This is a genomic window from Micromonospora sp. CA-269861, from assembly GCF_050948505.1.
Lineage (GTDB): Bacteria > Actinomycetota > Actinomycetes > Mycobacteriales > Micromonosporaceae > Micromonospora.
This window is the reverse complement of the sequence record NZ_CP192014.1, coordinates 111,649-167,812: the sequence shown is the minus strand read 5'-3', so window position 1 is coordinate 167,812 and position 56,164 is coordinate 111,649. Positions and strand designations below refer to the sequence as shown.

Here is a 56,164-nt window from a genome sequence, read left to right as displayed (position 1 = left end):
GACCTGCCTGCACCGATCGGCCCTGGTGGGCGAATGGGCCTATCCTCGCAGGAGGACTGGGGAGGGCCGTAATGGACGAGAACGCCGACCGGGCGCAGGTGCCCGGCCAGCAGCCGGTGCCGGAGCGGGACGTCGAACCACTCTGGCCGCCGGATCCGGGCGACCGGGGGGCGGTGCCGCCCTGGGCTGCGGTCGCCGAGCAGCGGGGTGGGCCGTCGTCGGTAGCGCCGCCGGTCACGCCCCCGGTGGCCGCGCCGCCGATCGGGCGACCGCCGGTTCCCGGCCAGCCCGGCGCTGCGGCCCAGTCGCCGCCCTCGCCGTCGGACTATCCGTCGCTCACCGGCGCCGTTCCACCCCCGGGGGTGGGCCCCCAGCGGCCCGTCCGGCACCGGGTCGGGTTGGGCGCCGGCGCGGCCGAGTTGGCCACCACCGACCGACCCGGCCGCCGCGTCACCGCCGCCCGCTCCGCCAGCGACAGGTGCCCAGCCGACGCCTCCGGCAGCGGGCCCAGGCAGCAACGGCGGGCCGACTGGCGTCACCTTCCCCGCTGCCGCTGCGACACCAGACGTCGCCTCCGCGCCGAGGGACGTCCGACCCGCCGCGGGCGACGCGGCCGGTGCGGCACCCGGCGCGGCCAGCAGGGCCGGCGGAGCGACGCAGCCCGGCGACCAGGGTCCGACAGCGCCGATCACCCCGGGCGGCGTTGACCTGGACCTGCCGTTCACCCTGGATCGCCCCACCGCTGCCACCGACCGGCCCACCGGGGCCGCAGCCACCGACCGGCCCACCCCCGCCGTCACCGCGTCCGCCGCCAGCCCGAGCGCCTCCGACAGCCCGACGGCCGCCGGCCCGGCTCCGGCAGACTCCTCAGCCGCCGGCCCTGCAGCGGCCGGACCGGCACCGCAGGCTGGCGGACCGGCACCGCAAGCTCCTGGACCGGCACCGCAGGCTGGTGGGCCCGATGAGGACGGGTCCGCCGACGGGCCGGCGCGGCCGATTGCCGAGTCGCCGTGGGCATATCCACCGCAACGCCCCGCTGGAGCGGTCGCGCCGAATCCGGCCGAGGCCAGCGCGACGCCCCCGATTCCGCCGCCTCCCGTCGTCCCGCACGTCGGCCCCGCACAGGCACACCCCGGGCAGCCCTTCACTCCTGCCATTCCCGGGCAGGCCGGCCCGGCGCCGATTCCGCCGCCGCCCGACCTGACGCAGTTCGGCAATCCGCCGCCCGGCCCTCCCGCACCGCAGCAGGCTCCTCCGCAGGCCGGGCCGGCGACTCCGCCGCCTGGGCCGTTCCCGCCCTCGCCGGGCTGGTACCCACCGCCCTGGCAGCAGGGCTCGCCCGGCGGCACGCCTGGGCAGCCGTACCAGGAGGCCGACGGGGTGACCCGGGTGCCGGCACCCGCGTACCCGGATGCGACCGCGTACCCGGACGCGAGCTGGACACCTGAGGAAACCGCCGCGCCGACCGCCGAGGACTTCGCCCGACGCCGCCAGGTCCGGCCCGCCGACCCGGTGGCGACAATGGGTGTACGCGCGGTGGTCAACAAGATGGGCCTGCTCCGGCTCTCTCCTGGGCGGCACGAGCAGGAGCTCAAGCGGGACATCGAGATGGTGCGCCGCAACTTCGGTGGTCTGCGGCAGGTGACAGTTGTCAACCCGAAGGGCGGCGCCGGCAAGACGGTGGCCATCCTGCTGCTCGCGATGACGTTCGGTCAGAAGCGCGGCGGCTACGTGCTGGCCTGGGACAACAACGAGACCCAGGGCACCCTCGGGATGCGCGCCCAACAGGACTTCCACTCCCGCACGGTGCGGGACATGCTGCGTGACCTCGGGCAGTTCCAGGGCGCGCACGGGCGGGTCGGCGACCTGTCGCAGTACGTCCGCTCGCAGGGCGAGGGGATGTTCGACGTCCTGGCCTCGGACGAGTCGGCCACCGGCGGCGAGATGTTGACAGCCGCCGCGTTCGCCGAGATCCGTGAGGTGGTCAGCCGGTTCTACAAGTTGATCTTCGTGGACACCGGGAACAACGTCCGGGCGCAGAACTGGCAGGCGTCGATGGACGCCACCGACCAGTTGGTGGTCACCATGTCGGCCCGTAACGACTCCGCCGAGACGGCCGCCCGGATGCTCGACCACCTGGAGCAGAGCGGCCGGCAACGGCTGGTCCGTCAGGCCGTGACGGTGGTCTCGATGCCGCCGTCCCGCAAGGAGATCGACCTGCCGGCCATCCAGGAGCACTTCGCGGCCCGCACCCGGGCTGTGCTGCTGGCCCCGTACGAGCGGCTCATCGACAGTGGCGAGCCGATCCGGTACGGCGGGCTCTCCTCGGCCACCAGGGACGCCTGGCTGAAGATCGCCGCCGCGGTCGCCGAAGGGTTGTAACCCGCCGACGGCCGGCCCGGTGTCGGGCCGGCCGCCGGGGCGGGGTCAGTTGCTCGCGAGCGCGTCCGCCGCTTCCGGGTCGCAGTCGCGCAGGAACTGGGCACAGCGGGCCGCCTCGTCGGCCTCGCCGATCTCGTCAGCAGCGCGGGACAGCACGTACAGGCAGCGGAGGAAGCCCCGGTTGGGCTCGTGTGACCACGGCACCGGGCCGTGGCCCTTCCAACCACTGCGGCGCAGCTGGTCGAGGCCCCGGTGGTAGCCGGTGCGGGCGTACGCGTACGCCGTCACCACCTGGCCCTGCGCGAACGCCCGCGCCGCGAGCTCCGCCCAGGCCGCGCTGTAGGTCGGGAAGCCGGCCGCCACGTTGGCGTACGCCTCATCGGTGCCGGCCTCGTCGGCGGCGGCCAGGGCGGCGTCGGCCTCGTCGTTCACGGGCAGGCGGGTGGCCGGTGGCTCTGGCAAAAGGTTCTGCATCGCCCCATTCAACCCGCTGGACAGGGCGACACGCGAGCGGGTCGGCCGACGTGTTCCGCTGAACGGCTGAGGAGTTGGTCACGCCTGCGGCCTATGCCGCTGCCTGGTGTTTTCCACTACAACTAATGGTCCGGAGCCTCCCCAGGAACCGGTAATGCAGGAGCCCGGTGGCCACGACCACCGGGCTCCTGTCGGTTCCACCCCGGCCCGAGGTTTGACCGGCCCCGGCGCAGGGGCAGGATGGCCCGGTGCCGACCCCACCTCCCGCGGACGTCATCGAGCCGCACCTGCACGCCGGTGAGATCCAGACCCGGGCCGAGTTCGATCAGCAGTTGGCCGCCGGTCGGCTGACCGGGCTGACCGTGCAGGGCCTGCGGCTCGACCTCGCGCCGGTGCCCGACCTGACCGGCGTCGACGTCGCCGGCACCCTCTTCGTCGGTTGCCGGTTCGCGTCCCGGGACGTCGGCGCCGACCTGGTCCGGCGGGGCGCGAACGTGGTGCCGCCGTTCTCGGGGTTGCCGTACCCGACCCAGCCGACGCACCTCTACACCCCTGACGACCTGGCCGCCGGGTTCGTCGAGGGCGGGTTCACCGGGATGTACGACACCCGGGTGTACGACCACTACCGAGCGCACGGCGGCGCGCTGCCGGACGTCAAGGAGGCGCTGGGTCAGCGGCTGCACGACCACGGCGTGGACAACGCGCTGGCCGACGCCACCCGGGTCTGGCTGGCCGCGTACGGGCCGCAGTCGGTGGTGGGCATCATGGGCGGTCACGCGGTGCGGCGGGGCAGTCCCGCGTACCGGATGGCGGCAGTGCTGGGTTGGGAGCTGGCGCGGGCCGACCGGCTGGTGGTGACCGGCGGCGGCCCCGGGGTGATGGAGGCCGCGAACCTCGGCGCCTACCTGGCGGACCGGCCGGCGCCCGATGTGACGGCGGCGATCGACCTGCTGGCCACCGCCCCCGACTTCACCGACCACCACCGGTACACGGCCGCGGCGCTGACGGTCCGGCAGCGGTACGCGGGGGTGCCCCGGCAGCGTGGCGACGACCTGGGCTGGGCGCGTGGGGGTGGTCTGGCCATCCCGACCTGGCTGTACGGGCACGAGCCGGCGAACCTGTTCGCCGGGCGGATCGCGAAGTACTTCTCGAACGCGATCCGGGAGGACACCATCCTGCGGCTCGCCCGGGGTGGCATCGTCTTCGCGCCGGGGCGGGCGGGCACGGTGCAGGAGGTGTTCCAGGCGGCCACCAAGACCTACTACGGCACCGACGGCGCGAGCGGGGCGTACATCTTCCTGGACCGCGCCTACTGGACGCGGGAGCTGCCGGTGGAGGCGCTGTTGCGCCCGCTGCTGGCGGCGTCCCCGTTCGGTGACCTGTCGTCGACGATCCACCTGACCGACGACGTTCGGGAGGCCGTACGCCTGCTGACGACCTGACGACGACGGCCGGCCCCCCGTGCGGGGAGCCGGCCGTCGGTGGGACGTCGTTACTTGGTCATCGTGGTGCCGGTCGAGCGCAGGTGCTCGCAGGCCTCGACGACGCGGGCGGCCAGGCCGGCCTCGGCGGCCTTGCCCCAGGCACGCGGGTCGTACTGCTTCTTGTTGCCGACCTCGCCGTCGATCTTCAGCACGCCGTCGTAGTTGCGCAGCATGTGGTCGGCGACGGGGCGGGTGAAGGCGTACTGGGTGTCGGTGTCGATGTTCATCTTCACCACGCCGTAGTCCAGAGCCTCGCGGATCTCGCTCAGCAGGGAGCCCGAGCCGCCGTGGAAGACCAGGCTGAGCGGCTTGTCCTTGCCGTACTTGGCGCCGACCGCCTCCTGGATCTGGTTGAGGATCTCCGGACGCAGCTTGACGTTGCCCGGCTTGTAGACGCCGTGCACGTTGCCGAAGGTCAGCGCCGCCATGTAGCGGCCCTTCTCGCCGAGGCCGAGCGCGTCGACCATGGCCAGGCCGTCATCGGTGGTGGTGTAGAGCTTGTCGTTGATGGCGTTCTCGACGCCGTCCTCCTCGCCACCGACGACACCGACCTCGATCTCAAGGACGATCTTGGCCTTGGCGGCCTCGTCGAGCAGCTGCGCGGCGATCTGCAGGTTCTCCGCGACCGGCACGGCCGAGCCGTCCCACATGTGCGACTGGTACAGCGGCTCCTCGCCGCGCTTCACCCGCTCCTGCGAGATGCCCATCAGCGGACGGACGAACTTGTCCAGCTTGTCCTTCGGGCAGTGGTCGGTGTGCAGGGCGATGTTGACCGAGTACTTCTTGGCCACCTCGTGCGCGTACGCGGCGAACGCCACCGCGCCGGTGACCATGTCCTTGATCGACGGGCCGGAGAGGTATTCGGCGCCACCGGTGGAGACCTGGATGATGCCGTCGCTCTCCGCGTCGGCGAAGCCCTTGAGCGCCGCGTTCAGCGTCTGGGAGGAAGTCACGTTGATCGCGGGGTACGCGTACCGGCCAGCCTTGGCGCGGTCCAGCATCTCCGCATAAGCCTCGGGGGAAGCGATGGGCATGTGATGCGCTCCTTACTTACCACTCTCGGCCGTGCTGGCCGCTGTTCTTCATTTGTGCGCCGGACCGCGCTGTCCTCCGCCCGGAAGTATCCCGCAGGTGAGGTGCGCCGGAACAACCGACCCGGGTGCTAGCCGTTCACCGGCGGTCCAGGTTGTCCGGCACGATGACGCTGATCAACCAGGTCACCACTGTCATCACGATGGCTCCCCAGAACGCCGGCCAGAACCCGTCCACCTGGAACGGCAGGTCGAGCCCGCGGGCGATCCGGTCGGTAAGCAGGAACAACAACGCGTTGACCACCAGCGCGAACAGCCCCAGGGTCAGTAGGTAGAACACGCAGCCGACGACCCGGATCACCGGCTTGAGCACCGCGTTGATCACGCCGAAGATCAGCGCCACCACGATCAGGGTGAGGACCGTGTTGCCACCCGAGCGGCCGTGCACATTCACCCCGGGCACGATCAGCGTGGTTATCCACAACGCGACAGCGGTGATCGCCAGTCTGATGAGGAAGCCCACGGCACCATCCTGGCACCGGCTCGCGTCGCCGAGGGCTGATTCCGCCCACTCCGCTTCCGGGCGGTGCGCCCGCCCAGCCCGTACGGTGGGTGGGAACCGTGCCCCGAGACCCCCGGGAGGGACGATGGGTCAGCCCGCTGAGGACTTCACCCCCGGCGACCACCTCGCGCCCAACGAACGCGACCCCGAGGCCGACCCGGCGGACGCGGTCGAGCAGGCCACCGTCGCCGGCCCCGTCGACGTCGACAGTGAGCCGCACCGTGGCCTGGAGGTCGACGACTGGGACGCGATGGAGCAGGCCCGGGTGGTCACCGGGGACGAGGACGACTACCGCTGACCCCGCCGCAGGGTCGGCTGCCCGTTGCGACAGAGGTGTCCAGCCGTTCGGGTCGTTGGACAAATATCGATCCCACGGGGTTACCGGATGAGCCGGCGTCTCCCTAGGTTGGACGAGCGCCACCTGTACCCCCACGGGAGGACCCCATGCTCAAGCACTCGCTCCGCTGGCTGACCGGGCTCGGCGCCGCTGGCGCGCTGGTCGCCGCCTCCGCCACCCCCGCCGTCGCCGCGGTCGCCATCGAGCCCTACTTCCAGGACGCCACGCTGGCGGTCGGCGCGACGCCGACAACCCGCGCCCTGTCGCTGTACGCCGACGAGCCGACGGTCCTCACCGACGTCTCCGTGCGGTACGACTACCGCTCGCTGGCCAACAAGATCACCATTGCCCCCGTCAACGGCCAGAAGTGCACCGCCCCGGAGCCGGGCGTTCTCGTCTGCGAGGAGCCCGACGACATCGTCCTGTACGAGGTGGCGCCGGTCGGCAGCGGGATCTACCGCAACGGGGCAAAGCAGGTGGACATCGCCGCCACCGACGATGCGCAGCTCGGCGACTCCGGCGATGTCGCGGTCAGCTACCAGGCGGCCGGCGGCCGGCGCGGCAGCTACACCTCGCGCGTCCGGGTCGGCGAGGGGGTCGACCTGGCCGGTGGGCCGTTCACCACCTTCTCCGCCAAGCCGGGCGGGAAGTTCACGGTGCCGCTGGTCGTGGCGAACGTCGGCGACAAGGCCGTCACCGGATTCGTCGCGGTCTTCGACCTCCCCTACTCGATCCGGACGAAGGACAGGTTCAGCAACTGCCGCTACTCCGACGACCACCTGCTCTCCTGTCAGTTCGACGAGGAGATCCCGGTGGGCACCGGGCTCGCCACCACGCTGAACCTCGAACTCGCCACTGACACCTACGCGCCGGCCAACCACTCCGGCTACGCCCAGTTCATGACCACTGCCGACTTCGAGGACCTGACCCGGGTGCGGGAAGCCGTCGGTGCACGGGCGGCCACCGCCGGCAGCGGTCCGAAACTGACTCTGGCCAAGGCACCCAACGGGTTGCGGCAGGCCGACCAGACCGACGTCGGCCCGGGCTACGACTACACCGGGTGGATCGTCAAGGCCACCGGCAGGAACGGCACCGACCTCGCGGGGATCGGCACCACGCTCAAGGGGACGGCCGGCGCCGTCGTCACGGCGACCGTCGGCTTCCGGAACAACGGCCCGGCGACGCTCGACGGAACGAACGGGGACTTCGAGGCCGCCACCCACACCGACGTCGAGCTACCGCCGGGCACCACCGCCGTCGAGGTCCCCGACAACTGCTGGTTGCGGCAGGACGCCACCCGCACGTACCTGTGCGCCTCGGAGATGCTCCTGGTGGCCGGGCAGACCTACGCCATGAAGTTCCGGCTGCGTATCGACAAGGTCATCCCCAACGCCCGGGGCGCGGTGCGGGTCAACGCGCCGTGCGAGTGCCCCGCCGGCGGCGGCTTCCAGGACGACATCAAGCCGGCCAACGACAGGGCCACCATCGTGGTCAACGCGGCCCAGAGCGGCGGTGGCCACGGCGATGGAGACGGCAATGGCGGTGGCGGTGGCGGTGGCGGTGGTTCGCTGCCCATCACCGGCGCACCCGCCAACCTGATCGCCGGCATCGGCGGCCTGCTGCTCGTCGCCGGCGTGGGCTGCTACCTGCTCGGCAGACGCCGAACCACCGACTCCGTCGCCTGACCCACCCCGCCTGACCGACGCCCCGCCGTCCCTACCCGGCCGGCGGGGCGTCGTCGCCAACCCCGGTCCGTCATCGGATGGGATTGACCTTCTCCGGGTGCTGCGCCACCCACTGCGCCAACCGATCCTCACCCAACGCGGCGAGGAACTCCGGGCCCCGCTTCGGGTCGAGCGGCAACCGTGAGGAGTTGGCCACCGGGGGGCCGACCGGGAGGCTGAGCCCCACCGGGTCGACGCTCTTCAACTCGGGTAGCACCGCCACCAGCCTGGTCAGCGGCAGGCCGTCGTCGTCGACAGCCATGCCCTTACCGGCCGCCGACAGCAGCGCGGCGAGCCGGACCGGATTGGTCAGCACGTCCTGCGCGACCGACGCCCGGACCAGCCCGGCGACGTAGCGCTGGGCGTTACGGTCCCGATCCGACCCGCCGTCGCGCAGGTACCGCCGTTGCCGCAGCAGGTCGACGGAGGAAGCTCCGTCGAGCCGCTGACAGCCGGCCGGGAAGGTCCGGCGGGTGTGCCAGGACCGAACCTCCTTCGGTAGGCAGACCTCCACCCCGTCGACCGCGTCGGTGATCCGGCGCAGCCCTGCGAAGGTCAGCACCGCTCCGGCGTCGATGCGTACCCCGGTCAGGTCGGCGACCACCCGGCGGGTCAGGTCGTAGCCGGCGTCCAGGTCGGGCCGGGGCTCGGCGGCACCTGTGTAGAACGCGCTGTTGAGCTTGTCGATCCCCCGGCCGGGGATCGACACCTCCAGGTCGCGCGGCAACGAGATGAGGTACGGCCGGCTCCGGTCGGCCGGGATGTGCACCAGCAGGACGGAGTCCGCCAGCCGGTGCGACGGTTCCTCGCCGAAGCCGTCTACGCCGAGCAGCAGGACATTCAGCGCCCCGGACTGCACGCCAGCCGGTTGACCGGACAACGACGGGCCCTCCGCCGGCCGATCGGGGCGCAGTTGTGGCACCCCGACTCCGAGCGCGGCGAGCACGGCGAGCGTGACACCGGCGGCCTGGAACCGCTGCCGACGGCGACGGCGGGTGGCGGCGAGCCGGTCGATCGCGGCCCGCAGCGGGCCGGTCGACGGGGTCAACGGTTCGTGCCGGACGAACGCGGCCCGCAGGTCATCCTCGATCATGATCACGCCTCCACGTACTCGGCCCGGAGCGTGGCCAGGGCCCGGGAGATGGACGAACGGACGGTCCCGACGGCACAGCCGAGGATGTCGGCGATCTCGACGTCGGGCAGGTCTTCGTAGTAGCGCAGCACCAGAGCGGCCCGCTGCCGACGCGGCAGGTGGGACAGCCAGGACCAGATCTGATCCCGGTCCACGGCGGACTGGGCGTGATCCGTGGGCACCGGCACCGACGCGTCGGGCTCCCCGCGCAACAGCACCCGGCGGACCCACGAGCCGCGCCGCCAGTCGACGTACTGGTTGGTGAGCATCCGCCGTACGTACCGCTCGGGCGAATCCGCTCGGGCGACCCGACGCCAGTTGAGCTGGACCCGGACCATCGTCTCCTGGACCAGATCCTGAGCCTGGTGCGGATCGCCGGTCAGCATCACCGCGTACCGCAGTAGCGGGGCCAGCCGCGTGTCCGCGAACTCCTCGTACGTCACTGCACCTCCCGGGGGCTCCTGCCTCAGATGACGGGAGCGGACCCATCGAACATTGCGGTGACTCTGATCAACCTTTTGGTTCGTCTTGGTCGGCGGGTGGCTCTGCGGGCTGCACCCAGCCTTAGGAGTTCCTTAAGATCCGCAGGCTCCACCTGATCCCCCAACTGGAGGAATCCCCCTCATGCTCACCCACTCCACCCGGCGTTGGCTCGCCGGCCTGGGCGTAGCAGGCGCGTTCGTCGCCGCCTCCGCCGGCCCGGCCGCCGCCGCCCCCGAGGCGCCCATCGAACTGGGCGTCTACTTCAGCGACACCACAATTGCCGCGGGGTCCGAAGGCAAGATCGACTCCCCGCTCCTGTTCGCCTCCGAGCCGGTGGTGGTCGAAGGCCTCACCGTCACCTACGACTACCGGGATCTGAACGGTGTCGTCCAGGTCAAGCCCGAGTCGTCGAGCTTCGACTGCCAGTCGCCGGAGGCCGGCGTTCTGGTCTGCACCGATCCCTTCGAGATCGGTCTCGAGGAGTGGGCCTTCGGCGGCCTCTTCGAGGTGGCCATGACGCCGGCCGCGAAGGCTGCTGACGGCGACACCGGCAACCTCAAGGTCACGGTCAGCGCCGAGGGTCTCGCTCCGGCCAGCCACACCGCCAAGCTGCGGATCGGCGAGGGCGTCGACCTGGCCGCCCCGGGCGAGGAAACCAACATCTCGTCCACCCCCGGCGGCACGTTCAGCGCTCCGCTGACGCTCAGCAACGCTGGCACGACCGACGCCAAGGGAGCGGTCGCGGTCTTCGACCTGGACTACGCGATCCGCCCCGACAAGCAGTACAGCAACTGCACCTACGAGGACGGTCACCTGCGGACCTGCACCTTCTCCGAGGTGACCACCGCCGGAAAGGCCCGCTCGGCATCGCTGTCCTACGTGCTCGGCAAGGACACCTACGCGCCGGGCAACGAGTACGGCTACTACAACTGGATGACGATCGCCGAGTTCGAGGACTTCAACGCCTACCTCCAGGCCGGGGGCATCTCGGTCGGGAAGCCCGGTGACGGTCCGGTCCTGAGCCTTCCGGAGGTCCCGTCCAAGGCAGCAGCGCGGGGCTTCCAGGCTGACACCGACCCGATGAACAACTGGTCCGGCATGTCCGTCAAGGTCACCGGCAAGAACGGCACGGACCTGGTGGCGGTCGGCGACCAGCTGACCGGCAAGGCCGGCGACGTGGTCACGGCCTCCCTCGGCGTCCGCAACGACGGCCCGGCCGCGCTCGACTTCGGTCGCTCAGGCTCGCCGGTCACCAAGATCGACATTGCCGTTCCGGAGGGCACCACCGCAGTCGAGGTTCCCGAGTTCTGCGCGCCGCTCAACGGCGACCAGCAGGACTGGGAGAACGCCGGCGAGCCGGGCGCGAAGCTCTACCGCTGCTACCCGGACATCTTCATCGGTGTCGGTGAGGAGCAGCTGGTCGAGGTCGGCCTGCGGATCGACAAGGTGATCGCGAACGCGGCGGGCACCGTCACCATCAACGCCAAGTGCGAGTGCGAGGGCTTCACCGACGACCTGAATCCGGCCAACGACGTTGCCAAGATCCTGGTCAACGCGACCGGTGGCACGGGCGGTGGCGACGGTGACGGTGACGGCGGCTCGCTGCCCATCACCGGTCAGTCCACCGGCCTGATCGCCGGCCTCGGCGCGCTGCTGCTCGCCGCGGGCGTCGGCGGCTACCTGGTGGCCAAGCGCCGCCGGACCCGCTTCGTCGCCTGATCAACCCCGCACCACCGGTGCCCCGTCGACCACCACGGTCGGCGGGGCACCGTCGTTGAGGCCCCCCGGCGCGAGCGGGTGGTGACGGGCCGGTCCGGCGCGGCCGGGGCCCCGGGCTTCGGTACCCTTTGTGGCCGTGGACACAGCTGAGAAGACCCGCGCCCTCGTGGAGAGCGTCGCCCTGAACCCGCTCGATCCCAAGGATCTGTTGCAGACCTTCGGGCTGATCGGCGTGTGGGTGATCCTCTTCGCCGAGACCGGCCTGCTGGTGGGCTTCTTCTTCCCCGGTGACTCGCTGCTGTTCCTCGCCGGGGTCGCCTCGTCGCCGGTGGCGGACGCGATCTTCGGCGACGGCACCCGCCTCTCCCTTGCCGGCCTGCTGATCGGTGGGCCGATCTGCGCGATCGTCGGCGCCCAGCTGGGGCACTGGCTCGGGGCGCGGTACGGCCGGCCGATGTTCGAGCGGCCGAACTCGCGGCTCTTCAAGAAGGAGTACGTGGAGAAGGCCGAGTACTACTTCCAGAAGTTCGGCCCGGCGAAGGCAGTCGTGCTGGCGCGCTTCATTCCGATCGTGCGGACGTTCCTCAACCCGGTCGCGGGCGCGCTCGGCATGCCGGCCAAGAAGTTCCTGCTCTGGAACATCGTCGGCGCGGTGCTCTGGGTGGACGGCATCCTGCTGATCGGCTACCTGCTGGCCGAGCAGATCTACCAGGCCATCGGCGACAAGATCGACCACTACATCCTGCCGGTGGTGGCCCTGATCATTGTGATCTCGGTACTGCCGATCTTCTTCGAGTTCCTTCGCGACCGGCGGGCTCGTAAGCGCGGCGAGGCGGTCGCGGTGGTCGCGGCGGCCAGTGCCGCCGGCGCGGTGGATGCGGCCCGTGAGGCGTTCGACCACGACCGGCACGAGCACGGCCGTCACCGCCCGGAGCACGGTCAGGACCGTTGAGAGGTACGACGACGGCCGGCCCCCTGGAGTGGGGGTCGGCCGTCGGCATGTCGAACCCGGCCTCCGGTGGTGCGACCGGGGACGAGCAGGTGTCAACCACCGGTGGCGCCACCCCTGGCTCGCCACCGGACGCCGCCCCGGCTCGGGACGGCGTGTTGGTGCCTACGTCAGCGGGCCTTCTTGGTGGCTCGCTTACGCGGCGGGGTCAGCAGGTCGGCGATCGTCGCGATCGCACTCGGGACCAGGCTGTAGTACGCCCAGACACCGCGCTTCTCCCGCTGCAACAAGCCGGCCTCGGTGAGGATACGCAGGTGATGACTGACCGTCGGCTGAGAGAGGCCGAGCGGCGCCGTCAGGTCACAGACGCACGCCTCGCCCTCGGGGGCCGACTGGATCAGGCTGAGCAGCCGCAACCGAGCAGGATCAGCAAGGGCCTTGAGGACCCCGGCGAGACGCTCGGCATCGGCACGTTCGATCGGCTCGCCGTTTAGCGGCGAGATCTGAGGCATAGTCATTTCGGCCAACGCAGTTCCCACGTATTCCATCCTTCCACCAGCAGCATCGATCCGCCTGCATATCAGCAGATCCGAATCGGCAGACTTTTACGCCACAAGGCCGAGGTCAGCCAACGTATAGGCCGCCCGGTACGGCAATCCGGCGGCTCGCACCGCGTCGCCGGCGCCTCGATCAACAATAACCACCACGCCCACGACTTCCGCCCCGGCCTCGCGAAGCGCTTCGACAGCGGTCAAAACGCTTCCGCCCGTCGTGGATGTGTCCTCCACCGCCAACACGCGGCGTCCCGCCACCTCCGGTCCCTCGATCCGCCGCTGAAGACCGTGGGCCTTGCCCGCCTTGCGCACCACAAAGGCGTCCAGGGCCCGGCCGGTCGGAGCGGCGGCGTGCAGCATCGAGAGCGCGACAGGGTCCGCACCAAGGGTGAGGCCCCCGACCGCGTCGAACTCCCAGTCGGCGGTGAGGTCGAGCAACACCCGGCCGACCAGAGGAGCGGCCCGGTGATGGAGCGTGACGCGTCGCAGATCCACGTACCAGTCTGCCTCGCGCCCCGACGAGAGCACGACCCGTCCGTGGACCACAGCCAGGTCGGTAATGAATTTACGCAGGTCGTCGTGGTCCCCCATGGCGATAGAGGTTACTGCGCAACTCTGAACGCCGTGTGTGGGGTCCACCCTGATCAGCCCCGCGGGGAACCGATGACTGGCGATGTTCGACTACGCTCAGCAACTGGCCCGACAGCGGCGCGCCAACGCCGTCCCACCCCGCACCCGGGGTCGACGGGCCTGTCGAGGCTCAGCGCTCGTCGCGACCGATCCGGCCGCGGGTGTCCCGGGCGACCGCCTGGAGCAGCCGCCGCGGCGCGTGTCGCATGCCGGCGACGACCACCTTGTACTTCCACGCCGGGATGCTGACCATCTTGCCTTTGTGCAGGTCACGCAGGGCTTCGTCCACTACATCCTCGGCCCGCAGCCACAGCCACTCGGGCGTCTTGGACATGTTGATGCCGGCCCGCTGGTGGAATTCCGTGCGGGTGTAGCCGGGGCAGAGGGCCATCACCTGGACGCCGAACGGCCGCGCCGACTGGCCGACAGACTCACTGAAGTTGGTGACCCACGCCTTGCTGGCCGAGTACGTCGATCCGGGCATCGCCGTACCGAACCCGGCGACCGAAGAGACATTTATCACTGCCCCATTTCGCCGTTCAGTCATCGGTCGTAGCGCCGCCAGGGTCAGCCGCATGACCGCGTGCACGTTGAGCCGCAACAGTCGTGCCTCGTCCTCCGCCGTGGAGCGCAGGAACGGTTTGTTCAGGCTGATCCCCGCATTGTTGACCAGCAGGTGCACCGGGCTGCCCTCGGCGAGCCGCTGCTCCACGGTGGCGCAGCCGTCGTCGGTGGACAGATCCGCTGGAATCGTCTCCACCTCGCGGCCGTACGTGGAACCCAGCTCGGTGGCCAGCTCGGTCAGTCGCGCCGCGTCGCGGGCAACCAGCACCAGATGCCAGCCGTCGGCGGCCAGCCGTCGGGTGAACGCCGCGCCGATGCCGGCGGTGGCCCCGGTGATCAGGGCTCGGCGCTCGGCAGTCGTGGGGTCGAGCGTCACGGCGTGGTCCTCACCTGGGCGGGTACGGGGGCGCGGGCGGCGCCGACGGGGGCTGGTGCGGGGCGGGCGCGGACATGGGCGGTGCGGTGGGCGTCGTCGAGCGGCGGCGGCCGAACCACCTGTTCGCCGCCGGCAGCGCCAGCAGCGTAGCTACTACAAGGTAACCGAGCCCCTGTGCGACGGAAAGCCCGGCGTTGAGCGGGATCCACCAGGACGGGTACGCGTCGCCGATCAGGCCCAGCAACTCGGCGAGGGACTGGTCGCCGGAGCCCAGTTGCAGTGGCGCGGCCCGTTCGCCGACGACCACCGCCACGCTGCAACATCCGGCGAGCAGGCCGAGCCCGCTGACCACCCAGGTCGCCAGCCGGACACCGTTGCGACCGGCCAGCAGCCCGAGGGCCAGGCCGGCGAGCAGCGGCGCGGAGAGCACCGCCACCACCGCCGACAGCACCATGGACACGCGGAGCAGGGTCACCACGTCGTTGATCTGCTCCGGGCTCGCCGAGGTGTCGCGGGCGGCGGAGCGGAACGCGTCGACGGTCCCGCCCAGCACCACCAGATCGACCACGGCGTACGCGAGCGCGGCGACCGCCATCACCAACAGCACTGTCGTGGCGGACAGGACGGCGGCGGGCCGGCGGGCCGGTGCCGATTCGGGGTACGACACGACGAATCCCTCCGGTAGGCGTCGGATTGCAACCTACTCGGAGGGATCGTCTGCGTCGTGCCTATCGAGCCGTCAGCTCGCCGACGGCGGGGTTGACCCCCCGGGCCGGTCCGTGGGCGGCGTGTCGTCCGGCCGGTCCGCTGCCGGTGGCGGCGGGTAGCTCGGCTCCCCACTCGACGGATAGCCCGGCTCACCCGAAGCCTGCGGGTAGCCAGGCTGACCCGGCGCCTGCGGGACGCCCGGGTAGCTGGCACCCGGGGTCGGCGGCTCCCAGGCCGCGGTGGGCTTGCGGAAGAACGGGTTCGCCTTCGGCAGCGCCAGCAGGACCAGCGCCGTGATCAGCGCAATCAGGCTGAGCACACCGAGCAGGAGGCTGACCGGGGTGACCCAGGAGGGCAGTGCCTCCTCCAGGCGGCGCTGGATCTCCTCCGGGCTCGGCCCGTCGCCAGTCCCGCCACCGGTGTTGAAACCGCCGGCCGCGTTGCTGAGCAGGCCACCTCCGACGCAGCAGACCATGATGCCGCCGACGATCCAGGTGGTGATCCGGGCGCCGTTGCGGCCCTGGTTGTTGAAGAGGGCCAGCACGCCCAACACGACCGCGAGCAGCAGCAGGACGACGCTGCCACCGATGCCGATGACGGCGAAGACGTCCGCCACCTGGTCGCCGTCGGTGGTGCTGCCCTCGTACGCCGCACGGAGCGCGTCCCGCGTCTTGCCGAAGGTGCTGAGCGTGATGATCAGACTGATCACCTGGAGCGCCAGGAACAGGAAGAGCAGGTAGCTGGATATCGACACAATGGATGGCCGTTGACGGGCCGGCGTGCTCTGGGGATCGACCACGATTCTCCTTCCCTAAGATCGCGCCCACACCGTATCGACAACCGGCCAGTTCGGCATGCCGTGACGAGCTCGGCGCGCCCGCCCGATCCGGCTCAGCGGGCCTCAGGCGTGGGGCGGATCGTCAGGTCGGCGGGGTCGAGCAGATCACCGCGGGCCACCCTCCAGCCCTCTTCGCCGTACGCCTCGAAGGAGAGCCGCGCGGCACCACCGGACTGGTAGTCGTGGTAGCGCATCGTCCCGGTCGACGGCAGTTCGGTCTCTCCGGTGGCGGTGTAACGCGCCTGCCCGGTCTCGGCCCAGGTGTAGCGCCGTCCGCCGAGTTCGATGGTCGGGGCGCCGGGGGTGACGGTGGCGCCCGGTTCGGCGGTCCAGAGCACCAGCTCGAGTTCGAGGCCGTCCTCCACGGAGAGCCGGTGGCGGGTGCCGGAGTCGTCGTCGAGCAGGTGCTGCACCCAGCTCCAGTCGCCCTCGACCAGGCGGATCGTGGCGCTCACCGCGTACTCCCGCTCGCGGATCCGCACGCGGTCGCCAGGGCTCAGGCGGAGCGGGCCGCCGCGCGGCGACTCCGCCGGCTGGCCGTCGGACCGGCTCGTCGCCCGCCGGCGGGCCCACACGACGACCACTACCACCGCGAGTACGGCAACTGCCGCCACCAGGCACGTCACCAGCGCGTCCACCCGACCACCTCCCCAGGTACGTCGGCGCAGACGGTAACAACCCCCGGCACCAGGAAGGCCCGCGCTGTGGCCGACAGCTCAGCTAGCGGAGGCCGTCGGATGGGTCCTGCGGTGGCGTCGTCGACGGTCCGGTCGGCCCTGGTGAGGTGCCCGGCGCGCCCGGCGTCAGGTGCGCGGCCGGGTCGGGGCAGATCAGGTAGCCGGGTGGAAGCGGTTGGTTCGGCGGCAGGAAGCCGGGCACGAACGGAACTGTCGGGTATCCGTAACCGGTCGGGGCGTAGTAAGGCACGGTCATGGGCATCGGCCAGGCCGGGCCGGGCAGCGCCTCGTTCGCGGTACGCGGCACGAACCAGCGGTTCGCCGGCGGCAGCGCCAGCAGCAGGACCACGGCCACGGACAGGGTCAGGACGGTGAGCACGCCCAGCCCGGCCGCGGGGAAGAACAGGTCGTCCCAGGGATCGGTGCCGGCGTAGAGCGTGTCGTAGAACGGAGAGGTCTCCCACTCCTCGTCCCACTCCGGTGGCGGCTCGGCCGCCATCTCGGTGGTCAGCAGGGGCACGAGGAACGCCCCGGAGCAGCACTGCGCGAAGCAGATCAGAAGCTGCGCGCCACTGGCGGCGAAGACCAGGATCCGCGCGACGTTGCCGCCGCGCCGGACCGGCGTGGCGGTGAACGCCAGCCAGACCGCGAGCAGCACCGCCGGTACGCCGAGGATCAGCGCCGTCGCGACGTTGCCCTGCCGCTCGCCGGTCACCTCGTCCGGGTCGGCGTCCGGCACCAGCCGTACCGCGCGGTCGATCTGGCCATCGAAGTGCACCGCCTGGGCCACGGTCAGCGCGGCCAGGCCGAGCAGCACCAGCACGACGGCCAGTTGCAGCCAGAAGGCGATGGTCACGGTGGCCGGCCGGGGTGGACGCGGCGCGGTGGCGGGCGGGCTCATGGCTCGCAACGTACGGCGCGTCGTCGGCGACCGGCAGGACCAATCGGGCAGCACCGACCGGCGAATGGATCATGCTGCGGCGAGCCGCCGGCTGGCGTACGTACCAAGGGTTTCGCGGTCCATCACACAGCCGACGAAGGTGGTGAACTCGCTCGGATCGTCCCGCAGCGACGTCCAGGCCGCTCGGGCAGCCGCCGGGTCGACGCGCTCCAGCAGCGTGGCCGCGTACGCCCGGCCGGCGGGTGTGCCGTCGGCGAGCACCCGGTCGAGCTGGCGGCGTACCTCCTCGGGGTGGTCGTCGAGAGCGGCCGAGACCCGTTCGTACGCCTCCGTCACCGGCAGCAGAGTCCCGGCGATGCCGACTCCCCCGAAGGCGAGCGTGTCAGCCGTCACCAACGAGTCAACGGCCGCACCAAGTTCCCGTTCCCATTTCTTCTTCCCGATCCCGAACATGCCCCAACCCTTTCCCCGCCCACCCCCACTCCACCCTGTTGATCAAGAGGTTTGCGTCATGAGAAGACGCGATTCTGACGCAAACCTCTTGATCAACGTGTCCGGGTCAGGCGGGGGTTACCGAGAGGGTTCCGGTTTCGGTGGCGCGGTCCACCTTCACCGTTTCGCCGTCGCGGATCTGACCGGACAGGAGGGCCTTCGCCAACTGGTCGCCGATAGCGGTCTGCACCAGGCGACGGAGCGGGCGGGCGCCGTAGATCGGGTCGTAGCCGTGCTCGGCGAGCCAGTCCCGGGCGGCATCGGTGATCTCCATACCCAGCCGGCGGTCCGCAAGACGGCTTCGCATCCGGTTCAGCTGGATGTCGACGATGGAACGCAGGTCGTCCCCGCGCAGCGAGGCGAAGACCACGATGTCGTCCAGCCGGTTGAGGAACTCCGGCTTGAAGTGTGACCGGACCACGGCCAGCACACCCTCCCGGCGCTGCTCGTCGGCGAGCGTCAGGTCGCTGATGACCGACGATCCGAGGTTGGACGTGAGGATCAGGATCGCGTTGCGGAAGTCCACCGTGCGGCCCTGGCCGTCGGTGAGCCGGCCGTCGTCGAGCACCTGGAGCAGCACGTCGAAGACGTCCGGGTGGGCCTTCTCCACCTCGTCCAGCAGCACCACCGAGTACGGCCGTCGGCGCACCGCCTCGGTGAGCTGACCGCCCTCGTTGTAGCCGACGTAGCCGGGCGGCGCTCCCACCAGGCGAGCCACCGAGTGCTTCTCGCCGTACTCGCTCATGTCGATGCGGACCATCGCCCGCTCGTCGTCGAAGAGGAACTCGGCGAGGGCCTTGGCCAGCTCGGTCTTGCCGACACCGGTGGGGCCGAGGAAGAGGAAGCTGCCGGTCGGGCGATCCGGGTCGGCGATCCCGGCGCGGGCACGGCGTACCGCGTCGGAGACCGCGCCGACCGCTTCGACCTGGCCGACCACCCGGCCGCCCAACGACTCCTCCATCCGCAGCAGCTTCGCCGTCTCACCCTCCAGCAGGCGACCGGCGGGGATGCCGGTCCAGGAGGCGACCACCGCGGCGATGTCGTCCGCGCCGACCTCCTCCTTGAGCATCGCGCCACCGGCCTGGAGCTGGGCCAGCTCCTCCTCCGCCTGCTTCAGCTCGACCTTGAGGGCGGGGATCCGGCCGTAGCGCAGCTCGGCAGCGCGTTCCAACTCGCCGTCGCGTTCGGCCCGCTCGGCCTCACCGCCGAGGCGCTCCAACTCCTCCTTGGCGGTGGAGAGCTTGGTGATGTGGCTCTTCTCCGTCTGCCAGCGCTCGGAGAGCACGGTGAGCTGTTCGCGCTTGTCGGCCAACTCCTTGCGCAGCCGTTCCAACCGCTCGGCGGAGGCGGCGTCCGGCTCCTTGGCCAGGGCCATTTCCTCGATCTCCAACCGGCGGACCGCCCGCTCGATCTCGTCCACCTCGACCGGACGGGAGTCGATCTCCATGCGGAGCCGGGACGCGGACTCGTCGACCAGGTCGATCGCCTTGTCCGGCAGGAACCGATCGGTGATGTACCTGTCGGACAGCGTCGCGGCGGCGACCAGCGCGGCGTCGGTGATCCGTACGCCGTGGTGCACCTCGTAGCGCTCCTTGAGCCCACGCAGGATGCCGATGGTGTCCTCGATGGTCGGCTCGCCGACCAGCACCGGCTGGAAACGGCGCTCCAGCGCCGGGTCCTTCTCGATGTGCTCGCGGTACTCGTCCAGCGTGGTGGCGCCCACCATCCGCAGCTCGCCACGGGCCAGCATCGGCTTGAGCATGTTGCCGGCGTCCATCGAGCCCTCGCCCTTGCCGGCGCCGACGACTGTGTGCAGCTCGTCGAGGAACGTGATGACCTGCCCGTTGGAGTTCTTGATCTCCTCCAGGACGGACTTCAGCCGCTCCTCGAACTGGCCGCGGTACTGCGCGCCGGCGACCATCGCGCCGAGGTCCAGCGAGATCAGCTTCTTGTCCCGCAGCGACTCGGGCACGTCGCCGGTGACGATCCGCTGGGCCAGGCCCTCGACGATCGCGGTCTTGCCGACGCCGGGCTCGCCGATCAGCACCGGGTTGTTCTTGGTACGTCGGGAGAGCACCTGGATGACACGACGGATCTCGGAGTCCCGGCCGATGACCGGGTCGATCTTGCCGTCCCGGGCGCTGGCGGTGAGGTCGACGCCGTACTTGGTCAGGGCCTGATAGGTCTGCTCCGGGTCGGCGGTGGTGACCCGACGGTCCCCACCGCGAACTGTCGGGAAGGCGGCGACCAGGGCCTCCTCGGTGGCGCCGGCGGTCTTCAGCGCGCCGGACACCGCCCCGCCCACCCGGGCCAGGCCGGCGAGCAGGTGCTCGGTCGAGGTGTACTCGTCGCCCAACGGCCGGGCGATCTGCTCGGCGGCGCCGATGGCGTTGACGAACTCCCGAGCCAACGTCGGCTCGGCAAGGCTGGAGCCGCGGGCGGCGGGCAGGTTGTCGACCGCGCGCTGGGCGGCCTTGCGCAGCTCGGTCGGGTCGGCCCCGACGGCGCGCAGCAGACCGGTGGCGGTCGAGCCGTCGGTGTCCAGGAGTGACAGGAGCAGGTGCCAGGGTTCCACGGTGGCGTGACCACGCTGGTTGGCCAGCGCGACAGCGCCCGTGATGGTCTCGCGGCTCTTGGTGGTGAGTCTTTCGGTGTTCATGGGCTCCCCCGGATCGGCGTTGTCCATTGGGTTGGACACAACCAGAGTTGAGCGTATTCCGCTCAACCTTAGCGCGTGATGCCCATCACTCCCGGCGTCGCCACCGCCAGTCGAACTCGCCGGCCGCCGGGGGCGGGCCGGGCAGCGGGTCCGCCCCCGGCACCGACGACAGGCCGGCCAGCAGGACCGCGAGCTGCCGGCGGCGCAGTTGGCGGGTCCGCTCCGGATCGGGTACGCGGACAGCGGCGCACGCCTCCAACAGCAGCCCCAGATCCTGTACGACCGCGTCGGGCCGCAGCCGCCCACTGGCGTGGGCCCTGTCGACCAGGGCGCTGGCCAACTCGCCGGCGCGCACCGCGTCCCGCCCCATCTCCTCGGTCGGGGTGAAGGTGCCGGCCAGGTGGACGGTGAGCGAGTGCACGTCGGCGTCGACCACCCGGCCCAGGAAACCGGTGAACGCGGCCCAGTCGTCCGGCTCGGCAAGGGCCTCCTCGGCCTCCGCCACGTACCGGCGCAGCCCGTCGTGGCAGAGCTGGCGCAGCAGGTCCTCCTTGCCCGCGTACCGCCGATAGAGCGCGCTGATGCCGACGCCCGCGCGTTCGGCGACGGCGGCGATCGGCGCCTTCGGGTCGTCGAGGAAGACGGCGCGGGCGGCGTCGAGGATGACCTCGTCGTTGCGGGCGGCCTGGGCGCGGCGACCGCCAAGGGTTTTGCCGGGAGTCGGTGACATGACCTCAGACTAGCAGTGGAACGGATCGTTCCGCTCTGCTATGGTGGTAGCAGAACGAAACATTCCGTTCCGAAGGAGTTCCGGCATGAGCGACACCGCGATCCGCCCGTTCCGCGTCGAGATCCCGCAGACCGCCCTCGACGACCTGGCCGCCCGGCTGGGCCGCACCATCTGGCCCGCCGACCTGCCCGGCGCCGGCGACACCTACGGAATGAGCACCGACCGGGTGCGCGCCCTCGTCGAGCGGTGGCGGGGCGGTTTCGACTGGCGTGCCGTCGAGGCCCGCCTGAACGCCCACCCGCAGTTCGTCACCGAGATCGACGGCGAACGGATCCACTTCCTGCACGTCCGGTCGTCCCGGCCGGACGCCACCGCGCTGGTGCTCACCCACGGCTGGCCCGGCTCGGTGCTGGAGTACCTCGACGTGATCGCCCCGCTCACCGAGCCGACCGACAGGGACGCGCCGGCCTTTCACGTGGTCATCCCGTCGCTGCCCGGCTTCGGGTTCTCCGGCCCGACCCGCAGCGCCGGCTGGAACCGGTTCCGCACCGCCCGCGCCTGGGCCGAGCTGATGAACCGCCTGGGGTACGACAGCTACGGCGCGGTCGGCAACGACGCCGGCTCGATGATCGCGCCGGAGCTGGGCCGGGTCGCTCCGGAGCGGGTGCTCGGCGTCCACGTCACCCAGCTCTTCTCGTTCCCCTCGGGCGACCCGGCCGAGTTCGCCGGGCTCTCCGAGGCGGACCAGGCGGCGCTCGGGCACCTCCAGTGGTTCTACGAGAACAAGTTCTCCTTCAACCAGGTGCACAGTCAGCAGCCGCAGACCCTGGCGTTCGCGCTGGCCGACTCGCCGGTGGGGCTGCTCGCCTGGAACGCCCAGCTCTTCGACGAGGGCCTGGATGCCGACTTCATCCTGGCGAACGTGGCGCTCTACTGGTTCACCGGCACTGCCGCCTCGGCGATCCGGTTCTACTGGGAGGACGCGCACGCCGGCGAGCCGCCGACCGAGCCGACCACCGCTCCGACCGCGCTGGCCATGTTCCCCGGCGACTTCCAGTCCATCCGCCGCTTCGCCGACCGGGACCACGCGAACATCGTCAGGTGGACGGCGTACGACACGGACGTCGAGGGCCGGGGCGACGTCGGCGGCCACTACGCGGCCCACCAGGCCACCGAGGTGCTGGTCACCGACATCCGCGAGTTCTTCGCCAGCCTCCGCTGACCACAGCGTGCTCAGGTGCCCGCGCCCGCTCTGCCGGCGCGGGCACCAACGCGTCCGGCCCCGACCCCCGGCGTCCGGCGCGGTTGATCCACTCGGCTTTCAGGGAGTCGGGGTGTCCGGACCGCCAGGACACCGCGACATCATGAAAGCCGAGTCGATCACCTCAAGGAATGGCCCTGCACGGCCCCCTGCGCGGTCCTCACGGGCCGATCCGCCGGGGCAGGCGGACGGTGCACGGGGTTTCATGGTCGGCGCGCAGCACACAGCGACGACCACCATCCAGCCGCCGGTCGCAGAAGACCCAGTGCCGTACCCCCTGGTTGTCCTCGGTGGAGACGGTGATCCCGCCCAGCTCGACTCGGGCCAGGAAGGCCAACGACCGACCGGCAGTCCGCCCCAGCATCTTGGCGCGCGCCAGGTCGGGCGCGGATATCGGCAGGTGGATGACGAACCGCCCGGTCATCGCCGCCGCCCTCGGTCCAACATCAGCGATGCCCCTCTCCTCGGCGGTGCGGATCGCTGGCACGGCCGTGTACCCGAGGGGAGCGCACGGCCGTGCCAGCGGCGACGCGGACGACCCGGCCGAGGAGGCCGGCTGCCTACCAGGCTTTCCACTCCCGAGTGCCCGCTCGGCCAACATACAATGCAAAGCATTGCAGGACAACCAGTGACCATGCTTAGCACGCGAAGTGTTGGCCGACCGGCCAACCGCATGGGAAGATCTTGGGGCCTACCAGGAGTTGCCCCATGCCCCGAGTTTCGGACCGCCAACGCATCGCGCAGGACATCCGCGACAAGATCGCTTCTGGCGAATACGCGCCCGGAGACAAGCTGCCCTCGCTGCGTGAGATGACCGCGCACTATGGCGTTTCCGCCGAGCCGGTCCGATCAGCGCTGCTGATCCTTCAGGCCGAGGGTCTGACCGAGGGGCATCAAGGCAAAGGCACCTACGTCAGCGACCCGAAGTAGATCGACGAGCTGCGCCGGGCCGACCCGAGGGTCGCTGTCGTCCAAGATCTGCGCTCTGTTCACAAAGCGGTAGCCTGGGTGAGTGCGAGTACGTGTCGAGCAGACCGCCTTACCCGGGATCGGGGTACGTCACGATCTGGTGACGGAGTCCGGACGCCGCCTGGGCGTCGTGTCCCACCGCAATGGCCGCCGTGATCTCGTTCTCTACGATCCCGACGACCCCGATGCCTGCCAGGCGGACATTCCGCTGACCGACGACGAGGCCGAGGCTCTGGCCGACATCCTCGGCGCGTCGCTGATGCTCGGTCAGCTCTCCGGGCTGCGCGAGCAGGCCGCCGGTCTGCTCACCGAGCAGATCGCGATCACGGCCGGGTCGCCGTACGTCAACCGGAAGCTCGCCGACACGAAGGCGCGTACCCGCACCAGCGCCTCCATCGTGGCAGTGCTGCGCGAAGGCGAAGTGATCGTTTCGCCACTCCCCTCCTTCCGCTTCGCGGCCGGCGACGTGGTGGTCGTCGTCGGGACCCGTAGAGGTCTCGACGGTGTGTCCGCCATCCTCGCCGACAGTGACCCGGACGGCTGAGGCGGATGCACGATTCCACAACCCTGCTCGTCGAAGTCGGCGCGCTGCTGCTGCTCCTTGGGCTCCTCGGTCGGCTGAGCCGGCGCTTCGGCCTTTCGCCCATCCCCCTCTACCTGCTCGCCGGGCTCGCGTTCGGGCACGGCGGGCTACTCCCGCTCGCGGCCAGCGAGGAGTTCTTCGCGGTCGGCGCCGAGATCGGCGTCATCCTGCTGCTGGTGATGCTCGGTCTGGAGTACTCGGCCAACGAACTGGTCGGCAACCTCCGCTCGGCAGCCCCGGCCGGGCTGATCGACGGCGTGTTCAACGCGCTGCCCGGCGCGGGCTTCGCCCTGCTGCTCGGCTGGGACTGGGTCGCCGCCCTGGTACTCGGCGGCATCACCTGGGTCTCCTCCTCCGGCGTGATCGCCAAGGTCCTCGCCGACCTGGGACGACTCGGTAACCGGGAAACCCCGGTGATCCTCTCGGTCCTCGTGATCGAGGACCTGGCGATGGCGCTCTACCTGCCGCTGGTCACCGCCGTCCTGGCCGGCACCGGCCTGCTCGGCGGCGGCATCGCACTCGCCGTCGCGGTGGGCACGGTGCTGCTCGTGCTGGTGGTCGCCATCCGGTACGGCCACCTCATCTCCTCGGCCCTGTCGGCGAAGGACCCGGAGGCGCTACTGCTCGGCGTGCTCGGCCTGACCCTGCTGATCGCCGGGCTCGCGGCGAAGCTCCAGGTGTCGGCGGCGGTCGGCGCGTTCCTGGTCGGCATCGCGCTCTCCGGCCCGGTGGCGCACCACGCGACCGAGCTGCTCTCGCCGCTGCGGGACCTGTTCGCGGCGGTGTTCTTCGTCTTCTTCGGCCTGGTCACCGACCCGCAGGACATCCCGCCGGTGCTGCTGCCGGCGCTCGCGCTGGCCGTGGTCACCATGGCGACGAAGACGCTCACCGGTTACCTCGCCGCCCGCCGTGTCGGCATCGCGGAACCCGGTCGATGGCGGGCCGGCCTGGCACTCGTACCCCGAGGTGAGTTCTCCATCGTCATCGCCGGGCTCGCGGTGGCTGCCGGGAGCGTCGAGCCGCGGTTGGCAGCGCTGGCCGCGACGTACGTCCTGATCACCGTGGTGACCGGGCCGATTCTGGCCCGGCTGCCCGACTTCCCGTGGTTCAAGCGGTGGCTGCGCACCCGCGCGGCGGCCCAGCGGCGGGAGCAGACCCCGATCGTCGACTCAGTGCACTGAGCTCCACCTGAACGCCGCGGCTGCGTGGGTCGCACCCTCGCGGAGGTAGAAGCGGTGCGCCTCGGTGCGGGCCAGACCGGACTCCAGGAAGACGTAGTCGGCTCCCTGTTCGTGCGCCCACGCCCTGGCCGCCGCCAGGAGGCGGGAGCCGACACCCCGGGAGCGCCAGTCGGGGTGCACGGCGAGATCCTCGATCGAGGCCCGACGGCTGAAGCGCACCGAGAGGATGTCCACGTAGACGCTGGCGACGCCGACCAACTGATCCTCATCCGATCGCGCCTCGAAGAGCGCCACGTCTTCGTGGGCGAGCAATTGCGCGGTCCGCTCGACGGCGCGGTCGCGGTCCCAATCCACGGGACGGCTACCCGGAGGGGCGAAAAGCCACTCCAGCCCCATGACGAACTGAGCCTCGGCGCCCCGCCGGAACCGTCGAACATGGATTGTCATAGGAGCATCATCGGCTGCGTTGTCGATGTACTTGACCCGCCCATGCCAACGGTTGCGGAATTGCTCCCCATGGGGACTACCGCAGCACCCGGCGGCGGGTTACCGTTTCGCCCCAGCAGCCACGGTCCGCAGGCAGCGTTGCCAAACGCGGGCGAGAGCGGAAGGTTGGCCGGTGAGCGTGCAGGAGTCGACTTTCCACGGCTTCGCCAACCCCGTCGATCCGACTCCGGCGGAGTTGAGAGCTTGGGCGTACCAGCCCGATTCGGTGCCGTTGGCGTCGATGCCACCCGACTGGGACCTGCTGGTCTCCGGCGACCGACTGGTGTTGACACTTTTCGAGTTGGCGATGGATCCCACCTGCCCGGCCCGGCGTTTCGCGCTGCACTGCCTCTACATCTACGCGGCCGACGGCATCCGGACGAACTTCCGCGCCCACCCCAAGCGCCGCTTCCGCAAGCTCGTCGAACAGGCCGAGCGGGACGGCGACGACCTGATGAGGATCTGGGCGCACAACGGCCGGGTGCTGTTGGCTCGACCGGATCTCTTCGTCTACCGGGACTGGTGCGAGGGCGGCCTGGTCCGCGAAAACCGCCGCCTCGGCTGAGCTAGCTGGATCGCCGCGCGTGGCTGCGACCTGACGACGAACGGGCCGGGACCCCCTGCGGCGTTCCAGCGTCCCGGCCCGCACTCTTGACGACGAACGGGCCGGGACCCCCCGTGGGTCCCGGCCCGCACGTCGGTCACCGGTCAGTCCTGCTTGCGTTCCGTCTCGACTCGGCCCCGTTCGCCGGCGTGGTCGCCGTCTTCGGCGAACCGGCCCGCGATGATCCGGTCCCGGTAGGTCCCCTCGGTCACCTTGTCGAACTTTTTGCGGACGGTCTCGGCCAGGTTCTCCAACCGGTCCTCCGTCTGCTGGGCCACCTTCTTCGCCGGCTCCGCCATCGCTCCCCCTCGCCATGCCGGTAGGTCCGGATTGAGCCGATTGGACCCTTATCGACAGGCTAACCGAAACGGCCCGGACCGCGCCGGGGAATCCGGCGCGATCCGGGCCGAGAAGACAGATCCGGGTGAGCAGCGGGTCAGCGATCGGGCGTACGGCGGGGGCGCCACACCACGAGGGCCGTGGACGTGCGGTTGGTGGGCACCAGATCCCGACCCGGGAAGCGGGCCAGCGACTCCAGCTCCGCCACCCGGCGGTACGCGGCGTCCAGCTCAGCCTCCAGCCGGGCCACCCGCTGCTGCGCCTGCTCCAGCAGCCGCTCCAACCCGATGATCCGCTTGACGCCAGCCAGGTTGATCCCGTCGTCCTGGCTGAGGCGCTGTACTTCGCGCAGCAGCACCACGTCGCGGACGCTGTAGCGACGCCCGCCACCAGCCGCCCGGCCGGGCTGCACCAGCCCCAGTCGGTCGTACTGGCGCAGGGTCTGTGGGTGCATCCCCGCCATCCGCGCCGCAACCGAGATCATCAGCACCTTGGCCTCGTAGGCAGGATCACCCGAACCGAGGAAGTCGCCCGACATCCCGCTCACCTCCGCGTCCATTCCACCGGACTAACTGACTCGACGCACCCGTGCGTCGAGATGTTCCCGGGCCGCCGGCGGCGTCTGCTCGGCGAACGACTCCAGCGCCGTGCGCGCCTCGTCCGACAAGCGGGCCGGCACCACCACGTCCAGCGTGACAAGCAGGTCACCGGCCTGCCCGTCGCGGCGGACCACACCCTTGCCCCGGGCCCGCAGCACCCGCCCGCTCGGCGTCCCCGGCGGAACCCGCAGGGTCACCGCGCCGTCGAGCGTGGGCACCCGCAGGTCCGTGCCGAGTACGGCCTCCGCGAAGGTGACCGGCACGGTCAGCGTCAGGTCGTCTCCGGTACGCCCGAACAACTCGTCCGGTCGAACCTTGACCTGCACGAAGAGGTCGCCAGCCGGGCCACCGCGCTCGCCCGGCTCACCACGCCCGGCCAGCCGGATGCGTTGACCGTCGGCCACACCGGCCGGGAAGCGAACGTTCATGGTGCGGGTCTTGGTGACGCCGCCGCTGCCGTGGCACTCCGGGCACTTCTCCTCGACCACGGTGCCGACGCCCTGGCAGTTGCGGCACGGCTCGGAGAAGCTGAACGACCCCTGGTTGCGGGTGGTCACCCCGGCGCCATGACAGACCTGACAGGTACGCGGCTGGGTGCCGGGTTTGGCCCCGTTGCCATGGCAGGTGTCGCAGACTCCCGGCGCGCGCAGCGTCAGGGGCAGCGTCACCCCGCGCACCGCGTCGCCGAAGTCCAGTGCCACCTCGGTCTCCACGTCCCGACCACGGGCCGGACCGTGTGGCGCGGCCTGCCCACCGGCCTGCCCTCCGCTGAAGATCGAGCTGAACAGGTCCTGGAAGCCGGCGCCTCCGAAGCGACGATCGCCGCCTCCGCCGCCGCCGAACATGTCGGAGACGTCGAACGGCATGCCGCCCGGCTGACCCCCGCCCCGGGCGTTGCGCCGGAACGCGCCCGAGCCGAAGAGCGAACGCATTTCGTCGTACTCGCGGCGGCGGCCGCTGTCCGACAGCACGTTGTACGCCTCGGACGCGGCCTTGAACCGCTCCTCGGCCTTCGGGTCGCCCGGGTTGTGGTCCGGGTGCGACTCCCGGGCCACCTTGCGGTACGCCTTCTTGACGTCATCCGCGGAGGCGGCCTTGTCCACGCCGAGCACGGCGTAGAAGTCCTTCTCGATCCAGTCCTTCGAACTCACCGGTCCACCTCCTTCCGACCCTGGTGGCCCGGCCGCCCCGCCCACCGATGAGCGGTGGGCGGGACGGCCCGGTCACTGTCTGGCACTATTCCGGATCCGCGACCGCGACCAGCGCGGGGCGCAGCAGCCGCTCACCGAGCTGGTAGCCGCGTCGCATGACCTGTACGCAGGTCGGCTCGCTGACGTCGGCCGAGGTCTGGTGCGCGACCGCCTCGTGCCGGGTCGGGTCGAACGGGTCGCCCTGCTCGCCGAAGGCGTTCAGGCCGAACTTGCCCAGCGCGGTGGTGAGTTGTTCCGCCACCGTGCCGAACGGCCCGACCAGGTCGCCATGTTCCCGGGCCCGGTCCAGGTCGTCCAGGATCGGCAGCAGCGCGGCCAGCACCGAGCCGGTCGCCTGCTCCTGCACGAGACTGCGGTCACGGTCGACCCGCTTGCGGTAGTTGGCGTACTCCGCCGACACCCGCTGCAGGTCCCTGGTCCGCTCGTCCATCTCGGCCCGGAGTGCCTCCAGCTCGGCGCCGAGCGAGGTGCCCGTGCCGCCGTCCACCGGCTGCGCCGGGGCGTCCACCACCGGCGGACCGGACGGCTCCGGCCCATCGGTGGAGTTGACCTCGACCTCGATCTCGTCGACCACTACCTCGGCGTCCTCGACCAGACCCTCGGCCGGCACGCCGGCCTCCGCGTCAGCGGCGGTCCCCTCCGGCTCGGAGGTGTCGACGAGCTTGCGTTTGTTGCGGATGACGACCCGCTCCCCGTCGCCGGTGGTCGGCTCCGTGGGCGCGGAGCCACCCGGCGCCGACCCGGTGTCGCCCGGGTCGGCGGCTCGTGGCTTCTGCGTCATGCGGCTACCTCATCCCCTTCGCGGTGGACAGGTGTCGGAGGCCGACGGTCACTTCTTGCCGTCCTCGTCCACGATTTCCGCGTCGACGACGTCGTCGGCGCCGCCGGCCTGCGCGCCGGTCGCACCGGTTGCACCGGGGCCGGGCTCGCCGCCCGGCTGCTGGCCCTGCTCGGCCTGCTGGGAGTAGAGCAGCGAGCCGGCCTGCTGGGAGACCTGCGCCAGCTTCTCGTGCGCGGACTTGATCTTCTCAATGTCCTGACCGCCGAGCGCGCCGCGCAGCTCGCCGAGCGCCTCGTTGAGCTGCTCGCGGTTCTCACCGGGCAGCTTGTCGCCGCTCTCGGCGAGGAACTTCTCGGTCTGCCACTGGAGCGCCTCGGCCACGTTGCGGGTCTCGGCGTCGTCGCGGCGGCGCTTGTCCTCCTCGGCGTGCTCCTCGGCGTCCCGGCGCATCCGCTCGATGTCGTCCTTCGGCAGCGAGGAGCCACCGGTGATCGTCATCTTCTGTTCCTTGCCGGTGCCCAGATCCTTGGCGTGCACGTTGACGATGCCGTTGGCGTCGATGTCGAAGGCGACCTCGATCTGCGGCACGCCGCGCGGCGCCGGCGGGAGGCCGGTCAGCTCGAAGGTGCCGAGCTTCTTGTTGTAGGCCGCGATCTCCCGCTCACCCTGGAACACCTGGATCAGCACCGACGGCTGGTTGTCGTCCGCCGTGGTGAAGACCTCGGAACGCTTGGTCGGGATGGTGGTGTTGCGCTCGATCAGCTTGGTGAAGATGCCGCCCTTGGTCTCGATGCCCAGGCTGAGCGGCGTCACGTCGAGCAGCAGGACGTCCTTGACCTCACCCTTGAGCACACCGGCCTGGAGCGCGGCGCCGACGGCGACCACCTCGTCCGGGTTGACGCCCTTGTTGGGGTCGCGACCGGTGAGCTGCTTGACCAGGTCGGTCACGGCGGGCATCCGGGTCGAACCGCCGACCAGGATGACGTGCTCAACGTCGGAGATCTTGATCCCGGCGTCCTTCACGGCCTGCTCGAACGGGCCCTTGCAACGGTCCAGCAGGTCCTGCGTCATGCGCTGGAACTCGGCGCGGCTGAGCGTCACGTCGAGGTGCAGCGGGCCGGCCGCGCCGGCCGTGATGTACGGCAGGTTGATGTTGGTGGTGGTGGCGGCGGACAGCTCGATCTTGGCCTTCTCGGCTGCCTCGCGGAGCCGCTGGAGGGCCATCTTGTCCTGAGACAGGTCGATGCCGTGCTCACCACGGAACGTCTTGACCAGGTGGTCGATGATCCGCTGGTCCCAGTCGTCGCCACCGAGCTGGTTGTCACCGCTCGTCGACTTGACCTCGACGACGCCCTCTGCCAGCTCCAGCAGCGACACGTCGAAGGTGCCGCCGCCGAGGTCGAAGACCAGGACGGTCTGCTCCTTGGAGCCCTTGTCCAGCCCGTACGCCAGGGCGGCGGCGGTCGGCTCGTTGACGATCCGCAGCACGTTGAAGCCGGCGATCTCACCGGCCTCCTTGGTGGCCTGGCGCTGGCTGTCGTTGAAGTAGGCCGGGACGGTGATCACCGCGTCGGTGATCTGCTCGCCCAGGTACGCCTCGGCGTCCCGCTTGAGCTTCATCAGCGTCCGGGCCGAGATCTCCTGCGGGGTGTACTTCTTGCCGTCGATGTCGACGGACCAGTTCGTGCCGACCTCGCGCTTGACCGACCTGATCGTCCGGTCCGGGTTGGTCACCGCTTGGCGCTTGGCGACCTCACCGACGAGCACCTCGCCGTTGCGGGCGAACGCGACGATCGACGGAGTCGTCCGCGACCCCTCAGCGTTGGCGATGACGGTGGGCTCACCGCCCTCGAGAACGCTGACGCAGGAGTTCGTCGTGCCGAGGTCGATACCGACCGCACGTGCCATCTTCGCTTCCTCGCTTCGTAAGGTTGTGCAGGTGACGGGCGTCGCCCGTGGGCTGCTGGCGAGCACCGCCCGCAGCGGGCCCCACCACAAGTTGAGTGAACTTGACTCAATAGTGCCACGCGTTGGCCAATCGTCAAGTTGACTTGAGTCAACCCGACGCAACCCACCCGTTATTACCGTCCGGTTGTCTTCCCTTGCATCGGTCGGGCACGCTTTAGCGGTGACGACGCACGGCGATCCCGCCACCCGTTCCGGCGCGCCCGCCGTCGCAGCCCGCACCGACCCGCCGGACGCCGCGGAGGAGCCGCCCGCCACCACCGGGGACGACAGCCTCCCCGGCGCACTGTCGGGCCTCCGGGAGGCGATCGGCGCGACCCGGTATCCCCTCGCGCTGCCCTCTGCCAGCTCCGCCCGGCACACCGCGACCGCCCTCACCGACCAGCTCGACGACTACCTGCTGCCCCGGCTCGCCCGACTGGACGCCCCACTGCTCGTGGTGGTCGGCGGCTCCACCGGAGCGGGCAAGTCGACACTGGTCAACAGCCTGGTCAAGGCCCGGGTCAGCGCGGCCGGCGTGCTCCGGCCGACCACCCGCTCCCCGGTGCTTGTCTGCAATCCGTCCGACGCGGCCTGGTTTCGGCAGGGCGACCTCCTGCCCGGGCTGACCCGCACCACCGAGCCGAGCGACGATCCGCGCGCCCTGCACCTCGTCACCGCCCCGGCCCTGCCCGCCGGGCTGGCCTTCCTCGACGCGCCCGACATCGACTCGGTCGTCGACGCCAACCGGGCGCTCGCCACCCAACTACTGGCCGCCGCCGACCTGTGGCTCTTCGTCACCACCGCCGCCCGGTACGCAGACGCGGTGCCCTGGGAGCTGCTGCGCAGTGCCCGGGCGCGCGGCGCGGTGATCGCCATGGTGCTGGACCGGGTGCCCGCCGAGGCCACCGACGAGATCGCCGCGCACCTGACCGAGATGCTCGCCGAGCAGGACCTCGGCCGGGCGCCGCTGTTCGTGTTGCCGGAGACCTGGGTCGACGGTCAGGGGCTGCTGCCCGAGGGAGTGACAGCGCCGCTTGCCGACTGGTTCGCCCGGTTGGCCGCCGACGTGGACGCGCGGGCGGCGGTGGTCCGCCAGACCCTCGACGGGGCGCTGGCCGCGCTCCACCCCACGGTGGAGGATCTGGCCGACGCCGCCGACGAGCAGCTCGCCGCCGCCGACGGGCTGGACGAGCGGGTCCGGGCCGCGTACCGGGGCGCCGAGCGCACCGTCGAGCAGGGGCTGCAGGACGGCCGGCTGCTCCGAGGTGAGGTGCTCGCCCGCTGGCAGGAGTTCGTCGGCACCGGCGAGCTGTTCCGCACACTTGAGGCACGGATCGGCCGCCTACGGGACCGGGTCGTGGCCGCCGTCACCGGCCGGCCGGCACCCGCCGTGGAGTTGCGCAACGCCATCGAGTCCCAGCTGGTGACGCTGCTGCGCGGGGTGGCCTCGGAGGCCGCCGAGTCCGCGTACACCGGGTGGAAGGCACACCCGGCCGGCGCCGGGCTGCTCGATCCGGCGCTCGCCCACCCGAGCGACGACCTGCCCGAACGCGCCGAGCGCATGGTTCGGGACTGGCAGCGTGGAGTGCTGGAACTGGTCCGGGTCGAGGGCGGTGACAAGCGGTTCGTGGCCCGCACCGCCGCGTACGCGGTGAACGCCACCGGGCTGGCCGTGATGATCGCGGTCTTCGCCTCCACCGCGTTCATCCCGACCGGGCTGGAGGTGGCCACCGGGGCCGGCACCACTGTCGCCGCGCAGGCCGTTCTTCAGGCGATCTTCGGCGACCAGGCGGTGCGTACCCTCGCCGACAAGGCCCGCACCGACCTGCTGGCCCGGGTGCGGACGCTGCTCGACGCGGAGGCCGACCGCTTCCTGAGCCGCACCGCCGACGCCCGCCCCGCCGCGGACGCCGGCGACGGGCTGCGCCGGGCCGCCGGCCGCGTCGAGCTGGCCCGGCATCGCAGCGGGCTGTCCGCCGGCGACGAGGAGGGTTTCCGGTGAGCAACATCGCCGGCCGGGTACGCGAGGTGTTCCGCGGGGACCAGCGGGTCGATGCCGACGCGCTGATCGCCCGACTGGAGGCGGTACGCCGGTTCCTGACCGCCGTGGACGGCCTGCTGCCGGACAACGACCTGGTGCCCGCGCACACCCTGGTCGAACGGGCCGGCACCCGGCTCGCGCTGTCCCGGGACCACACAGTGGTCGCCCTGGCCGGTGCCACGGGCAGCGGCAAGTCCAGCCTCTTCAACGCGTTGGCCCAGCTGGAACTCTCGCCGGTCGGGGTCCGCCGGCCGACCACCGGCGTCACCCACGCCTGCGTGTGGGGGCAGTTGGAGGGCGCCAACCACCTGCTCGACTGGATCGGCGTACTGCCCCGACACCGCTTCGTCCGGGAGAGCGCCCTGGACGCGGACGACGAGACGGCCCTGCACGGGCTGATCCTGCTCGACCTGCCCGACTTCGACTCGGTGCAGCGATCCCACCGGCTCGAGGTGGACCGGCTCCTCGGCCTGGTCGACCAGGTGGTCTGGGTGGTCGACCCGCAGAAGTACGCCGACCGGGTCATCCACGACAGCTACCTGCGCGAGTTCCACAGGCACCGCGACGTCACACTGGTCGTGCTCAACCAGGCCGACCGGTTGCCGCCGGCCGAGGTGCCCCGGGTCCTGGACGACCTGCGCCGGCTGCTCGACACGGACGGGCTGGGCGGTGTGCCCCTGCTGGCCACCACAGCGATCGATCCGGCCGGGATGGTCGGGCTGCGCAACGCCCTGGAGCGCACGGTCGCCGAGCGGCAGGCCGCGTTGCGTCGACTCGCGGGTGACGTCGACACGGTCGTCGCCGGCCTGGACGAGCTTGTCGGTTCGGCCCGGCCGGCGGGTGGGCCGGACGACGCCGCCGTCAACGGGCTGAACCGGGCGTTGGCCGGGGCGGCCGGGGTGCCCGCGGTGACCGAGGCCGTGGAACGGGCGTACCGGCACCGGGCCGGCGCGGCCACCGGCTGGCCCGTGGTCCGGGGCTGGCGACGGTTGCGACCCGACCCGCTGCGTCGGCTGCACCTGCCCGGCCCGACCACGAAGCAGGCCGACCCGGCGGAGAGCCTGGTCGCGGCCACCTCGGTACCGGACCCGACGGCCGCCCAGCGCTCGGCGCTCGGCCTCGCCATCCGCGCGGTGGCCGACCGGGCCGCCGCCGACCTGCCCGCCGCCTGGCCCGGCGCGGTGACCTCCGCCGCCCGGTCCCGCCTCGGCGACCTGCCGGACGCCCTGGACCGCACGATCGCCGGCACCGACCTCGGCCTCGACCGCCGACCGCTGTGGTGGCGGATCGTCGGCGGTGTGCAGTGGTTGGTCACCCTCGCCGCCGTTGTCGGGCTGGGCTGGCTGGTGCTCGGCTACGCGCTGCGGGTGCTCGGCCTGCCCGCGCTGGACAACCCGATGGTCGGTCAGGTGCCGCTGCCGACCCTGCTGCTGCTCGGCGGCCTGCTGGCCGGCCTGCTGGTGGCGGCGCTGACCCGCCCTGTGGTGCGCTGGGCCGCCCGGCGCGCCCGGGCCCGCGCCGAACAGCGACTGACGGCACGGGTGGCCCAGGTCGGCGACGAGTACGTGCTGACACCGGTACGGATCGTGCTCGGCTCGTACGCCCAGGCACGCGACGCGCTGCGGGACGCCGCACGCCGCTGACGCTCCGCACGGCCCGCTAGCGCTCTCCGTACGCCCACAGCGGCGTAGGGTCGGAGCATGGCCACGCCTCAGACCCCCTACGACGCGGTGCTGCACGCCGCACGCGACGTGACCAAGCTGGAGTCCGCCCTCGACGCCGAGATGCTCGGCAGCGCCCTGCTGGGCAGTGTCTACGCGATCGCGGAGACCGACCGCGACGCCGCCGTACGGGAGTTCGTCACCGGCTTCCTCGCCGCCACCGCCCGCCGCAGGATCGCGGCGGCGACCACCATCCGGCAGGTCTTCGCCACGCTCGTCCCGACCGCCGAGGGCACCGAGCGGGTGCGTCCGGGCAGCCAGGCGCCCACCTGGACGGCCCAGCTCGGCCGGGTGCACCTCACCGGCACCTGGTCGTACGGTGACGTGTACGGCGATCAGACCTCCTACCTCGCGACCTTCGCCTACGACGACGAGTCCGGTGGCTCGGAGCACGCGCTGGTGGCCCTGGTGGACCACAACATCGGGATCACCAAGGACATCTTCGTGGGCGGGCCTGCCGAACGGATCCTGGACCAGGTCCGGCAGATGTGCGCCGACGACGAGTTGACCTGGTTCCGTACCGAGGATCCAGCCCGCCTCCGGGGCGAGGTGGCTCGCCATCTGGCGGTCACCGACGACCTGGGCGAGTTGCCCGGCGAGGGGTCGCTCGCGACCGACCGGGCGCTGGTCGGGGCCCGGCTGGCGATGCTGCCCACCGCAGCCGGCCCGACCGGCCCGGCGGAGGTCGAGCCGCTCTCCGCGGCCGAGCGCACCGACCTGGTCCGACGGTTCCTCGCCGCGCCGGAGGCCGTCCGCTTCGGGCTGGACGCCGTCGACGGCCCCGAGCTGGCCTCCCTGCACTTCTGCCTGAGCCTGCTACTGGACCACTCGGCGAGCTTCCCGGACGCCGACCCGATGCGCTGGAGCCCTGCGGTGTCCGGGCTCTTCCTGCTCGACTGGGTGCACCGCCGGGCCGTGCTGGACATGGACGACGCGGCGATGCTGCCCCGGGTGCTGCGGGCCTGGGCGCGGTACGCGTCGCGCCAGCGCGGGCTGCCCGAGGCGGCGACGACGCGCACCGACGAGGCGATCGAGGAGATGGTGCCGGAGTTCGCCCGCCTCTACTCGACAGGTGAGCGGCGCAGCGCGGCCACCGCCGCCGTGGCGCAGCTGATGGCCGACGGGGTGGACCCGGACGACCCGGCCGCACTGGACGCGTGGATCGAGGCGAACCGGCACCGGCTCGCCGACGACGGCGCCTGACGTCGTCCGGGGTGGGCGGCCCAGCGCCGCCCGCTCTCGGACCGGCCGGCATCGCCCGCCCTGGGCCGGGCTAGCGCAGCGGGCCGAAGACCACCGCGGCGATCAGGGCGCCGAGCGCACCTCCGGCCAGCACCTGCGCCACCGTGTGGTCCTTCAGCCGTACCCGGGACCAGCCGACCACCGCCAGCAGCGGTGCGGCGACGACCAGCCGCGTTCCGAAGGTCAGCATCAGGATGACGAGCGTGCCGGCGGCCACCGCCGAGTGGATCGACATCTTCCACCAGTGGCTGACCGACACGGAGACGACGAGGCCGACCAGCCCGGCCACCGCCAGCGCCAGCACCGGGCGGGGCGCGTCGAACACGGCGAGCAGGGCGAGACCCGTCGCGACCGAACCGAGGCCGACCAGCAGCGGTGCCCGGCGCTGCTCCCGGCGGCCGATGTGGTGGTCGGTGAACCGGCCACGGCGTACCCCGCCGACGATGTAGGCGAACGGGATGCCTGTGACGAAGAGGGTGGCGAGCAGACCCCAGACGAGGCCCTCACCGGGGCGGCGCGCGCTGTGCCAGCTCACCGTGAGGATCAGCAGCGACACGAGCACCGCCGGTGCGGTCACCTCGGTGACCAGCCGGGCGATCCGCAACCCCGGGCCGGGCCGGGTGGTGACCGGGCGGAGTTCCGCACCGCCGCCCACGCCACCCCCTCCGGTACACGCCTACCGCCGAACACCGCCGGCACCGGACGGGCCGTGCCTGATCGTCACCGTACCGCCGGGGACACCGCCGGGTGCGTCGGTCCGGCCAGCGGCGCCGGGCTGACGCTCGGCGTCGGGGCGACGGCCGACGGGGCGGGATCGCCGGGCCGGGCCGGCGGGTCGGTACCGGGGACGGCGTGGGCGTGGGGGCCGGCACGGACCGGGTGCTGGTCGGCACGGCGGTCGCGGTCGCGTCGTCGGTCGGCGTGGGTGTCGGCTCCAGCGTCGGGTCGAGCGTGGGTGTCGGGTCCGCCGACGGGGTCGGATCGGGGTCGGCCGAGCCGGTCGGATCCGGGTCGGTCGGGTCCGGGTCGGGTGAGTCGGTCGGGTCCGGTGGGTCGGTCGGGTCCGGTGGGTCGGTCGGGTCCGGTGGGTCGGTCGGGTCCGGATCGGTCGGCGGCGGTGGGGCGACGGTCGGGGGTACGGGCGGCGAGGTGCCGCGCGTGGGTTCCGGCGCCACCGGCGGAGCGGTCGTCCGTCGAGCCGGCCCGGGTTCGGCAGCGGCTGGGCCCTGCGATGGACGGCGCGGGGCGGCGGCGGGCAGCCAGCCGCTGGTCGGGCCGACGCTGGGAGTGCCGGGCGGGGGAAGCGGTGGTTGGCTGGTCATCGGCATCGGGATCACCACCGGCCCGACGGACGGGGTCGGCATGAACGGGGTGCTGCTGTCCGGCAGCGCGGTGCTGCCCGGGGTGGCCGAGCCGGCGCTGATCGCGGCGAGGATGGGCATCGACGCGGTGCCGGCGAGCAGCGCGACGGTGAGCAGGTAACCGCGGGAAGGGCCACCGGCGCCGGGGGCACGGTGAACGCCGACCACCCGGCGATAGCTCGCCGACCGGTGCCGACCAAGCGCTGGTGTGCCGGGACCGTCACCTGGCTCGTACACCGCACACCCCTTGTCGTCGGCCGTCGGAGGACATGGATGGACGCCGCCGGGGGCAGAAGCCCGACAAATAACCCGATAGGCGCGATCCTGCGGGAATCAGCCTCGCGCAGTCACCCTGCGTCAGCCAACCTCCACCGCGTGTCGACACGCGGTGCTGGCCGAACGGTGACGAATCGTGCCGCAACGCATGGTGAACGCGGGCCGGCATGATGGCGACAAACGGCGTCAAAGCGTGGGCGGTCGGATTGCGATGGCAGGCGTACTGTGGGCGCGCTCACCTGCTCTGCGAATATGGAGCACGACGGCAACGCAGCCGTGACCTCCGCGCACCCTCGCGGCAGGCGCGGTTGAACGCCGGCGCTCCCGATCCGGGTTCGGCCAGAACCCGGTTCACGCCGTGCGGCAACCCCCACCGGGGCTAGGCGCGGCCGCCAGGAACCGGTCCGGCAGCAGCCGGGCAGGCGCACGAGTTGCGCGGCCGGGTGACCCCCCGGTGCCGACGCAGACACGACAGGGAGAGACCGATGGCAAAGGGCGACCCCGGGGGCACCACCCGCAGCAGGCGGGCTGCACCCCGCTCCAAGAAGGGCGCGGCCGGCGACCCCGCGCTGGTGCAGCTGCTCACCCCCGAAGGCGAACGGATCGACAGCGCCACCGGGCCGGACGGCACCGAGTACCGCGTCGACTTCACCGACGAGGAGTACCGCGGTCTCTACCGCGACCTGGTGCTGGTTCGGAAGCTGGACGCCGAGGCGACCGCTCTGCAGCGCCAGGGCGAGCTCGGCCTCTGGGCCAGCCTGCTCGGCCAGGAGGCCGCCCAGGTCGGCTCCGGACGGGCGCTGCGTACCCAGGACATGGCCTTCCCGACCTACCGGGAGCACGGCGTCCTCTACTGCCGGGGCATCGACCCGATCATGCCGCTCGGTCTGTTCCGCGGCGTCGACCAGGGCGGCTGGGACCCGAACGAGTTCAAGTTCAACATGTACACGATCGTCATCGGCGCGCAGACCCTGCACGCGACCGGCTACGCGATGGGGATCACCATCGACGGCAAGACCGGCACCGACGACGGCGAGGCGGCGATCGCCTACTTCGGCGACGGCGCCACCAGCCAGGGCGACGTGAACGAGGCGTTCGTCTGGGCCAGCGTGTTCAACGCGCCGCTCGTCTTCTTCTGCCAGAACAACCAGTACGCGATCTCCGAGCCGCTGGAGCGGCAGACCCGCGTCCCGCTCTACCAGCGGGCTGCCGGCTTCGGCTTCCCCGGCGTACGGGTGGACGGCAACGACGTGCTCGCCACCTACGCGGTCACCCGCACGGCGCTGGACAACGCCCGCCTCGGGCAGGGCCCGAGCCTGATCGAGGCGTACACCTACCGGATGGGCGCGCACACCACCTCCGACGACCCGACCCGCTACCGGATCGCCAGCGAGGTCGAGGCGTGGCAGGCCAAGGACCCGATCGCCCGGGTCAAGGCCTTCCTGGAGAAGCAGCAGATCGCCGACGCCGGCTTCTTCGCCGAGGTCGACGAGCAGGCCCGGCGCGAGTCGGTGCACCTGCGCGAGCGGGTGCTCGAGATGCCGAACCCGGAGCCGGTGACGATGTTCGACAACGTCTACCCCAACGGGTCGCCGCTGCTCGACGAGCAGCGCGCGCAGTTCAGCCGCTACATGGAGTCGTTCGAGGGGAGCGCCCACTGATGGCCACGGAGACGCTCACCCTCGGCAAGGCCCTCAACACCGGCCTGCGCCGCGCTCTGGAGAACGACCCCAAGGTCGTCATCATGGGCGAGGACGTCGGCAAGCTCGGCGGCGTCTTCCGGATCACCGACGGGCTCCAGAAGGACTTCGGCGACCAGCGGGTCATCGACACCCCACTGGCCGAGTCCGGCATCATCGGCACCGCTGTCGGTCTGGCCATCCGCGGCTACCGGCCGGTCTGCGAGATCCAGTTCGACGGCTTCGTCTACCCCGCGTACGACCAGATCGTGTCGCAGGTGGCGAAGATGCACTACCGCTCGGGTGGCCGCCTCAGCATCCCCATGGTGATCCGGATCCCGTTCGGCGGCGGCATCGGCGCCGTCGAGCACCACTCCGAGTCGCCGGAGGCGTACTTCGCGCACACCGCCGGTCTGAAGGTGGTGACCTGCTCCAACCCGCAGGACGCGTACGTGATGATCCAGCAGGCCATCGCCTCGGACGACCCGATCGTCTTCCTGGAGCCCAAGCGGCGCTACTGGGAGAAGGGCCAGGTCGACCTGGACGCGCCGCTGTCCGACGCGTACCCCCTGCACTCGGCCCGGGTCGTGCGGCCCGGCACGGACGCCACCGTGCTGGCCTACGGCCCGATGGTGCGGACCTGCCTGGAGGCGGCGACCGCCGCCGCCGAGGACGGCCGGGAGCTGGAGGTCATCGACCTGCGCTCGCTCTCGCCGCTGGACCTGCGCGCGGCGTACGAGTCGGTGAAGCGCACCGGCCGTGCGGTGGTGGTGCACGAGGCGCCGTCGAACATCGGCCTCGGCGCCGAGTTGGCCGCCCGGATCACCGAGGAGTGCTTCTACTCCCTGGAGTCGCCGGTGCTGCGGGTGACCGGCTACGACACCCCCTACCCGGCCGCCCGGGTGGAGGAGGAGTACCTGCCCGACCTCGACCGGGTGCTCGACGCCGTCGACCGCACCTTCGGCTGGTGAGCGACATGTCCCGGATCAAGACGTTCAACCTGCCCGACCTGGGCGAGGGGCTGACCGAGGGCGAGATCCTGGCCTGGCTGGTCAAGGTCGGCGACACTATCGAGCTGAACCAGCCGATCGTCGAGGTGGAGACGGCGAAGGCGGCCGTGGAGATCCCGGCGAAGTGGGCCGGTCAGGTGCAGGCGATCCACCACCCGGAGGGCACCACTGTCGAGGTCGGTGCGCCGATCATCGCGATCGACACCGACCCCGGGGCCGGTCCGCTGGACGCGCCGTCGACAACGGCCACGGCCAGCGCTGACCTGCCCACCCCGTCGGCGGCCTCGCTGGCGGCGGTGGAGGTGGCACCGGCCGAGGGCATGATCGAGCCTGGTCTGATCGGCGGTGCGGCCCCTGGTGGGCGGACCGCGGTGCTTGTCGGCTACGGCCCGCGTACGACCGCCGCGAAGCGCCGCCCCGCAAGGGCGCGGTCCCCGCGCAGGCCGCGACGGCTCCCGCACCCGCTGCGCCGGCTGCTCCGCCGGTGGTCACGCCGGTCGTGGCTCCGGCCCGGAACGGGCGGGCCGCGACGGCGACCGGCGGCGTGCTGGCCAAGCCGCCGGTGCGCAAGCTCGCCAAGGATCTCGGGGTCGACCTCGGCACGGTGACCGGGTCGGGGCCGCTTGGCTCGATCACCCGGGAGGACGTGCAGCAGGCGGCGAGCGGTGCGGCAGTGGTGGTTGCCGAGCCGATCGCGGCGACGACCGCGCCCAGCTTCGGGGCGGACCGGGAGCAGCGCATCCCGGTCAAGGGCGTCCGCAAGCTCACCGCCGAGAACATGTCCCGCTCGGCGTTCACCGCCCCGCACGTGACGGAGTTCCTGACCGTCGACGTGACCCGGGCGATGAAGGCCCTAAACCGGCTGCGCGGCCGGCGGGAGTGGCGCGACGTACGGGTCTCGCCGCTGCTGCTGGTGGCGAAGGCGGTGCTGCTGGCGGTGCAACGGCACCCGATGGTCAACTCGACCTGGGCGGGCGACGAGATCGTGGTCAAGGAGTACGTCAACCTCGGCATCGCGGCCGCCACCGAGCGCGGTCTGATCGTGCCGAACGTCAAGGACGCCGGCCGACTCTCGCTGCGGGAGCTGGCCGACGCGTTGACCGACCTGGTGCAGACGGCGAAGTCCGGCCGTACCTCGCCGGCGGCCATGTCTGGCGGCACCCTGACCATCACCAACGTCGGCGTGTTCGGGGTGGACACCGGTACGCCGATCCTGCCGCCGGGTGAGTCGGCGATCCTGGCCTTCGGCGCGGTGCGGGAGATGCCCTGGGTGCACAAGGGCAAGGTCAAGGTTCGCCAGGTCACCACGCTGGGGCTGAGCTTCGATCACCGGATCATCGACGGTGAGCTGGGCTCGAAGTTCCTGCGGGACATCGGCGACTTCCTCACGGATCCGGAGGCGGCTCTGCTCGCCTGGACCTGATCGTTCGGAACGCCAGCCACGGCCGGTGTGCCACGGGTTAACGCCCGGCACACCGGCCGTGTCCGTTGGGCGACGGAACCGTCGGCCGGATGGCCTGTTGACCTTTGATTGTTAGGCAGGTGTCTCAGCTCACCTAATAATCGATGGAAGTTCGCCGGCTTCTGCTGTTGAATAGAGGCATCAGGGGCTGACAACCGAATAGCTAGGGGGACCACCAATGAGCATGATCGAGCGAATCCGCAACCACCGCGACGCCACCCGCCGCGCCCGTGCCATCGAGCACGCGCTGCGCTCGGCGAACTCGCCGGCGGTTCGCGAGGAGATCCTCGTCATCGCCCAGCGTCACATGAGCTGACGCTCCACGACATTCCTCACCTCCTCCAGATCGATGGCCCACCCGGCCCACCGGGTGGGCCATCGGCGTTTCCCAGCCACCCACCACCGGGATTCCGCCCTGCCGCAGCGCCCGGTACGGTGGGCTTCGGTCGCCGCCCGCCGACCCGGCAGAGGCCGAGCCGACAGAAGCTGCTCGACACCAACCGGCCACGGTGAGTGACGACCAGTGCTCCTTGGACGTGTCGTGCCACCACCCGATACCGTGCGGGGAGCCGGCACAGCGGTACGCCGGTGACGCCGGCAGCCACGCCGAGGAGACCGATCGGCACCGGCGAGCCGACATGTGATGGAGGAGGCGCACCCATGACGTCCGAGGGCCCGCACCGCCCCGGCCAAGAGCCGGACGAGGTGTCACCGGGCGCCGGCGGACCGGCGCCGTACGGCGACCGCCCGGCGCAGCCGGACAACGGCCAGAACGCCGCCGGCCCCGACCTGGGCTGGGCACCCCCGCCACCGACGCGGGCCAACCCGTCGGCGCCGGCATGGGCAACCCAGTCCGAGCAGCCGCCGGCCCCCGCCTGGGGTGCCGCCGCTGCTCCGCAGCCCAACGACCCGGCACAGCCCGCCTGGGCCGCAGGCGGTGGCGCGAGCGAGCCGCCACAGCAGCAGCCCGGCGCGTGGGCCGGCAACGACGGCACACCGGCTCCGGCGCAGCCCGACCCCTGGGCCGCGCAGCAGCAGAGCTGGACGCCCGCCGAGCAGAACGCACCCGCGCCGACCTGGACCCCGAACGCCCCCGCCGAGCAGCCGGACTGGGTGCAGGCCCAGCCGGCCGCGCGGGGCGCCGCGCAGGTTCCCCGGCCACCGCCGCCTGGCCCGCCCAGGAGGACCAGGCCAGCGCCGGCGGCTGGGGTGGCGCGGCGCAGGCCAACCCACCCGCCGCCGACTGGCGCGAGGCCGAGTCTCCGCAATCCGACTCAGCGCAGGCCGCCGGCTGGTCCGGCGGCGCTCAGCAGGACCAGGCCGCCGGCAACGGCGGCTGGCCCGCCGGCGGCGCCCGGGACGACCAGCCGGTGTGGACTCCGGCTGAGCAGTCGCCGCCGGCCTGGGGTCAGCCCGCCGAGGCGACCGAGCAGCCCGCCCCGGGCTGGGGTCAGGCCGCCCAGCCGAACGCGGCTCGTGGCGCTGCCCAGGTCCCGGCCCCGACGACGAACTGGCCCGCCCAGGACGACCCGGCCAACTCCGGCGGATGGGCCGCGCAGCAGCAGCAGGCGCAGCCCGCAGCCTGGAACGACGGCAACGACGCGCGGCAGGACCAGCCCGCGCAGCCGGCCGCCTGGGGCGGTGCCGAGGGCCGTCCGCAGCAGCCCGACTGGGTGCTCTCCCAACCGGAGCAGCCGACCGAGCGGCCGGAGCAGGCGGGGTGGACCCCGGCTGAGCCGAGCAACCTCCCCGCCCGGGCCAGCGCCAGCGTGCCCACCAGCGACGGCGCCCCCAACTGGGCCGCCAGCCCGGACAATGCCGCGGCTGGCAACTCCGGCGTACCGGCGGCTGAGCCGTGGGCACCCGGTGAGGTGTGGGGTCGCGCGGAGGCCGAAGCTTCAGCCCAGTCCCGTGGGGGCTGGGAGGCGGACCGGGGCGACGAGGCACCTGCCTACCAGCCCGGGCCCGCGCCGGGCATCTCGCCGGCGAACGCGGTGCCGCTGCCCCCGCAGGAGCAGCGCGTCCCGGGCGCCAGCCTGGCCGCCGCACCACCGGCCGACTACGCGCCCCAGGCCCAGTTCGCGCCGATCCCCGAGCAGCCCGCCTACGCCGAGCGGGAGACCCCGGACGCCGCCGCGCAGTACGGTTCCCGCGCCGAGGACGTCTCCGCGAGCGGCGCGATGGTGCCCGCCCCGCGTACCTCTCCGGAGTCCGGAGCGGGCCGTGCGGTCGTACCGGTGTCGGACGCCGAGTCCGCAGCCGGTGCGGCGGCCCGGGCCACGGCGAGCGCTTCGGTGCCGCTGGCCAGCCGGGTGATGCCCCCGACCGACCAGGCCGTCCGACCGACCGGCACGGCCACACCGCAACCCCGGGTGTACGGGCGTCCGGCTCGACCGGAGCCGGAGGCCGAGCCGGAGCCGGAGGCGTTCCAGGGCGACCCGGGCGCCGACCGCCAGGGTGCTCCGGAGTGGCAGAACGACGCGCCGCGGCAGGCCGCGATGCCCGACTGGCAGATCGAGGCGCAGCGGCAGGTCTCACCCGACTGGCAGAACGAGGGGCAACGGCAGGTCGCACCCGACTGGCAGAACGACGCGCAGCGGCAGCCTGGGCCCGGCTGGGGCGGCGAGTCCCCGGCCGATCCGCGCTTCGACGATCGGCAGCCCGCGCCGAACGCGTTCAACGAGGCCCCGTCGGCGCCGCCGGCGTTCCCGCCCGGTGTGCCGTCCTTCGTCGACACCCCGGGCAACAACAGGCCGGTGAACGGCGTTCGGCCGCACGCCGGTGCCGAGCAACCGGCGGACCAGTTCGGCGCCCCCGGGTCGCCTGCCGCCGGTGCCGCCACCGTGAACGGGACGTCGACCTTCGGCGCGCCGAACTTCGGTGGCCCGGGCTCCGGCGGGCCGAACTTCGGCGGGCCGACGAGCGACCCGGTGCCGGGCGGCGGCTTCCCGCCGTCGTTCCCGCCACCGCCGCAGCCCGCGCCGTCGTCCTGGGGCCAGGAGGCCGGTCAGGCCGACCAGGGCCGGTTCGACGCGTTCAAGCCGGACGCCGACGCGCCGAAGGCGGAGCCACCGACGCCGAAGGTACGCAACGGCCGGGTGCTGGCCGCGGTGCTGATCGCCGCGGTGCTCATCCTGGCGGTGCCACTCGGCCTGCTGCTACTGCTCGGCAAGGTCGGCAACGACGACACGCCGGCCTTCGACCCTGCGGTCGGCACCTGTGTGAAGCAGTCCGGGCAGGGCGGCGCCACTGCCGCGGACTGCGGCGAGGCGGGCGCGTTCACGATCGTCTCGAAGGTGGACGCCAAGGAGAAGTGCACCGACACGACGCAGCCCCACGTGGTGCTGCCGGGTGAGGGCACCAACCGGGTGCTCTGCCTGAAGCCGGCCGGGAAGTAGCTTCATCGACGGCGGGGTCACGGGCAACCGTGGCCCCGCCGTCGTCGTACCCACAGGTGGTGTCGGCAACAGCCGAATCTCGCCCCCTCCGGCCGGGTGTGGGCCGATGGTCGGGCACGATGGGTACATGAGCGCACGAGTACGGGCTCCCGAACTGCGCGGTCGGGGCTGGCTGAACACCGGTGGACGCGACCTCAAGCTCGCCGACCTTCGCGGCAAGATCGTTATTGCCGATTTCTGGACGTTCTGCTGTATCAACTGCCTGCACGTGCTCGATGAGCTGCGCCCGCTGGAGGAGAAGTACGGCGACGTCCTCGTCGTGATCGGCGTGCACTCGCCGAAGTTCGAGCACGAGAAGGACGCCGACGCGCTGGCCGCCGCCGTGGAGCGGTACGGGGTGCACCACCCCGTACTCGACGATCCTGAGATGGACATGTGGCAGCAGTACGCGGCCCGGGCCTGGCCGACCCTGTCGGTGATCGACCCCGAGGGTTACGTGGTGGCCACCATGGCCGGCGAGGGGCACGCCGAGGGGCTGGCCCGACTGATCGACGAGCTGATCGCCACCCACGAGGCCAAGGGCACCCTGCACCGGGGCGACGGCCCGTACGTCCCGCCGCCGGCACCGGAGACCGCGCTGCGCTTCCCGGGTAAGGCGGTGGTGCTGCCGAACGGCAACCTGCTGGTCTCGGACTCGGCCCGGCACTCCCTGGTCGAGGTCGACCCGGACGGCGAGACGCCGGTGCGTCGGATCGGCTCGGGTGAGCGGGGCCGGGCGGACGGGCCGGCCAGCGCGGCGACGTTCTCCGAGCCGCAGGGGGTGTGTCTGCTGCCCACGCATGTCGCGGAGGTGGCCGGCTACGACCTGGTGGTGGCCGACACGGTCAACCACCTGCTGCGCGGCGTACGGCTGGAGTCCGGCGAGGTGGTCACAGTGGCCGGCAGCGGGCGGCAGTGGCGCGCCGAGGTCGACGACCACGCCCACGACGCGTTCGCCGTGGACCTCTCCTCCCCGTGGGACCTGGCCTGGTACGACGACAAGCTGATCATCGCGATGGCCGGCATCCACCAGCTCTGGTGGTTCGACCCGATCAAGCGGACCGCCGGCATGTACGCCGGTACGACCGTGGAGGCGCTGCGCGACGGGCCGCTGGCCGAGGCGTGGATGGCCCAGCCGTCGGGGCTCTCCGCCTCCGCCGACGGCACCCGGCTCTGGGTGGCCGACAGCGAGACCAGCTCCGTCCGGTACGTCGAGAACGGTGTGCTGGGCACGGCCGTCGGGCAGGGCCTGTTCGACTTCGGGCACGTGGACGGTCCGGCCGAATCGGCGCTGCTCCAGCACCCGCTGGGCGTGTGCGCGCTGCCGGACGGCTCGGTGCTGATCGCGGACACGTACAACGGCGCGGTGCGCCGCTTCGACCCGGCCAGTAATCAGGTCTCCACGGTCGCCGACGGGTTGGCGGAGCCGAGCGACTTGGTGCTCACCCCGTCCGGTGAGGTGCTGGTGGTGGAGTCCGCCGCGCACCGGTTGACCCGGCTCGCCCCGGGTGCCCTGTCGGCGGCGGGGGCCAGCACGGTGGACGGCCCCCGGCACCGCACCGAGCGCAAGCCGACCGACGTCGCGGCCGGCGAGGTCACCCTGGACATCGTCTTCACCCCGGCGCCGGGGCAGAAGCTGGACGAGACGTACGGACCGTCGACCCGGTTGGTGGTCTCCGCGTCCCCACCGGAGCTGCTGGTGGACGGTGCCGGCACCGGCACCGAGCTGTCCCGCCGGCTGGTGCTCAACGGCGAGGTCACCGCGGGGGTGCTTCAGGTGACCGCCCAGGCGGCGACCTGTGACGCGGACGTCGAGCACGCGGCGTGTCACCTGACCCGGCAGGACTGGGGCGTACCGGTCCGGGTGGTCGACGGTGCCGTGACCCGGCTGCCGCTTGTGCTTCGCGGCCTGGACGCCTGACGTGACCGGAGGGGCCCGTCGGGCCCCTCCGATCAGGCGAACGGGGCCAGTGTGATGTCGGCGTCGATCAGGGTGGCGCGGACGAGTTCGGCGGCGGAGACCGCGCCCGGGGTGTCGCCGTGCACGCAGATCGAGTCGACCGAGCAGGGGATGACGGTGCCGTCGACCGCCACCACGCTGCGTTCGGTGGCCATCCGCGCCGCCCGTTCGGCGATCTGTTCGGGGTCGGTGATCACCGCGCCGGGGGTGCCGCGCGGCACCAGCGCCCCGTTGGGCAGGTAGGCGCGGTCGGCGAAGGCCTCGGCGACCACCGGCAGGCCCGCGCCGACGGCGAGTTGGGCGAGCGTCGAGCCGGGCAGACAGAGCACCGGCAGCTCGGGGTCGTAACCGCTGACGGCGGCGACGACCGCCGCTGCCTGGGACTCGTCGGTGCTGGCCGCGTGGTAGAGCGCGCCGTGTGGCTTGAGGTAGCGGACCCGGGTGCGGAACAGCCGGCAGAACGCGTCAAGCGCCCCCAACTGGTAGGTCACCTCGTCGCGTAGCTCGGCGAAGTCGTACGCGATGTGCCGCCGGCCGAAGCCGGCCAGGTCCCGGTAGCCGACCTGCGCGCCCACCGCGACCCCGCGTCGCGCGGCGCCCTCGCAGACCCGCCGCATCGTGGACGGGTCGCCACCGTGGAAGCCGCAGGCCACGTTGGCGGAGGTGACGAGGCTCAGCAGCGCCTCGTCGTCGCCGAGCCGCCAGATGCCGAATCCCTCGCCCAGGTCAGCGTTGAGGTCCATGGAATCTGACGGTAGTCCCTGGCCGGGCCTGCGCGAGCGCGGTCACGTCGGTGACCACCCCGATGACTGGGTATCCACCGGTGGTCGGATGGTCCGCGAGGAAGATCAGGGGTTGTCCGTCCGCCGGCACCTGCACAGCGCCGAGCACGATGCCCTCGCTGGGGAGTTCGCCGGCCACCGCGCGGGGCAGCGCCGCGCCGGCGAGCCGCGCGCCGACCCGGTTGCTCACCGGGCTGACGGTGTACGCGCTGCCGAAGAGCCTGTGGAACGCGGTGGGCGTGAACCAGTCCTCGCGAGGGCCGGGGCCCAGCATCAGGTGCAGCTCTTCGGGCGGCGTGGGGCACACGGTCAGGTCCACCGGTGCGGGGGTGCCGACCGGCTCGCCGAGAGGCAGCCGGTCACCGTCGCGCAGCGGAGGCGGGCCGAGCCCGGAGAGGGTGTCGGTGGCCCGGCTGCCGAGCACCGGTGACACGTCGACGCCGCCCGCCACCGCCAGCCAACTCCGTACGCCCCGTCGGGCGGGACCGATCCGCAGCACCGTCCCGGCCGGCACGCTGAGCGGTCGTCCGGTGTCGCCGGGCCGAACGCCCGCCTGGACCGGGACCTCGGCGCCGGTGACCGCCACCGTGGCGGCCCGGGTCAGCCGCAGGGTGCAGCCGGTCAGGGTGATCTCCAGGCCGGCCGCGTGCTCCGGATTGCCGACCAGCCGGTTCGCCAGCCGCAGGGCGGCCGGGTCGAGAGCCCCGGACCGGGGTACGCCGAGGTGCGCCCAGCCGGGCCGGCCCAGATCCTGCACGGTGGTGAGCGCGCCGGCACGGAGCACCTCGATGGCGGCCGGGTTGGTCACGCCGCCACCATCCGGACCGTGGTGCCCGGACCGAGCCGGGCCGGCGGGTCGGCGGCCACGTCGAACAGGACCAGGTCGGTCCGACCGACCAGTTGCCAGCCGCCCGGGGACGCACCCGGATAGATGCCGGCGTACGGGCCGGCCAGCGCGACCGAACCCGCCGGCACCCGGGGACGGGGCGTGGCCAGCCGGGGCAGCGCCAACTCGGCGGGCAACCCGGTCAGGTAGGGGAAGCCGGGGGCGAAGCCGCAGAACGCGACCCGGAACCGGGTGCTGGTCAACCGGTTCCGCACCGTCGACACGTCCACGCCCCAGTGCTCCGCCACCACCGGCAGGTCCGGCCCGTCGAAGACGACCGGTACCTCCACCGCGTCACCGGCTTCGGCGTTGGCTTCGGCCTGGTCGGGGCGGGTGGTCGCGGCGGCGACGGCGGACGCCCATCGGGTCAGCTGCTCGGCCGTGGTGGTCGGGTCGGGCAGGCCGTCGAGCAGCACGGTCCGGGCCGCCGGCACGATCTCGACGGCGATCAGGTCGCCCCGCTCCCGACGCCGCCACAGTTCGGCCCGCCACGCTTCGACTAGCGCGGCCTCGGGGATGTCGGCGGGGGCGGTGCAGTCGAGGAGCAGGGCGTGCGCCCCGACGGGTCGGATCCGCATCCGCTCATCGTCGCCGATGTCGTGGCGATCCGGTGTTCACGATGACGGTGCCGGGTGTCACCAACGCCACTACTTACAAGTAACCTACGGTGCCGTAACCTGACTGGGTGACCACCTCCGCCCCGCTTCGCCTGAAGCCGGTCGACATCGGTAAGCCCCGGATGCGCGGCTGGCTACACACGTACGCCTTCTTCGTCGCCCTGGTCTGCGGCATCGTGCTCTGCTCGATCGCCGCCACCCGGCCGGGGTGGGCACCCCTGGTGAGCTGCCTCATCTACAGCCTGACGGTCTGTGGGCTCTTCGGCACGAGCGCGCTGTACCACCGTCGTGTGTGGTCAGAGCGCGGCTACCAGGTGATGCGCCGGATGGACCACTCGATGATCTTCGTGTTCATCGCCGGCACGTACACACCGCTCTGCGCGATGCTGCTCGCGCCCCGGCCGGCCACCGTGATGCTGGCCCTGGTCTGGGGTGGCGCGCTGGCCGGCGTGGCGGTCAAGGTGGTCTGGCCGCACGCGCCGCGCTGGGTGTCCGCGCCGCTCTACCTGGCGCTGGGCTGGGTGGCGGTGGCCATGCTGCCGGAAATCCTGCACGGGGGCGGCGTCGCGGCGCTGGTTCTACTGATCATCGGTGGCGCGATCTACAGCGTCGGCGCGGTCTTCTACGCGCTGCGTCGGCCCAATCCGTGGCCGACCGTCTTCGGCCACCACGAGTTCTTCCACGCCTGCACGCTGCTGGCGGCGCTCTGTCACCACATCGCGATCTACTTCGCGCTGTTCGCCTGACCCTGACGGCCAGAGCACAGGCCCGGCCAGGGAACGGTCCGCGTGCAGCTACCCAACAACGCAGCCGGCGCGAACGTACGCCGGCCTCCTGGTCCCGGCAACGCCGCTCGGCGAGAGAACGCCACGGCGGCAGCCGCCATGATCGTGCTCGATCATGGATGTAGTGGCCTCGCCCGCACCCGAGACCCCTGTTTCCTGGATCGAGCACGATCTTCGGCCGATCGCCGCTCCCCGGGATGGGCTCTGCGCCTCAAGATCGGCGCAACTTCGGGGAAACTGCTGCCTCAACGCGCCCTCAGGCAGCAATTTCCCTGAAAGTGTGCGGATCTTGGCGGGGTGGCGGGGATCCCTCAACGCACACGCAAGCCGGAAACACCCGCGCCGTACGCACGCACGAGCCGGGCACGCAGGCGCCGGGCACACGCCCGATAGGTCGCGACGCGGAGCCGGGTTGAGACGCGAGCCGGGGCCCCGCGACGCTGCGGGACCCCGGAGTGTGTGAGCGAGGATCAGACCGGTCGGCCCGGTCGACGGACCTCGCGGTACTCCTGCATGACCTGGTTGTCCTGGACCGGCACGACCCGGTCGGCCACCACGCGCTCCTCGCGTACCGGCGCGGCGACCACCGTGCGGCGGCGGCTGCTCCAGAAGTAGAGGGTGGCGAGCAGGCCGGCGACGCCGGCGAGCATCAGCACCCAGCCGACCACGGCCAGGTCCAGCCAGCCCAGATCGGCCTCCACTGCGAACGCGAAGATCGCGCCTAACGCGATCAAGAAGATGCTGCCACCAATGCCCATGTCTCGCTCCTCGGCCCTAACCTGGCGTACGTCGCGCCGCGGCCGTCGGTAGGGGTGCGGCATCCATCGACTTACCCAGGCACGGAGATCGCCAATCGGGCAAGCTGGGGGCATGACGGACGCCGACCCCGACACACGGACACTTGTGTTGCTGCGGCACGCGAAGGCCGAGCAGGGCAGCGACGCGGCGGACGACGCCGATCGGCCACTCAGCGCACGCGGGAACGCGGACGCGGCTACCGCCGGGGCCTGGTTGGCGCACCACGGGCTGCTGCCCGACGTGGTGATCTGCTCGACGGCCCGACGCACCCGGCAGACCTGGCACGGCGTGGCGATGGGGATGACCGGTTCACCGCCGGAGGGTGGCCCGGCCGGTCCTCGCCCGACCGTCCGTTATGAGCCTGGCGCGTACGACGCGCACCCCGAGGAGTTGTTGTCGCTGGTCCGCACGGTGGACCCGGCGGCCCGCACGGCGCTGCTCATCGCCCACAACCCGGGCATCTCGCTGCTCTCCGCGCTCCTCGACCCCGAGGGAGCCGACGATGAGGGGTTGCGGACGGCGGAGCTGGCGGTGCACCGCTGCCCGCTCGGTTGGGCGGAGTTGAGCAGGGCGGGTGCGCCGCTCACGGCCCGGCACACCGCACGCGACTGAGCCACCCGCCGATCGTCGGCGGATGGCTCAGGGGTACGCGCCCAGGTGGTGCCGGGTTCAGGACGGCGGCGCTGTTGGTGGCGGCGGGTCCGGTGGCGGCGGCATCATCGCCGTCGGATGAGACAGCCGGTTCTCCTCCACGATGAGGGTTCGGGCCCGCTTGCGCCGGTCCTGCCAGAACCAGAGGGTGGTCAGCAGTACGGCCAGCCCGGCCAGGATGAACACCCAGCCGACCGCGCGTACGTCGATCCACCAGACGTTGGCTCTCAGCGCGAAGGTCAGAATCGCGCCGATCGCGATGAGAAAAATGCCGCTTCCTACACCCATGTGCGCTGCACTCCCCCGTGCGGTGGCTCTGGGCGTTCCCTTTCGAGGTCACGCGACGGTTACCCGCCACGCCAGCGGCATACCCGGCCGGGCTCGCCCAATACGTGCCGCGCGGCCAGGGTGAAACGGCGACGGCCGGCGGGGCGGAGGCCCCACCGGCCGTCGGTGCTGGGTGGTGCGACCCAGAACCTAGAACGCCTCCTCCGGGAGGTCCATGATGTCGAGGTCGGCGCCCTCGATGATCCGCCGGTCGGCGCCGATGCGGGGCAGCACCTCACGGGCGAAGAAACGGGCAGCGGCCACCTTGCCGGTGTAGAACGCCTTGTCGCTGGCGGAGACCTCGCCGGCCAGAGCCTTCAGCGCCACGTCGGCCTGCCGCTGGAGCAGCCAGCCGACCACCAGGTCGCCGATCGCCAGCAGGAACCGCCGGCTGCTCAGCCCGACCTTGTAGAGCGCACGGGTGTCGCCGCCCTGCGCCTCGCCCAGCCAGCCGGTCAGCACGCCGAGGATGTTCTGGATCTCGGCCAGCGCCTTGCCGAGCGCCTGCCGCTCCTCCTTGAGCTGGCCGTTGCCCGCCTCGGAGGAGATGAACTCCTGGATCTCGCCGGAGACCGCCAGCAGGGCCCTGCCGTTGTCCCGAACGATCTTGCGGAAGATCAGGTCGAGGCTCTGGATGGCGGTGGTGCCCTCGTACAAGGTGTCGATCTTGGCGTCGCGGACGTACTGCTCCAGGGGGTAGTCCTGGAGGAACCCGGAGCCACCGAAGGTCTGCAGAGCCTCGTGCCCGAGCATCTCGTACGCCCGCTCCGAACCGACGCCCTTGACCAGCGGCAGCAGCAGGTCGTTGACCCGCTTGGCCAGCTTGGTGGCCTTCTCGTCGCCGGCAGCCTCGGCCAGGGCGACCTTGTCCTGCCAGGTGGCGGTGTAGAGGACCAGAGCGCGAAGACCCTCGGCGTACGACTTCTGCAGCAGCAGCGAGCGGCGCACGTCCGGGTGGTGGGTGATGGTGACCCGGGGGGCGGTCTTGTCGGCCTGGAGGATCAGGTCGGCGCCCTGCACCCGGTTCTTCGCGTACTCAAGGGCGTTGAGGTAGCCGGTGGAGAGGGTGGCGATGGCCTTGGTGCCGACCATCATCCGGGCGTACTCGATGATCATGAACATCTGCCGGATGCCGTCGTGCCGGTCGCCCAGCAGCCAACCCTTGGCCGGTACGCCGTGCTCGCCGAAGGTCACCTCGCAGGTGTTGGAGACCTTCAGGCCCATCTTGTGCTCGACGTTCGTGGCGTAGACGCCGTTGCGCTCGCCCAACTCGCCGGTGGTCTCGTCAAAGTGGAACTTCGGCACCACGAAGAGCGACAGGCCCTTGGTGCCGGGGCCACCGACACCCTCGACGCCGACCGGACGGGCCAGCACGTAGTGCACGATGTTGTCGCTCAGGTCGTGCTCACCCGAGGTGATGAAGCGCTTCACACCCTCGATGTGCCAGGTGCCGTCGGGCTGCTGGATCGCCCGGGTGCGCCCCGCGCCCACGTCCGAGCCGGCATCCGGCTCGGTGAGCACCATAGTGGAGCCCCACTGCTTGTCGATGAAGAGCTTGGCCCACCGCTTCTGCCGCTCGTTGCCCTCGACGTGCAGCACGTGCGCGAAGGACGGGCCGGAGGCGTACATCCAGACCGGCGCGTTCGAACCGAGCACCAGCTCGGCGAGCGCCCACCAGAGAGCGCGCGGCGCGTTGGTGCCACCCAGTGCCGGCGGCAGGTCGAGACGCCAGAACTCGGAGTCCATGAACGCCTGATAGGACTTCTTGAACGACTCCGGCAGCGGCGCGGTGTGCGTCGCCGGGTCGAAGACCGGCGGATTGCGGTCACTGTCCGTGTAGCTGGCGGCCAGATCCTCGCGGGCGAGGCGGTCGACCTCTGCGAGGAAGCTGCGGGCGGTGTCGGTGTCGAGATCCGAGTACGGCTCCTGGCCGAACGCCCGGTCCGCCCCGAAGACCTCGAACAGGTTGAACTCGAGATCCCGGAGGTTGCTCTTGTAGTGGGTCATGCTCGCTGGCCCCGCTTCCGGACAGGTGTTACCGATCAGTAACCCCGACTGTATTACTCGCGGGTAGGCAGCGACAAGCGGATCACCCAAGTGACGGCGATTACACACCTGCGGGCGCGGTCGGCCGGGGTCAGCTCTCGGCGGCCCCGACCTCCCAGCTCGGGACGGCCACCGCCGCGCCGGTAGGCGCGCCGACGTACTCCATGAGGACCAGCGCGATGTCATCGTCGAGCCGACCGTGCACCCACTCCACCAGGGCGGTTTCCAGCGAGGCCAGCCCGTCGGCGACCGTGCCGTGGCCGAGCAGTCGCCAGGCCCGGTCGGCGGTGGGGAAGAACTCGCCGTCCCGCCGCGCCTCGCCGAGGCCGTCGGTGAACAACAGCAACCGGTCGCCGGGTTCCAGGCGTTCGACCCGGGGGCGGACCACCGGCATGAACCCGAGCGGAGGTGCCGGGGCCGGTGGTTCCAGCGGGATCACCGCACCGCGGCGCAGCAACAGCGGCGGCGGATGCCCGCAGTTGACGATCGTGAGGGTGCCGCCGCGCTCCTCGACCAGCGCCGCCGTGACGAAGTCCTCGTCGCCGACGTTGCGGGCCACCGCGCGGTCCAGGTCGGCGACCACCGCCCGCAGGTCGGCCCGCTCGTACGCCACGTGCCGGTAGGAACCGAGGACGATGCTGGCCAGCCGGACCGCGTCCAGGCCCTTGCCCCGCACGTCACCGATGATCATTCTTACGCCGTAGGGGGTGTCGATCGCCTCGTACAGGTCGCCGCCGATCTCGGCCGTCGCTGTGGAGGAGATGTAACGTCCCGCGACCGAGAGCGTGCCCACCTGCGGCCCGAGTGGGCGCAACACCGCCTGTTGAGCCACCGAGGCGAGCTTGGTCAGCTCGACGATCCGCTCGGCCTGCCGCTGCCGGACCCACGCCACCGCCACTGCCAACCCGGTGACGACCGCGACAGCGACAACGTTGGCTGAGGTGCCCAACGAAACCTTCGGCGCGACAAGCGCGAAGCCGGCGCCGATCACTGTCGCCGCGACGCCCACCCCCAGGACCACCAGCCAGGACGCCAGGGCGGCGGCGAGAACCGGCGCGGCCGCCAGGAGCGCGACGTAGTGCACCTTCCGGCCGTCCGCCGCTTCCACCGCCGACACGATTGCGAGCAGACCGAGGGCCGCGCCGAGGCCGGCGCGGGATCCGGGGCTCAGCGGGCGACGGCCCGACTGGAGGAGTCGCGTGGGTACGACTGACAGTTTGCCTGATCCACGTGAACCGGTGAATGAACCTGACCCGTCGTCTGAGGAGGTTCTGTCCGGCCGGCCCAGTCGGGGGGTCGAATCGGCGTCGCTCGTTCCGGTCAGCCGAGGACCTCGTAGCGGACGGTGAGCGCGCCCACGTCGACCGAGGCGATGCTGGCGAAGGCGGCCCGGGAGAGGTCCAGGCAGCGGCCGTCGATGAACGGCCCGCGGTCGTTGATCCGCACCGTCACCGACTTGCCGTTGGCCGGGTTGGTCACCCGGACCTTGGTGTTGAACGGCAGTGTCTTGTGCGCGGCGGTCAGCGCGTCCGGGTTGAACGACTCGCCGTTGGCGGTGAGCTGCCCGTCGGAATAGAACGACGCGCCGCACGAGCCGCTCTCCAGCACCTTCGCAGCGGCCGTGGTCTTCTTCGCTGTCGGCTTCGGCTTCGGCGACGCGGTGCGCTCCCTGCTCCGCGAGGCGGCCTGCTGCGACCGGGTCGCCGACGGGCTGGC

Annotated in this window: 53 protein-coding genes and 2 pseudogenes (1 of these 55 cut by a window edge); 24 read left to right on the top strand and 31 right to left on the bottom strand. The window is 71.7% G+C overall.

What is annotated here, in order from left to right:
* The first annotated feature begins 71 nt into the window (after positions 1-71).
* Both ACQP0U_RS00825 and ACQP0U_RS00820 read left to right on the top strand, forming a co-directional pair.
* Positions 72-707, top strand: a complete 636-nt coding sequence (locus tag ACQP0U_RS00825; protein ID WP_433314896.1) for a hypothetical protein — start codon at positions 72-74, stop codon at positions 705-707.
* 262 nt (positions 708-969) lie between these two features.
* A pseudogene (locus ACQP0U_RS00820) lies at positions 970-2,382 on the top strand (MinD/ParA family ATP-binding protein); the annotation flags it as partial.
* A 45-nt stretch (positions 2,383-2,427) separates the two neighbouring features.
* Here ACQP0U_RS00820 and ACQP0U_RS00815 read toward each other — a convergent pair.
* Complete coding sequence (locus ACQP0U_RS00815) at positions 2,428-2,856, bottom strand: DUF3151 domain-containing protein (RefSeq protein WP_091396135.1); 429 nt, start codon at positions 2,854-2,856, stop codon at positions 2,428-2,430.
* Between the two features lie 248 nt (positions 2,857-3,104).
* On the opposite strand from ACQP0U_RS00815, the gene ACQP0U_RS00810 reads away from it, so the two are divergent.
* Complete coding sequence (locus ACQP0U_RS00810) at positions 3,105-4,298, top strand: LOG family protein (RefSeq protein ID WP_433314894.1); 1,194 nt, start codon at positions 3,105-3,107, stop codon at positions 4,296-4,298.
* 50 nt (positions 4,299-4,348) lie between these two features.
* Here the strand turns inward: ACQP0U_RS00810 and fbaA are convergent, their stop codons facing one another.
* The gene (fbaA, locus tag ACQP0U_RS00805; protein ID WP_433314892.1) at positions 4,349-5,374 is read right to left on the bottom strand and encodes a class II fructose-bisphosphate aldolase; all 1,026 of its coding nucleotides are present in this window, start codon (positions 5,372-5,374) and stop codon (positions 4,349-4,351) included.
* Positions 5,375-5,510: 136 nt separating this feature from the next.
* Positions 5,511-5,894: a phage holin family protein gene (locus tag ACQP0U_RS00800; protein WP_433314890.1), complete on the bottom strand. Its 384-nt coding sequence runs from the start codon at positions 5,892-5,894 to the stop codon at positions 5,511-5,513.
* Between the two features lie 124 nt (positions 5,895-6,018).
* Here ACQP0U_RS00800 and ACQP0U_RS00795 point away from each other — a divergent pair, with 124 nt between their 5' ends.
* Positions 6,019-6,231: a hypothetical protein gene (locus tag ACQP0U_RS00795; protein ID WP_433314889.1), complete on the top strand. Its 213-nt coding sequence runs from the start codon at positions 6,019-6,021 to the stop codon at positions 6,229-6,231.
* A 146-nt stretch (positions 6,232-6,377) separates the two neighbouring features.
* Positions 6,378-7,955, top strand: coding sequence for an LPXTG cell wall anchor domain-containing protein (locus ACQP0U_RS00790; protein ID WP_433314887.1), 1,578 nt, complete (start codon positions 6,378-6,380; stop codon positions 7,953-7,955).
* A 70-nt stretch (positions 7,956-8,025) separates the two neighbouring features.
* Here the strand turns inward: ACQP0U_RS00790 and ACQP0U_RS00785 are convergent, their stop codons facing one another.
* Both ACQP0U_RS00785 and ACQP0U_RS00780 read right to left on the bottom strand, forming a co-directional pair.
* Entirely contained in the window at positions 8,026-9,087 is a 1,062-nt protein-coding gene (locus ACQP0U_RS00785) for an LCP family protein (protein ID WP_433314885.1), read from the bottom strand.
* Positions 9,088-9,089: 2 nt separating this feature from the next.
* On the bottom strand, positions 9,090-9,569 hold the full coding sequence (locus ACQP0U_RS00780; RefSeq protein WP_433314883.1) for a SigE family RNA polymerase sigma factor: 480 nt from the start codon (positions 9,567-9,569) through the stop codon (positions 9,090-9,092).
* Between the two features lie 181 nt (positions 9,570-9,750).
* On the opposite strand from ACQP0U_RS00780, the gene ACQP0U_RS00775 reads away from it, so the two are divergent.
* Together ACQP0U_RS00775 and ACQP0U_RS00770 are read left to right on the top strand one after the other, a co-directional pair.
* Positions 9,751-11,328, top strand: a complete 1,578-nt coding sequence (locus tag ACQP0U_RS00775; RefSeq protein ID WP_433314881.1) for an LPXTG cell wall anchor domain-containing protein — start codon at positions 9,751-9,753, stop codon at positions 11,326-11,328.
* Between the two features lie 130 nt (positions 11,329-11,458).
* A complete protein-coding gene (locus ACQP0U_RS00770) occupies positions 11,459-12,280 on the top strand; it encodes a DedA family protein (protein ID WP_433314879.1) in 822 nt (273 codons plus the stop codon).
* A 167-nt stretch (positions 12,281-12,447) separates the two neighbouring features.
* Here the strand turns inward: ACQP0U_RS00770 and ACQP0U_RS00765 are convergent, their stop codons facing one another.
* From ACQP0U_RS00765 to ACQP0U_RS00720, 10 genes are all read right to left on the bottom strand, one after another.
* Positions 12,448-12,825 carry an ArsR/SmtB family transcription factor gene (locus tag ACQP0U_RS00765; RefSeq protein ID WP_030332125.1) on the bottom strand — a complete coding sequence of 126 codons (378 nt, stop codon included), beginning with the start codon at positions 12,823-12,825 and terminating at the stop codon, positions 12,448-12,450.
* A gap of 57 nt (positions 12,826-12,882) precedes the next feature.
* Positions 12,883-13,422: an orotate phosphoribosyltransferase gene (pyrE, locus tag ACQP0U_RS00760; protein ID WP_112586136.1), complete on the bottom strand. Its 540-nt coding sequence runs from the start codon at positions 13,420-13,422 to the stop codon at positions 12,883-12,885.
* 169 nt (positions 13,423-13,591) lie between these two features.
* Positions 13,592-14,401: an SDR family NAD(P)-dependent oxidoreductase gene (locus ACQP0U_RS00755; RefSeq protein WP_433314877.1), complete on the bottom strand. Its 810-nt coding sequence runs from the start codon at positions 14,399-14,401 to the stop codon at positions 13,592-13,594.
* A gap of 10 nt (positions 14,402-14,411) precedes the next feature.
* Positions 14,412-15,068 carry a hypothetical protein gene (locus ACQP0U_RS00750; protein WP_433314875.1) on the bottom strand — a complete coding sequence of 219 codons (657 nt, stop codon included), beginning with the start codon at positions 15,066-15,068 and terminating at the stop codon, positions 14,412-14,414.
* A gap of 72 nt (positions 15,069-15,140) precedes the next feature.
* Positions 15,141-15,908 (bottom strand): hypothetical protein, encoded by a 768-nt coding sequence (locus tag ACQP0U_RS00745; RefSeq protein ID WP_433314874.1) that lies wholly within the window; start codon positions 15,906-15,908, stop codon positions 15,141-15,143.
* A gap of 92 nt (positions 15,909-16,000) precedes the next feature.
* A complete protein-coding gene (locus ACQP0U_RS00740) occupies positions 16,001-16,585 on the bottom strand; it encodes a DUF4178 domain-containing protein (RefSeq protein ID WP_433314873.1) in 585 nt (194 codons plus the stop codon).
* Positions 16,586-16,667: 82 nt separating this feature from the next.
* Positions 16,668-17,525, bottom strand: a complete 858-nt coding sequence (locus ACQP0U_RS00735; RefSeq protein ID WP_433314871.1) for a hypothetical protein — start codon at positions 17,523-17,525, stop codon at positions 16,668-16,670.
* 69 nt (positions 17,526-17,594) lie between these two features.
* Positions 17,595-17,978, bottom strand: a complete 384-nt coding sequence (locus tag ACQP0U_RS00730; protein WP_433314869.1) for a hypothetical protein — start codon at positions 17,976-17,978, stop codon at positions 17,595-17,597.
* Positions 17,979-18,084: 106 nt separating this feature from the next.
* On the bottom strand, positions 18,085-20,676 hold the full coding sequence (gene clpB / locus ACQP0U_RS00725; protein ID WP_433314867.1) for an ATP-dependent chaperone ClpB: 2,592 nt from the start codon (positions 20,674-20,676) through the stop codon (positions 18,085-18,087).
* Between the two features lie 85 nt (positions 20,677-20,761).
* Positions 20,762-21,406: a TetR/AcrR family transcriptional regulator gene (locus ACQP0U_RS00720; protein WP_433314866.1), complete on the bottom strand. Its 645-nt coding sequence runs from the start codon at positions 21,404-21,406 to the stop codon at positions 20,762-20,764.
* Between the two features lie 85 nt (positions 21,407-21,491).
* Between ACQP0U_RS00720 and ACQP0U_RS00715 the strand changes: the two genes are divergently transcribed.
* Complete coding sequence (locus ACQP0U_RS00715; protein ID WP_433314864.1) at positions 21,492-22,628, top strand: epoxide hydrolase family protein; 1,137 nt, start codon at positions 21,492-21,494, stop codon at positions 22,626-22,628.
* A gap of 199 nt (positions 22,629-22,827) precedes the next feature.
* Here the strand turns inward: ACQP0U_RS00715 and ACQP0U_RS00710 are convergent, their stop codons facing one another.
* On the bottom strand, positions 22,828-23,091 hold the full coding sequence (locus ACQP0U_RS00710; protein ID WP_433314862.1) for a hypothetical protein: 264 nt from the start codon (positions 23,089-23,091) through the stop codon (positions 22,828-22,830).
* Positions 23,092-23,375: 284 nt separating this feature from the next.
* On the opposite strand from ACQP0U_RS00710, the gene ACQP0U_RS00705 reads away from it, so the two are divergent.
* The 3 genes from ACQP0U_RS00705 to ACQP0U_RS00695 all read left to right on the top strand — a co-directional run bounded on the left by ACQP0U_RS00705 (position 23,376) and on the right by ACQP0U_RS00695 (position 25,400).
* Positions 23,376-23,597 carry a winged helix-turn-helix domain-containing protein gene (locus ACQP0U_RS00705; RefSeq protein ID WP_112668519.1) on the top strand — a complete coding sequence of 74 codons (222 nt, stop codon included), beginning with the start codon at positions 23,376-23,378 and terminating at the stop codon, positions 23,595-23,597.
* Between the two features lie 82 nt (positions 23,598-23,679).
* On the top strand, positions 23,680-24,180 hold the full coding sequence (locus ACQP0U_RS00700; protein ID WP_354943754.1) for a cation:proton antiporter regulatory subunit: 501 nt from the start codon (positions 23,680-23,682) through the stop codon (positions 24,178-24,180).
* A 5-nt stretch (positions 24,181-24,185) separates the two neighbouring features.
* Positions 24,186-25,400, top strand: coding sequence for a cation:proton antiporter (locus ACQP0U_RS00695; RefSeq protein ID WP_433314860.1), 1,215 nt, complete (start codon positions 24,186-24,188; stop codon positions 25,398-25,400).
* On the opposite strand, the gene ACQP0U_RS00690 is transcribed toward ACQP0U_RS00695, so the two are convergent.
* On the bottom strand, positions 25,389-25,847 hold the full coding sequence (locus tag ACQP0U_RS00690) for a GNAT family N-acetyltransferase (RefSeq protein ID WP_433314858.1): 459 nt from the start codon (positions 25,845-25,847) through the stop codon (positions 25,389-25,391). The genes ACQP0U_RS00695 and ACQP0U_RS00690 overlap by 12 nt on opposite strands.
* Positions 25,848-26,019: 172 nt before the next feature.
* Here ACQP0U_RS00690 and ACQP0U_RS00685 point away from each other — a divergent pair, with 172 nt between their 5' ends.
* A complete protein-coding gene (locus tag ACQP0U_RS00685) occupies positions 26,020-26,451 on the top strand; it encodes a hypothetical protein (RefSeq protein WP_433314856.1) in 432 nt (143 codons plus the stop codon).
* A gap of 143 nt (positions 26,452-26,594) precedes the next feature.
* Here ACQP0U_RS00685 and ACQP0U_RS00680 read toward each other — a convergent pair whose 3' ends face one another.
* From ACQP0U_RS00680 to dnaK, 5 genes are all read right to left on the bottom strand, one after another.
* Positions 26,595-26,789, bottom strand: a complete 195-nt coding sequence (locus ACQP0U_RS00680; RefSeq protein ID WP_433314854.1) for a hypothetical protein — start codon at positions 26,787-26,789, stop codon at positions 26,595-26,597.
* A gap of 137 nt (positions 26,790-26,926) precedes the next feature.
* Entirely contained in the window at positions 26,927-27,367 is a 441-nt protein-coding gene (locus tag ACQP0U_RS00675) for a heat shock protein transcriptional repressor HspR (protein ID WP_433314852.1), read from the bottom strand.
* Positions 27,368-27,397: 30 nt separating this feature from the next.
* Positions 27,398-28,579, bottom strand: a complete 1,182-nt coding sequence (gene dnaJ, locus ACQP0U_RS00670; RefSeq protein WP_433314850.1) for a molecular chaperone DnaJ — start codon at positions 28,577-28,579, stop codon at positions 27,398-27,400.
* Positions 28,580-28,664: 85 nt separating this feature from the next.
* Positions 28,665-29,420: a nucleotide exchange factor GrpE gene (grpE, locus tag ACQP0U_RS00665; protein ID WP_433314848.1), complete on the bottom strand. Its 756-nt coding sequence runs from the start codon at positions 29,418-29,420 to the stop codon at positions 28,665-28,667.
* Positions 29,421-29,468: 48 nt separating this feature from the next.
* Entirely contained in the window at positions 29,469-31,328 is a 1,860-nt protein-coding gene (dnaK, locus tag ACQP0U_RS00660; RefSeq protein ID WP_091396207.1) for a molecular chaperone DnaK, read from the bottom strand.
* Positions 31,329-31,548: 220 nt separating this feature from the next.
* On the opposite strand from dnaK, the gene ACQP0U_RS00655 reads away from it, so the two are divergent.
* From ACQP0U_RS00655 to ACQP0U_RS00645, 3 genes are read left to right on the top strand one after another with little or no spacing between them, the layout of a single operon-like run.
* Positions 31,549-33,369 carry an ABC transporter gene (locus ACQP0U_RS00655; RefSeq protein WP_433314846.1) on the top strand — a complete coding sequence of 607 codons (1,821 nt, stop codon included), beginning with the start codon at positions 31,549-31,551 and terminating at the stop codon, positions 33,367-33,369.
* On the top strand, positions 33,366-35,051 hold the full coding sequence (locus ACQP0U_RS00650; protein ID WP_433314844.1) for a GTPase: 1,686 nt from the start codon (positions 33,366-33,368) through the stop codon (positions 35,049-35,051). The genes ACQP0U_RS00655 and ACQP0U_RS00650 overlap by 4 nt, the downstream gene beginning before the upstream one ends.
* Positions 35,052-35,108: 57 nt before the next feature.
* Positions 35,109-36,332 (top strand): hypothetical protein, encoded by a 1,224-nt coding sequence (locus tag ACQP0U_RS00645; RefSeq protein WP_433314843.1) that lies wholly within the window; start codon positions 35,109-35,111, stop codon positions 36,330-36,332.
* Positions 36,333-36,402: 70 nt separating this feature from the next.
* On the opposite strand, the gene ACQP0U_RS00640 is transcribed toward ACQP0U_RS00645, so the two are convergent.
* Positions 36,403-37,026 carry a phosphatase PAP2 family protein gene (locus ACQP0U_RS00640; protein WP_433314841.1) on the bottom strand — a complete coding sequence of 208 codons (624 nt, stop codon included), beginning with the start codon at positions 37,024-37,026 and terminating at the stop codon, positions 36,403-36,405.
* A gap of 503 nt (positions 37,027-37,529) precedes the next feature.
* On the opposite strand from ACQP0U_RS00640, the gene ACQP0U_RS00635 reads away from it, so the two are divergent.
* The 7 genes and pseudogenes from ACQP0U_RS00635 to ACQP0U_RS00605 all read left to right on the top strand — a co-directional run bounded on the left by ACQP0U_RS00635 (position 37,530) and on the right by ACQP0U_RS00605 (position 47,517).
* Complete coding sequence (locus ACQP0U_RS00635; RefSeq protein WP_433314839.1) at positions 37,530-37,853, top strand: hypothetical protein; 324 nt, start codon at positions 37,530-37,532, stop codon at positions 37,851-37,853.
* Positions 37,854-38,493: 640 nt separating this feature from the next.
* Positions 38,494-39,669: a pyruvate dehydrogenase (acetyl-transferring) E1 component subunit alpha gene (gene pdhA / locus ACQP0U_RS00630; protein ID WP_433314838.1), complete on the top strand. Its 1,176-nt coding sequence runs from the start codon at positions 38,494-38,496 to the stop codon at positions 39,667-39,669.
* Positions 39,669-40,658, top strand: coding sequence for an alpha-ketoacid dehydrogenase subunit beta (locus tag ACQP0U_RS00625; protein ID WP_433314837.1), 990 nt, complete (start codon positions 39,669-39,671; stop codon positions 40,656-40,658). The genes pdhA and ACQP0U_RS00625 overlap by 1 nt, the downstream gene beginning before the upstream one ends.
* Before the next feature lie 5 nt (positions 40,659-40,663).
* A pseudogene (locus ACQP0U_RS00620) lies at positions 40,664-42,120 on the top strand (dihydrolipoamide acetyltransferase family protein).
* Between the two features lie 217 nt (positions 42,121-42,337).
* Positions 42,338-42,475, top strand: coding sequence for a hypothetical protein (locus tag ACQP0U_RS00615; RefSeq protein ID WP_165435866.1), 138 nt, complete (start codon positions 42,338-42,340; stop codon positions 42,473-42,475).
* A 658-nt stretch (positions 42,476-43,133) separates the two neighbouring features.
* Positions 43,134-45,557, top strand: a complete 2,424-nt coding sequence (locus ACQP0U_RS00610) for an LppU/SCO3897 family protein (RefSeq protein WP_433314835.1) — start codon at positions 43,134-43,136, stop codon at positions 45,555-45,557.
* Positions 45,558-45,684: 127 nt separating this feature from the next.
* Positions 45,685-47,517 carry an NHL domain-containing thioredoxin family protein gene (locus tag ACQP0U_RS00605; protein WP_433314833.1) on the top strand — a complete coding sequence of 611 codons (1,833 nt, stop codon included), beginning with the start codon at positions 45,685-45,687 and terminating at the stop codon, positions 47,515-47,517.
* Positions 47,518-47,549: 32 nt separating this feature from the next.
* On the opposite strand, the gene ACQP0U_RS00600 is transcribed toward ACQP0U_RS00605, so the two are convergent.
* The 3 genes from ACQP0U_RS00600 to ACQP0U_RS00590 are packed head-to-tail and all read right to left on the bottom strand — an operon-like array spanning position 47,550 to position 49,802.
* The gene (locus tag ACQP0U_RS00600) at positions 47,550-48,299 is read right to left on the bottom strand and encodes a LamB/YcsF family protein (RefSeq protein WP_238685227.1); all 750 of its coding nucleotides are present in this window, start codon (positions 48,297-48,299) and stop codon (positions 47,550-47,552) included.
* Positions 48,283-49,245 (bottom strand): biotin-dependent carboxyltransferase family protein, encoded by a 963-nt coding sequence (locus tag ACQP0U_RS00595; RefSeq protein WP_433320517.1) that lies wholly within the window; start codon positions 49,243-49,245, stop codon positions 48,283-48,285. Before ACQP0U_RS00595 ends, ACQP0U_RS00600 begins: the two co-directional genes overlap by 17 nt.
* Complete coding sequence (locus ACQP0U_RS00590) at positions 49,143-49,802, bottom strand: 5-oxoprolinase subunit B family protein (RefSeq protein ID WP_433314831.1); 660 nt, start codon at positions 49,800-49,802, stop codon at positions 49,143-49,145. The genes ACQP0U_RS00595 and ACQP0U_RS00590 overlap by 103 nt, the downstream gene beginning before the upstream one ends.
* Positions 49,803-49,909: 107 nt before the next feature.
* Here ACQP0U_RS00590 and trhA point away from each other — a divergent pair, with 107 nt between their 5' ends.
* The gene (gene trhA / locus ACQP0U_RS00585; RefSeq protein WP_433314829.1) at positions 49,910-50,587 is read left to right on the top strand and encodes a PAQR family membrane homeostasis protein TrhA; all 678 of its coding nucleotides are present in this window, start codon (positions 49,910-49,912) and stop codon (positions 50,585-50,587) included.
* Between the two features lie 509 nt (positions 50,588-51,096).
* Here the strand turns inward: trhA and ACQP0U_RS00580 are convergent.
* Complete coding sequence (locus tag ACQP0U_RS00580) at positions 51,097-51,384, bottom strand: DUF6458 family protein (RefSeq protein WP_124821318.1); 288 nt, start codon at positions 51,382-51,384, stop codon at positions 51,097-51,099.
* A 112-nt stretch (positions 51,385-51,496) separates the two neighbouring features.
* Here ACQP0U_RS00580 and ACQP0U_RS00575 point away from each other — a divergent pair, with 112 nt between their 5' ends.
* On the top strand, positions 51,497-52,036 hold the full coding sequence (locus tag ACQP0U_RS00575; RefSeq protein WP_433314826.1) for a SixA phosphatase family protein: 540 nt from the start codon (positions 51,497-51,499) through the stop codon (positions 52,034-52,036).
* Between the two features lie 57 nt (positions 52,037-52,093).
* Here the strand turns inward: ACQP0U_RS00575 and ACQP0U_RS00570 are convergent, their stop codons facing one another.
* The 4 genes from ACQP0U_RS00570 to ACQP0U_RS00555 all read right to left on the bottom strand — a co-directional run.
* Entirely contained in the window at positions 52,094-52,363 is a 270-nt protein-coding gene (locus ACQP0U_RS00570) for a DUF6458 family protein (RefSeq protein WP_030332052.1), read from the bottom strand.
* A 189-nt stretch (positions 52,364-52,552) separates the two neighbouring features.
* Positions 52,553-54,409, bottom strand: coding sequence for an acyl-CoA dehydrogenase (locus ACQP0U_RS00565; RefSeq protein WP_433314825.1), 1,857 nt, complete (start codon positions 54,407-54,409; stop codon positions 52,553-52,555).
* Between the two features lie 130 nt (positions 54,410-54,539).
* Positions 54,540-55,664 carry a PP2C family protein-serine/threonine phosphatase gene (locus ACQP0U_RS00560; protein WP_433320514.1) on the bottom strand — a complete coding sequence of 375 codons (1,125 nt, stop codon included), beginning with the start codon at positions 55,662-55,664 and terminating at the stop codon, positions 54,540-54,542.
* 104 nt (positions 55,665-55,768) lie between these two features.
* On the bottom strand, positions 55,769-56,164 hold the 3' portion of the coding sequence (locus tag ACQP0U_RS00555; protein ID WP_433314823.1) for a septal ring lytic transglycosylase RlpA family protein. It continues 237 nt past the right edge of the window; the window shows 396 of its 633 coding nt (coding positions 238-633); its start codon lies off the right edge, out of view; the stop codon is at positions 55,769-55,771.

What these genes read in the sequence shown, in the direction of transcription:
- ACQP0U_RS00785 (WP_433314885.1), bottom strand. Translation starts at nt 9,087, where the DNA reads ATGATCGAGGATGACCTGCGGGCCGCGTTCGTCCGGCACGAACCGTTG.
- pdhA (WP_433314838.1), top strand. Translation starts at nt 38,494, where the DNA reads ATGGCAAAGGGCGACCCCGGGGGCACCACCCGCAGCAGGCGGGCTGCA.
- ACQP0U_RS00625 (WP_433314837.1), top strand. Translation starts at nt 39,669, where the DNA reads ATGGCCACGGAGACGCTCACCCTCGGCAAGGCCCTCAACACCGGCCTG.
- dnaK (WP_091396207.1), bottom strand. Translation starts at nt 31,328, where the DNA reads ATGGCACGTGCGGTCGGTATCGACCTCGGCACGACGAACTCCTGCGTC.
- pyrE (WP_112586136.1), bottom strand. Translation starts at nt 13,422, where the DNA reads ATGGGGGACCACGACGACCTGCGTAAATTCATTACCGACCTGGCTGTG.
- ACQP0U_RS00565 (WP_433314825.1), bottom strand. Translation starts at nt 54,409, where the DNA reads ATGACCCACTACAAGAGCAACCTCCGGGATCTCGAGTTCAACCTGTTC.
- ACQP0U_RS00690 (WP_433314858.1), bottom strand. Translation starts at nt 25,847, where the DNA reads ATGACAATCCATGTTCGACGGTTCCGGCGGGGCGCCGAGGCTCAGTTC.
- ACQP0U_RS00590 (WP_433314831.1), bottom strand. Translation starts at nt 49,802, where the DNA reads ATGCGGATCCGACCCGTCGGGGCGCACGCCCTGCTCCTCGACTGCACC.
- ACQP0U_RS00825 (WP_433314896.1), top strand. Translation starts at nt 72, where the DNA reads ATGGACGAGAACGCCGACCGGGCGCAGGTGCCCGGCCAGCAGCCGGTG.
- ACQP0U_RS00815 (WP_091396135.1), bottom strand. Translation starts at nt 2,856, where the DNA reads ATGCAGAACCTTTTGCCAGAGCCACCGGCCACCCGCCTGCCCGTGAAC.
- ACQP0U_RS00615 (WP_165435866.1), top strand. Translation starts at nt 42,338, where the DNA reads ATGAGCATGATCGAGCGAATCCGCAACCACCGCGACGCCACCCGCCGC.
- ACQP0U_RS00605 (WP_433314833.1), top strand. Translation starts at nt 45,685, where the DNA reads ATGAGCGCACGAGTACGGGCTCCCGAACTGCGCGGTCGGGGCTGGCTG.
- ACQP0U_RS00720 (WP_433314866.1), bottom strand. Translation starts at nt 21,406, where the DNA reads ATGTCACCGACTCCCGGCAAAACCCTTGGCGGTCGCCGCGCCCAGGCC.
- ACQP0U_RS00695 (WP_433314860.1), top strand. Translation starts at nt 24,186, where the DNA reads ATGCACGATTCCACAACCCTGCTCGTCGAAGTCGGCGCGCTGCTGCTG.
- grpE (WP_433314848.1), bottom strand. Translation starts at nt 29,420, where the DNA reads ATGACGCAGAAGCCACGAGCCGCCGACCCGGGCGACACCGGGTCGGCG.
- ACQP0U_RS00795 (WP_433314889.1), top strand. Translation starts at nt 6,019, where the DNA reads ATGGGTCAGCCCGCTGAGGACTTCACCCCCGGCGACCACCTCGCGCCC.
- ACQP0U_RS00735 (WP_433314871.1), bottom strand. Translation starts at nt 17,525, where the DNA reads ATGAGCCCGCCCGCCACCGCGCCGCGTCCACCCCGGCCGGCCACCGTG.
- ACQP0U_RS00705 (WP_112668519.1), top strand. Translation starts at nt 23,376, where the DNA reads ATGCCCCGAGTTTCGGACCGCCAACGCATCGCGCAGGACATCCGCGAC.
- ACQP0U_RS00675 (WP_433314852.1), bottom strand. Translation starts at nt 27,367, where the DNA reads ATGTCGGGCGACTTCCTCGGTTCGGGTGATCCTGCCTACGAGGCCAAG.
- ACQP0U_RS00575 (WP_433314826.1), top strand. Translation starts at nt 51,497, where the DNA reads ATGACGGACGCCGACCCCGACACACGGACACTTGTGTTGCTGCGGCAC.
- ACQP0U_RS00645 (WP_433314843.1), top strand. Translation starts at nt 35,109, where the DNA reads ATGGCCACGCCTCAGACCCCCTACGACGCGGTGCTGCACGCCGCACGC.
- ACQP0U_RS00580 (WP_124821318.1), bottom strand. Translation starts at nt 51,384, where the DNA reads ATGGGCATTGGTGGCAGCATCTTCTTGATCGCGTTAGGCGCGATCTTC.
- ACQP0U_RS00570 (WP_030332052.1), bottom strand. Translation starts at nt 52,363, where the DNA reads ATGGGTGTAGGAAGCGGCATTTTTCTCATCGCGATCGGCGCGATTCTG.
- ACQP0U_RS00715 (WP_433314864.1), top strand. Translation starts at nt 21,492, where the DNA reads ATGAGCGACACCGCGATCCGCCCGTTCCGCGTCGAGATCCCGCAGACC.
- ACQP0U_RS00600 (WP_238685227.1), bottom strand. Translation starts at nt 48,299, where the DNA reads ATGGACCTCAACGCTGACCTGGGCGAGGGATTCGGCATCTGGCGGCTC.
- ACQP0U_RS00775 (WP_433314881.1), top strand. Translation starts at nt 9,751, where the DNA reads ATGCTCACCCACTCCACCCGGCGTTGGCTCGCCGGCCTGGGCGTAGCA.
- ACQP0U_RS00710 (WP_433314862.1), bottom strand. Translation starts at nt 23,091, where the DNA reads ATGACCGGGCGGTTCGTCATCCACCTGCCGATATCCGCGCCCGACCTG.
- fbaA (WP_433314892.1), bottom strand. Translation starts at nt 5,374, where the DNA reads ATGCCCATCGCTTCCCCCGAGGCTTATGCGGAGATGCTGGACCGCGCC.
- clpB (WP_433314867.1), bottom strand. Translation starts at nt 20,676, where the DNA reads ATGAACACCGAAAGACTCACCACCAAGAGCCGCGAGACCATCACGGGC.
- ACQP0U_RS00790 (WP_433314887.1), top strand. Translation starts at nt 6,378, where the DNA reads ATGCTCAAGCACTCGCTCCGCTGGCTGACCGGGCTCGGCGCCGCTGGC.
- ACQP0U_RS00765 (WP_030332125.1), bottom strand. Translation starts at nt 12,825, where the DNA reads ATGGAATACGTGGGAACTGCGTTGGCCGAAATGACTATGCCTCAGATC.
- ACQP0U_RS00680 (WP_433314854.1), bottom strand. Translation starts at nt 26,789, where the DNA reads ATGGCGGAGCCGGCGAAGAAGGTGGCCCAGCAGACGGAGGACCGGTTG.
- ACQP0U_RS00730 (WP_433314869.1), bottom strand. Translation starts at nt 17,978, where the DNA reads ATGTTCGGGATCGGGAAGAAGAAATGGGAACGGGAACTTGGTGCGGCC.